This window comes from Paraburkholderia ginsengisoli NBRC 100965 (assembly GCF_000739735.1).
Classification (GTDB): Bacteria; Pseudomonadota; Gammaproteobacteria; order Burkholderiales; family Burkholderiaceae; genus Paraburkholderia; species Paraburkholderia ginsengisoli.
This window is the reverse complement of the sequence record NZ_BBJF01000006.1, coordinates 340,530-397,862: the sequence shown is the minus strand read 5'-3', so window position 1 is coordinate 397,862 and position 57,333 is coordinate 340,530. Positions and strand designations below refer to the sequence as shown.

The window sequence follows — 57,333 nt, the reverse complement described above, 5'->3', positions numbered from 1 at the left end:
GTGCCGCGCGCGCCGCAGGACTACGGCTTCATGTACGGACACGGCTTCGAGGATATCGACGGCCATATCTGGGAGCTGATCTACATGGACCCGCACGCGCAGTCAGCGGGAGCGGGTTGAGGCCGTGACGACTCAGGCCACCCACCGTGCCATCGAGGCAGTCTGGCGGATCGAGTCCGCCAAGGTCATCGCCCACGTCGCGCGGATCGTGCGCGACGTCGGGCTCGCCGAAGAGCTCGCGCAGGACGCGTTGGTCGCGGCGCTCGAACACTGGCCCGACGCGGGCGTGCCCGACAATCCCGGAGCGTGGCTGATGGCGACCGCGAAGAACCGTGCGCTCGACCGCTTGCGCCAGGAAGCGTTGCATGCCCGCAAGCGCGAGGAGCTGGGCCACGATCTCGACGCGCGCGAGGCGCACGTCGTGCCGGATTTCGTCGAGTCACTCGATGCCGCGCGCGCCGACGACATCGGCGACGATCTGCTGCGGCTGGTGTTCACCGCGTGCCATCCGGTGCTGTCGACCGATGCGCGCGTCGCGCTCACGCTGCGCCTGCTCGGCGGCCTCACGACCGAGGAAATCGCGCGCGCGTTCCTCGTGCCCGAGCCGACCATCGCGCAACGGATCGTGCGGGCCAAGCGCACGCTGTCCGCCGCCAAGGTGCCGTTCGAAGTGCCGCAAGCCGACGCGCGCGCGCCGCGCCTCGCGTCGGTGTTGCAGGTGATCTACCTGATTTTCAACGAAGGCTATTCGGCCACGGCCGGCGACGACTGGATGCGCCCGGCGCTATGCGAGGAAGCGTTGCGGCTCGGCCGCGTACTCAGCGGGCTCGTGCCCGATGAAAGCGAGGTGCACGGCCTCGTCGCGTTGATGGAGATTCAGGCGTCGCGCACGCATGCTCGCGCTGACGCGCAGGGCCGGCCGGTGCTGCTGCTCGATCAGGACCGCAGCCGCTGGGACCCGCTGCTGATTCGCCGCGGGCTCGCCGCGCTCGGCCATTCGCACGCATTGGGCGGCGCGAGCGGTCCATATGCATTGCAGGCCGCGCTGGCCGCGTGCCATGCGCGTGCGCGCCGCGCCGAAGAGACCGATTGGGCGCAGATCGTCGCGTTGTACGACGCGCTCGCGCAGGTGGCGCCGTCGCCGGTGGTCGAGTTGAATCGCGCGGTGGCGGTGGGTATGGCGTTCGGACCGGCAGCGGGTCTGGAGATCGTCGACGCGCTCGCCGCCGATGCGGCGCTCGCGAACTATCACTGGCTGCCCAGCGTGCGCGGCGACCTGCTGGTGAAACTCGGACGCGTGGACGAAGCGCGCGCCGAGTTCGAACGCGCCGCCGCGATGACGCGCAATGCGCGCGAGCGCGACCTGCTGCTCGAACGCGCGCGCGGCCTCGCACATTGAAACATCGAACCGATTGAACCGTCGGCGAGCGGGTCAGCGAATCAACTGCCGCACACCCAACGCGACGATCAACCCGCCGCATACGCGATCGGCCCACGCCTTGCAGCCGCGATACGCTGCCGCGATGCGGGCATGCGACAGCGTCAGCGCGACGAAGCTGTACCAGCTTCCCGCGACGACGCACACCATGCCGAGCATCGCGGCAAAGGTGCCGACGCTCACATGTGCGGGCGCGGCCGACGAGAACACGGCGGCGAAGAATGCCATCGATTTCGGATTCGCGATGTTGGTCGCGAAGCCTTGCGCGAACGCTTGCCGGAAGCCGCCCGCGGGCGCGGGCACCGTGGCGGCCGGTTTGCCGGCCGACGCATTGACGATCAGACGTCCGCCGAACCAGATCAGATACGCGGCGCCGGCCACCTTGACCGCGAGCGCGAGCCACGGGAACGCGGCGAACACGATGCCGACGCCGAGGATCGCGCAACTCGCCCAGAACAGATTGACCAGCACGATGCCTGCGACCACCGCGAGCGCTTCGAGGCGCGTGGCCGACGCGGCCTTGTGCGCGACGGCCACGAAATTCGGCCCGGGGATCACCACGCCGGCGATGTACACCGAGAACACGCCGAGAACTGCGGAGCCATCAACCATACGACACTCCCGATTGCGGACCGGCGGCGTCACGCGGTGAATCGATGCGCGCGCCGGCGGATGCCAGTTTGAAATTCACGCCCCGAAAAAAGCGAAGGCCGCGGTCAGCACACCCGCCGCCGCGACGCCGAACGACAGATTGCGCAGCCAGTTCTTGCGGGTCAGCAAGGTGATCGCGCTCAATGCAATCGCGACCTGGATCAGCAGCGTGGCCTGTGCCCAGCGATGATGCCCATGCAGCAGCGCTTCGCTGCGGTTGTCATTGTCCACGACTTCCTTTTCGATCGCTTCGGCCTTCTCGCGGATCGGCGCTTTCTGCTGCGTGTACTTGTCGACGTCGGCGAGGAACTTGGCGTGAGCGTCGCTATTGCCGGCCGACAGCGCCGCGCCCAGTTCGGCGAGATTCTGCTTTTCGCCCTTGGCCTGATAGTAGTTCCACTGGTTCGACGCTTCGGTCTTCTTGATCGCGGCTTCGTTCTTGTAGAACAGCGCCAGGTTTTCGCTGTTGCCGCTCTGATACGCGCACAGCGCGCCGATCGTCGCGAGGATCGCCGTCATCACGGCCATGCGGCTCGCAAACGGGTCCGCGTCGTGGCGGCCGGCGTGTTCGACAGCATGGTCGTGCGGACCATGCACTTCATATTCTGCAGACATCCAATTCTCCGAGGCATTGCTTGATGGTCGCCGGGCCGTGCGCCGGCTCGCGGGCTCAATCTTAGCGTGCCTCGCGCGTGCTGCGGCGATGGAGAAAAGGGCGGGTCGGCAGAGTCGGCAGCAGGCGCGTCAATGAATGCCCGACGCGAGCCACGTCCGCACGAGCGGAATCACGTGTTCTCCGCCGAGCATGCCGAGCAGTCCGACCAGCGCGACGGTGGGCGGCGCGGGCGACTTCACTTCCAAGACGCTGTAGAGCAGCCCGACCACCACCCCGGCGGCGAGCGAGACCAGATACGCTTTCATGTCGGTTGTCCTTCCTCGAGTGGCCGGACGGCGCTCACATGCGGATGACGACGCGGCCACGCGTGCCGCCGGCCACGGCCTGATAGGCCGCGCGCGCCTCTGCGAGCGCAAATTCCTGCGCGATGGCCGGCCCGCTCAGCTTGCCGCTTTCGAAGCCTTCGACCAGCGCCGTCATCAGCGGCGCCGATTCCGCGACGCCCAGCTTCGCGCTATCCACGCCGAGCAATTGGGTCTCGTTGTGATAGAAGTCGATCAGATCGAATTCGACGCGGCGCTTGCCGGTCGCGCTGATTTCCAGCACCCGGCCGCGTCGTTTGACGAGACTCAGCGCGGTCTCGAACGCGACCCCGCCCACCGTGTCGTACACCACGTCCGCGCCCGCGCCGCCGGTCAGCTCGCGCAGTCGTTCGGTGACGTGGTCGTCGAACGCCACGTAGTCGTCGACGAGGCGGCCCGCCGGCATGTTCGCGTCGAGCGGATGGCGGTCCACCGCGATCACGCGCGCGCCGCGCGCTTTAGCGATCTGCGCCACCGCGCCGCCGACGCCGCCGCCCGCGCCGATCACCGCAATGGTTTCGCCCGCCAGCAGTTGCGCGTATTCGACGGTGCCGAGCCAGGCGACCACGAAGTTCACGCCGATCGCGGAGGCTTCCGCGTGGCTGAGCGTGCCGGGTTTGCGCGCCAGTGCCGCGAGCGGAACCTTGATGAACTCCGCGTGCGTGCCATCGCGCGTGAAGCCGATGTCTCCGCCGGTGCCCCACACGTCGGCGTCGAGCCATGACGGCGGACCGTCGACCACCACGCCGCTGAAGTCGCGGCCCGGCGTGCGCGGCAAGACCGTATGCTCGAAATGTCCGGCCACGTTCTTGACGTCGCTCGGATTCACCGAGGCCGCCATGATTCGCACGACGGCGTTGCCGGCATCGGCTTGCGGCGTCGGCAGCTCGACGTAGTCGAGTACATCGGGGGTGCCGAAAGACTTGAACTGGATCGCTTTCATCGTATGTCGCTCCGGTCGGAATGGCGCTGCGTCGTGCAGTGCGATGAGCGTAGTCTAGGTGACGGGGATGCGGGCGTCAGGACAAGGGCTTTCGAATTTCGGACAAGGCTCGCTCGGGGTGCGCGATACGTGCGTCAAGGCTTCTTCTGCCTCTGCCTCTGCCTCTGCCTCTGCTTCAGCGCTGGCGGTTCTGCATCGCCTCTTCCACTGGCCTCTCGCCCCCCGCCTCGCTCAACGTGCCGCCCGGATCGAAGCCACTCGGCGCCGCGCCCAGTTCGCGCCGGAACATATCGCTGAAGCTGCTCGGCTGGAATCCAAGCGAGCGCGCGATGCTGCTCACGGAGCGTCCTTCGGCGAGGCCCGACACGGCCACCGCCAGTTGCACCTGACGCCGCCATTCCGCGAAGCCGACGCCGAGTTCACGTGTGAAGAGCCGCGCGAGCGTGCGCACGCTTGCGCCGACCGACGCCGCGTGCTGCTCGAAGCTGATCGCGTTCGATGGATTGTCGATCACCGCGCGGCATAGCGCTTCGAGCCGCCGGTCCGACGCGTCGGGCAGCGCGATGCGCAGCGACGAGCGCGGCGCGTGCGAAAGCTCCAGCATCGCGAGACGGTACGCGGCGTCGAGATAGCCCTGATCGCGCGCGTGGGTGCGCTCGTATTCGGCAATCGACGTGATGAGCTCGCGCAGCAACCCGTTGACTTCGAACACGTCGCTGCGCCGGCTCAGATGGCCGACATTGCGTTCGTGCAGATAGAGATTGCGCATCTCCACTTCGCTCATCATGTGGATCGAGTGAAGCGTGCCGGCCGGCAGCCAGACCGCGCGCTGGGGCGGCACGACGAGCGCTTCGCGGCCGGCCTCGACCCACATCACGCCCGATACCGCATACAGCACCTGCGCCCACGTATGCGAGTGCGGATCGATGCGCAGCCCACGCGGATAGTGCCGCGCAAGGGAGCGGGCGTCGGCGTCGTCGTGGAGTTCGGGTGGGCGGGCTTTGGGCACGGCGGGTCGGGTCGCGCTTCGCGTATCGGGATCGCGGACCGGCACGGTCCGTGTGCGAAGGATAGCGCGAGGCGCGGGTTGTCGCAGAGCTGCGTGCCGGGGGCGAGGTGAGGGTTGAGATGGACTTATCGCCTCAGGTGCGATGCCCCATCACCAGCAGCAACACCGACAACGTCACCACCGACCCCACCGTCGACAGCAAAATCGTCCGCGACGTGATGTGCGCCTCGCGCCGGTAGAACTCGGCCAGCATGAAGGGCCCGGTGCCGGTCGGCAATGCGGCCAGCACGACCGCCATCTCGACCAGCATCGGCGAGAGGCCGAACACGCGCGCCGCGAGCCACCACGTCAGCGCGGGCTGCATTAGCAGCTTGACGCCGGTCAGCAGCAGCGAGATGCCGCCCGCGCCGGTCTCGGTTGGGCGCTTTTCAGCGAGGAACAGGCCGAGGCTCACCAGCGCGCACGGACTCGCCGCGCCGGCCAGCAGTTTCAGAAACGTCTCCGCGCTAGCCGGCATCGCGACGTGCAGGCTCGCGAACAGCACGCCCGCCAGCGGCGACACGATCAGCGGATTGCGCGCAAGCGAGCCCAGCACTTTCAGGCCGAGCTTGTGCGGCGCTCGCTCGGTCTGCAAGCCGATCTCGATCAGCACGATCGCGAACGCGAACAGCACGCACGCGACCAGGATCGTCGCGATCGTAGTCGGCGTCAGGCTCGCCTGGCCGAACGCGATCATGCCGAGCGGAAAGCCGATGTAGCCGGTGTTCGGATACGACGCGGCAATCGCATCGACACTGGCGTCGGCGAGATGCCGGCCGCTCAGCAAACGCGTCGCGAGGATCAGGAGAAACACGCTGACGCATGCAATCGAAAACGTCGCGACGAAAGCCGGTTGATACAACTGCCGCCAGGTCGCGTGCGCCATCGTGTCGAACAGCAGCGCGGGCAACGCGAGCCAGACCACGAAGCGATTCAGTTCCGACGCCGAGTTCGGACCGAGCACGCCGCGCTTGCGGCACGCGAAGCCCGCGAAAATCAGGCCGAAGACGGGAAGCAGAATCTCGAGGGTGGCTAACATCGGTGCAGGAAGTGTGAGCGGACGACGACCCGCCAGCGTAGTGGCTTGCGTTGATACAATCCAATACTGTTTTATGGCTTCGACAATACCTTTTTTGCATCGTCACTTATCGCCTTCTAACGGGAGTGCATTGTGATCGACATCAAGCCGCTGCGCTACTTCGTGACGCTGGCCGAGATGCGCCATTTCGGCCGCGCGGCGGCGCGCCTGAATTTGTCGCAGCCGCCGTTGAGCCGGCAGCTCGCAGCGCTGGAAGCAAGCCTCGGCGTCACGTTGATCGAGCGCAGCCCGCGCAGTGTCACGTTGACCGCGGCCGGTGAGCGTTTCTACGCCGACGCGAAGGCGATTCTCGCGTCGCTGGAGCAGGCGGTCAGCAACGCGCAAGCGGCCGCGCACGGCGGCGCCGGCAAGCTGTCGATCGGCTTCACGATGTGCTCGGCGTATAGCGTTGTGCCTGGCTATGCGCGGGCTTTCGGCGTCGCGTATCCGGAGGTCGCGCTGAATCTGCGCGAGGTCGTCTCGAACGATCTGGCCGCCCAGGTGCTTACCGGGCAGATCGACGCGGCCATCATGTTCCCGAACGTGCCCGACAAGGCGCTCGCCACGCGCACGATCCTCAGCGAGCCGTTGTGCGTAGCGCTGTCGCGCAGTCATCCGCGTGCCCGCACGCGGCGTCTGAAGATCGGGCAACTGGCGGGCGAGCCGTTCGTGCTCGCGTCCGAAGAAGTCGCGCCGAGTCTGCGTGCGACCATTCTCGAACATTGCCGCTCGGGCGGCTTCGAGCCGGATATCCGCTTCGAAGTGCAATTGCAGCAGACCGTGCTGAGTCTCGTCGATGAAGGCGTGGGCGTCGCGCTGGTGCCGTCGTCGATGCGCAAGGCACAGCTCGCGGGCGTGGTGTTCAGGCCGCTGATCGACGCGCCGTTGATCGAGCAGGTGCTGGCGTGGTCGCCGGCCAATCGCAATCCGTGTCTCGCGCGCTTTCTCGAACTGGCGTGAGCGTGAGGCTCAACGGCGTGAGGCTCAACGACGGGCGAGCGGGTTGGCGCGGGTGTCGGCGTTGTCGTTGTCTTCGGCTTCGCTGGGATAGCGCAGCGCGTCCTGCTTGATGCGGCGGCGCAGCCAGAAGGTCCACAGCGTCAGCGCGGCATAGACGCCGTAACGCAGCAGGTTCGAGGCGAGGACAGCGCGCGGGTCGTCCGGCCGTTGCCAGACGATCGCACTGCGCAGGATGTTTTCGCCGACCATGCCGACACCCCATACGAGGGTCATCAGACGGATGTAGGCGGCGAGCGTCGGGCGTTCGCGCCAGTGCCGCTCGAAGCTCGCGGCGCTGCGATGATCTTCGCGCGACATCGTCGAGCGGGCCAGATAAAAGACCAGCGGCCGCCGCAACGTGAGCGACACGAGGAACGACGTGCCGACGAGGCCCGACACCATCGGGTCTTCGATCGACTGCATGCGCGCATCGCCGCCGATCAGCCGCGCCAGCAGCGAGAGCGCGATGCCGGCCAGTACGAGGGCGCTAAGCGCGTCGAAATGGCGGTAGCGCAGCAGGTCCCAGGTCATCCACGCGATCAGCGGCAGCGCCGACGCACTCAGCGCGCCGAGCTGGCCCCCGTGCGGCAGCGCGAGCCGGTAGGCGAGCCACGGCAGGGCGACGTTGACGAGCAATGCGCTGAGGTAACGCAGGCGGGGTTTCATCGGCTGGACGGTGACGGACGTGGCAGGGAGGCGCGAGTCGCGACTGCCGTGGCCGGCGGGCGTCTCGCGCCGACGTGGTCGCGCAAACGTATCGGGGCAGTGTAGGGCGAAGTCTCTTCGCATGCCATGGGTTCGACGACGAGCTTCGCATGCGGAAAATCTGCGATCATCGAACGCACACCGGTTCGAGCCGCCTCGTCCACCACCCGCTCATCGCAATGTCGATCCTCACCACCCCCCGCCTGACCCTGCGCCCCCACACACGCGACGACTTCCTCGACAGCTATGCGATGTGGTCCGATCCCGAAGTGATCCGCTACATCGGCGGCAAGCCGTTCACGCGCGAGGAAGTATGGGCGCGTCTGCTGCGCTACGCCGGACATTGGGCGATGCTCCGCTTCGGCTACGGGGTGGTGCGGGACACGCAGACCGGCCGCTTTCTCGGCGAAGTCGGCTTTGCCGACTACCATCGCGAGATCGAACCGTCGTTGCTGGGGACGCCTGAAGTCGGCTGGGCTTTGGACCCGTCGGCGCATGGCCACGGCTACGCGACCGAAGCCGTGCGCGCAGCACTGGCCTGGGCCGACGCGCAATGGCCGGATGGCGAGACGGCTTGCATCGTCGCGCCGGACAATGTGCCGTCGCTGCGTGTCGCGCATAAGTGCGGCTATCGCGAGCGGCTTCGCACCACGTACAAAGGCAAACCGACGATCGTGCTGCGGCGCGCGGCGAACGCGCCTTGAAATCGATGCGACGCGTGCGCGCCGCATGTCCCCGTATCGCCGCGCGAGCGCTTACGAGCGGGGCGCGTCAGCCTTTCCTTCCCTCTGCCGCGCAATCAGATCCACCAGCCGTTCGACCTGCCGACCCTGCGCATCGAAGTTGTGCGGGTCGAGCCAACGCACATAGCTCGAACGCAGGGCAGGCCATTCACCGTCGACGATCGAAAACCAGGCGGTGTCGCGATTGCGTTCGCGATACACGATCGCCTGGCGGAAAATGCCTTCGAACGTGAAGCCGTAGCGCAACGCGGCGCTGCGCGACGGCTCGTTCAGCGAATCGCATTTCCATTCGAAGCGCCGGTAGCCGAGCGTGTCGAATACCTGATTCATCAGCAGGAACATCGCTTCAGTCGCGATGCGAGTGCGCTTCAGGCGCGGCGAGTACGTGACGTGGCCGACTTCGATCACGCCGTTCGCGCGGTCGATGCGCATCAGCGCCAGCGTGCCGACCGCCTTACCCGTCGCCAGATCGATCACCGCGTAATGCAGCGGGTCCGTCGACGCGGCGGCGCGTGTCAGATGTTCGCGGTACGCAACGAGACTCTCGAACGGACCGACCATCAGGTAGGTCCAGTCGCGGCCATCGGCGGCCGAACTGTACGCGTCGAACAGGTCTTCGGCGTGCCGCTCGACGTCCACCGGTTCGATCCGGCAATAGCGGCCCACCAGCGGTTCGCGGCCGGGCGCCTGGGCGCCGTTCCAGCCTGGCACGGGCGCGCCGATCGGCTGTTCGAACGCGTTACGTCGGGGTTCCATAGTTGCTCTCCTGTCGTGCGTGGATGTTCGTCGTGATGAAGAACGATACGGCAAACGTGGTATGTTCAAAAGATCCACGACTAGTCCATTCGATAGGTCCAGCCCGCGATGATCGAGATCATAGGTCCGCTTGTTCATCCAGTCGACGCAAGGACCGCTGACCACCACGGAAGCAAACCCGCACCGCTGCAAAAGCAACTGATCGAGCGTTTGCAGCAGGCGATCCTCGCCGGACGGCTGCCCGCCGGATCGCTGTTGCCGTCGTCGCGCTTGCTGGCGGCGGAGATGGGCGTGTCGCGCAATACGGTGGTGATTGCGTACGAGCATCTGGCCGCGGTCGGCTACGTGATCGCCGGCAAGCAGGGCACTCGCGTGAGTCCGCTGTCCACTCCGTCCGCGCGCGGCGAGCCGTCGGCGCAATCGGCGCTGCCCGAGGTCGCCTACGCGGCGCGCGTCGCGCAGTTCGCGGCGACCCGCACTCAGGCCGACAACACCTTCCCGCTCACGCCCGGCACACCCGCGCTGGATCGCTTTCCGCTCGGCGCGTGGCGGCGCGCGCTCGAACGGTCGATGGAGCGCGCGTTGCCGCTCGCGCTCGGCTACGGCACGCCGGCCGGCGAACCGGCGTTGCGCGACGCAATTGCCGCGCATCTGCGGATGGCGCGCGGCGTGCGCTGCGACGGCGCGCAGGTGGTGATCACCGAGGGCGCGCAGGAGGCGCTGAACCTGTGCGTGCGGCTCTTCACCAATCCCGGCGATGTCGCGTGGGTCGAGGACCCCGGCTATCGCGGCGCGAAGGCGGCCTTCCATCTCGGCGATCTGCGCACGCTGCCGATGCCCGTCGACGCCGAAGGCCTCGCCGCGCCGACGCATGCCTGGCGCGCGCATCCACCGAAGCTGATCTACACGTCGCCCGCGCATCAGTACCCGACCGGGGCGGTGTTGTCGGTGGCGCGTCGTCTGGAGCTGATCGCGCAGGCGCGGCGTTGCGGCGCGTGGCTGATCGAGGACGACTACGACGGCGAATTCCGCCACACCGGCGAGCCGATCGCGAGCATGCAAGGTCTCGTCGACGACGCGCCGGTGCTGTACGTCGGCTCGTTCAGCAAGACGATGTTTCCGGCGTTGCGCATCGGCTTCATCGTGTTGCCGCGCGCGATCGCCGCGCACACGGCGGTCGCGTTGCAGGAGATGCTGCGCGGCGGGCATCGGCTGGAGCAACTGGCGCTCGCGCATTTCATCGACAGCGGCGAGTTCGGGCGGCATCTGGGACGCATGCGGCGGCTGTACCGCGAGCGTCAGCAGGCGCTGCGCGACGCGCTCGCCGTGCACTTCGAGCCGGCGCAGATTCTGGGCGGCAATTGCGGCATGCATCTGACGTTGCGGCTGCCGCCGCAAGTGGACGATCGAACTCTGGTGCAACGCGCGCTCGCCGAAGGGCTCAATCCGCGCGCGCTGTCGGGCTTCGCGTTGCATCCGCACGCGCAGGCCAACGGGCTGGTGATCGGCTACGGCAACACGCCCGCCGAGCAGTTGGCCCCGGCGGTCGACACACTCGCCGCGCTCGCCCGCGAGCTGCAACGCAAGCGCAAACGCGGCGCGCAAGCCGCATGACGTGCCGGTCGACGGTCGCCTGGAACGCGACGCCGCATCAGGCGGTTTTTACGTTTGTCCGCGCGGCCCATGTCGCGCTATCGTGTCGTCTATGCGCGGCGATTTCGCTCGGCCCTACGACGCGACGTCGACGGATCGCCCGCAGCTCATGCCTGGTGCGCCGCAGTGCAACATCGCGTGACAGACGGCGCGCGCGTCGCGGGCCGCCGTCTGGCCCGGGCATGAAGAATGCCTTTGTTGTGGTTATCTATGACGATTCATCCGACCGGAGACGACATGAAGGAAATCGAACCGACCCCGTGGTTTGAGCTTGCCGCCCACACGCCTGTCCGTGAAGGCTGGTACGAGGTGCAGTTGGCGAGCGGGGACACGGCGTTTGCAAAATTTGGCGACGGCACCTGGACCGAGAAACCGTTGCTGGTGTTCACGCACTGGCGCGGCTTGTCCGCGGACCCATCGAAAGCTGCCGAGGGCGAGGCCGAATCGATCAGCGCCGAAGCCACCGCGGCGCAAGGCGTACGCGCCGCATGGAACGCGTTCTTCCCGGGACTCGGCGAAGAACAGCACAAGCCGCTGGACGCCGTGCCCAACGGTAAAGCGCCGCATTGACGAAGGCGCGGGGCGGCGGCTTGCGGGCCGCCGTCCCGAAGCGGTTTGCTCGATCGCTACGGTTGATGTTCGGCTGCGGTGGCGGCGAGCGTCACGGCTTCGACAGCCGCGGCGAGGCCGCTTTGCGGGCTGGTCAGCGGCGGCGGCCCGAGTGTGACGAGTTCCGCGGCGTCTGCCATCGACGCCTGCGCCAGCGCGACGACATCCGCTCCGTCTGCGTAAGCCGTGTTCGTTGCGGCGGCGATCATCGTGAGATAGCCCGCCGAATCCCCTGACCTGAAACGATCCCATGCACCGTCGACCAGTTGAACGTCGGCCTGCGCGGCGCTGAGCGTCGCAGCGTGGATGAAGAGTCTCGCGGTGGGTTCGCGCGTGGTCGGCGCGGCGCATGGCACGACGTTCACGCCCGCCATCGCCCCGCTACAATTGCCCATCCACTTCGATGCAGACAAGGACGTATGCAAGTCACCCGAGAACCCGTGGCGCTCTCACGAGCCACGCAGTTGCTGAATCATGGACCGGTCACGATCATCACCAGCGCGCACGAAGGCCGCTCGAACGTGATGGCGGCGTCGTGGGCGATGCCGCTCGATTTCAACCCGCCGAAGGTGGTCGTCGTGGTGGATAGCCGCACGCTCACGCGGCAACTGATCGAAGCGAGCGGCGTGTTTGGGCTGCAATTGCCGAGCCGCGGATTCGCCACGCAAACGCTCGCGGTCGGCACGCATGCGGGCGCCGAGCTGGACAAGTTCTCCGCGTTCGAGCTCGACACGTTCCCCGCGCAAAACATCGACGTGCCGATGCTGGCCGGCTGCCTCACGTGGATGGAGTGCAAGGTGACTCCGGACGACAGCCAGCGGCACGATCTGATCATCGGCGAAGTGGTTGCCGCGTATGCGGACAGCCGCGTGTATTCGAACAACCGCTGGCACTTCGGCGACGACCCCGATCTGCACACCTGCCATTACGTGGCCGGCGGAACGTTCTTCGCGACCGGCGATGCGTTCGAAGTGACGCCGGTGAACGCTTCGGCGGATTGACGAGCGGACAGGCGGGCGGCCCGCGCCTGTCGCGTCTGTTTATCCGCGGTGCAGACACTTGTCCGTCTTCAACGCGCGTATCACGATACGTGCGAGCGATTACGCGGCGATCAGGCAGCAATGCCGCGTACGCGCCCCGCTACGCGTTGCCTTCGGCAAACGCCTTCAGCGCATCGCCGGCCAGACGGTAACGCACCCATTCGCTTTGCGCGCTTGCGCCGATCGATTCATAGAAGCCGATGGCCGGCTCGTTCCAGTCGAGCACGCTCCATTCGAAGCGGCCGCAGCCGGTGTCGCACGCGATCTGCGCGAGGTGGCGCAGCATCTGTTTGCCCGCGCCGCTGCCCCGCGATGCCGGCGACACGTACAGGTCTTCCAGATAAAGCCCCTGTTTGCCGAGCCATGTCGAGTACGACAGGAAGTAGACGCAAAAGCCGACCGGCTCGCCGTTCATTTCGCAGATAAGCGCCTTGGCCGGCGCGCCGGCGGCGAACAGGCTCGCTTCGATGTCTTTGGCGGTGGCGACGACTTCGTGCTCAGCTTTCTCGTACACCGCGAGTTCGGTGATGAAGCGAAGAATGAGAGCTGCGTCGGCGGCAGTGGCGGGGCGGATCTGAATAGTCAAGGCAAGTTGCTCGATGAGTTGAATGGCGAATCGAACGCACATCGTAGCGTTTATCGCTGGGTTGTGGCCAGCGCTTGTCGCGATTGCGATTGACGCGTCGTCGCCAGGTGGTTTATTGTCGATCCATGGACTTCCACCCGATTCCCTTCGCTGCCGTCACCACCACGACGACTACCTTCACAGGCGGGTCGTCTGGAGGTCGTGCGCGCTAGCAGCAGGAAAGCAGTGGCAAACCACCAAGGGCCCCGCCGGGAACGGACGGGGCCCTTGGCGTTTCTGGTCCTCCGTTTGCGGCATTTCATCGACGGTATTCGAGCAAACGGAGCATGGCTGTGAACGACATCGACCATCGTGTACTTGGCAAGAAACTCGACCTCTTCCACCAGCAGGAAGAAGGCGCCGGCATGGTTTTCTGGCATCCGCGCGGCTGGGCGCTCTATCGCGCGCTGGAAGATCATGTGCGCGACCGTATGCGTCGCGCGGGCTTTCGCGAGATTCGCACGCCGCAATTACTGGCGCGTTCGCTGTGGGAAAAGAGCGGTCACTGGGACAAGTTCGGTGCAGCGATGTATTCGCTCGACGATGCGCAGGAAGGTCGCGCACTGTGCCTGAAACCGATGAGTTGTCCTTGCCATGTGCAGGTGTTCAATCAGCGCGTGCGGTCGTATCGCGAGTTGCCGGATCGTTATAGCGAGTTCGGCGCGTGTCATCGCGACGAACCCTCGGGGTCGCTCGAAGGACTGAAGCGCACGCGCGCTTTCGTGCAGGACGACGCGCACGTGTTCTGTTCGCACGCGCAGATCGAAGCCGAAGTGGGCCGCTTCTGTGCGTTGTTGCGTGCGGTCTATGCGGACCTCGGCTTTCCGGATTTCAAGGTCGTGCTCGCGACGCGGCCCGCGTTGCGCGCCGGCAGCGATTCGACGTGGGATCGCGCGGAAGCTGCATTGGCGAGTGCCGCGCGGGCGGCCGGTCTCGCGTTCGACGTGCTCGAAGGCGAGGGCGCTTTTTACGGGCCGAAACTGGAGTTTCACTTGACGGACAGCCGTGCGCGAAGCTGGCAATGCGGCACGGTCCAGCTCGATTTCGTGCTGCCCGAGCGGCTCGACGCGGAGTTCGTCAACGAACGCAATGAACGCGAGCGGCCCGTGATGATCCACCATGCAGTGCTCGGCAGCATGGAGCGCTTCATCGCGATGCTGCTCGAACATTACGAAGGCTGGTTGCCGGTGTGGCTCGCGCCCGAGCAGGTGGTGGTTGCTTCGATCAGCGATGCAAGTCTGGGTTATGCGGCGGAGTTCATGCAGGCGCTCGACGAAGCGGGTATCAGGGCATCGCTCGACAATCGGCCCGAGCGGCTGGAGAAGAAGATCGTCGACGCGCGCGAAAAGCAGGTACCGATTCTCGTCGCGCTGGGCTCGCGCGATGAGCGTGACCGGACGATCAGTGTTCGCTTGCGGGACGGACGGCAGTCGGTGTTCGGATTCGCGGAAGGTGTCGAGTATTTACGGGTCGCGGCGTTGCCGCCGGCTGTGGCATCGAGAGCGTGACATGACGCCGTGTGCTTCGCGGCCATCGCTTCCATCGCTGGATGCGCGAAGCACTTTGACCGCTGACGGCGCGCCGCTATGCGTAGAACGCCGACGGCGTCACGCCGAAGTGCCGCTTGAACATCGCGGCGAAGGCGCTTTGGCTCGTATAGCCATGATCCATTGCGACCGCGATGATCTTCTCGCCGTGCGCGAGCCGCTTGAGCGCGAGCAGCAGGCGCGCCTGCTGGCGCCAGCGGCCGAATGTAATGCCGGTCTCGCGCTGGAACCAGCGGTGAAACGTCTTCTCCGATATGTCCAGCGTGCTCGCCCACGCGTCGATCGTGCGGTTGTCATCGGGGCTGGCGAGCAGGCTGTCGCATACGTCGCGCAAGCGCGCGTCAACGGGCCACGGCAGATACAGCGGCAGCAACGGCACCGCGTTCAATTCCGCCAGCAGCAATTGCATCAGATGATCGTCGCGCGAGCCGGTGCAATAGTCGAGCGGTACGTCGATCGCCGCGAGTATCAGTTCGCGCAGCAACGGATGCACTTCGACGACGCAACTGCGAGTGGGCAGGTGCGCGGTCGCGCCAGGCTCGACGAACACGGTGCGCATCTTCACGTCGCCGCTCATCTGCACCGAATGATCGACGCCCGGTTCGAGCCACACGCCGCGCGTGGGCGGCACGACCCATGAGCCGGTCGCGGACTCGATCTGCATCACGCCCTCGATCGCATAGAGCAATTGCGCGCGCCGATGACGATGCGCCGCAATCACGGTGCCGTGCGGATACCACGCGGCCATCGCCGAGACCGGCATGGGCGTGCTTTCGAACGGCACATGCGTGCCCGGTGCGGTGGGCACGTTGGGTCCTGGGCTTCGATGTGCGGTGGAGGTCGGCGTTCGCGCGTTCATGAGTGGGTGCGTTGGACCGGAGGGTTGACCATTTCGCGACAAGCAAAGACTTTTTGGCGCGAGACAGCCCATGGCTCGGAAGCGCAACATTGCGCTTCGTTTCGAAGGCCTTCGAATTCCATCCGATAGTCCATCCTCAGCCAGAGCGCGATATGAAGCGATCGTATTTCCTGTTTCCGTTTGTGGCAATCCTGTTGTGGGCCGGCAATGTTGTCGTGTCAAAAATGTCGGCCCACACGATCGATCCGTCCGCGATCACGTTTTATCGTCTGGTGCTGGCCGTCGCGCTGATGAGCCTGTTCACGCTGAAGCCGGCGTGGCGCAACCGTGCGGCGATCGTGCCACAACTTCCGAAGCTTGCGCTACTCGGCTTCCTCGCGATGGCGTTGTTCCAGAGCCTCTCTTACGAAGCGGCCAAAACCACCACGGCGACCAGCATGTCGATCATCACCGCGCTGGTCCCGCTGATGACCATGGTCGCGAGCACGCTGCTGCTCGGCGAATCGCCGGGCGCGGGCATGGTGGGCGGCGGGATGCTGTCGCTGGTGGGCGTGGTGTATCTGATCACGCAAGGCGAGCCCACGCTGCTGTTTGCCAACGGCGCGCATCTCGGCGATCTACTGATGCTTTTCGCTGCGCTCGCGTATGCGTTGTACGGCGTGCTGCTCAAGCGCTGGCATGTGGGATTGCCGGCGTGGCAATCCACCTATTTGCAGGCGATTTTCGCGTTGCTGTTCATGCTGCCGATGCTGCTGCGTTTGCCCGCGTCCGAAGCGCTGCCGACCCGCGCGAGCGTGCCGCTGATTCTGTATGCGGGCGTGTTGGCGTCGGTGGTGCTGCCGTTTTTATGGATGCGAGGCGTCGAGCATCTCGGACCGAATCGTTGCGCTCTGTTCATGAACGTGTTGCCGATCGCGACTGCCGGTCTCGCCATTGCGATGCTCGGCGAGAGCTTGCATCTGTATCACGTGTTGGGAGGCGGAACTGCGCTCGTTGGTGTCGTCGTGGCGCAGAGGTTCAAGCGCGCGCCGGTGGAAGCGGGGGCGGTGCGGCAGTAGTGGCCGCACCCTTTCCACCTACGCCACCGCCGCATCTTCAACAATCGGCTTCCGTGCCATGAACCAGTAGAACGGCGCCGCACATCCGACAATGATCCCGCCCGAGATGAAAGCGAGTGCATACGACCCAGTCGTGTCGACGATAAAGCCCGCGACCAGCGGCGAGAACGCGCCGCCGAAGTAGCCGCCGAAGTTCTGGATCGCGCTCACCGATGCCACCATCGACGATGGCGCGATGTCTGCCGCGAGCGCCCATGCCGAACCGATCATCGCGGCCAGGAATGCGAGACCGACCGTGAACAGCGCGAGCGTCATGTTCAGCGACTGCGAAAACGGCAATGCGATCGCACACACGGCGGCGCCCGCCGCGCAGCACGCGATCAACAGCCGCTTCGCGCCGATCGCCGATGCGAGCTGACGATCGACCAGCTTCTTCGCCAGATACCCGACCGCGATTTCACCGAGCGCGCCGCCGACCCACGGAATACCCGCGACCACGCCGAGCTGCGCGAACGAGATGTGATAGCGGTCGAGCAGATACAGCGGCAGGAACACGAGAAAGATGTTCCAGAGCCAGATCGTGCAGAAGTAGCCGAGAATCATCCCCCACACGCTGCGGCGCACGAACAGCCGGCGCCACTTGAGTGTCGAGGTCGCGAGCGAGCGTTCGTGACCACCGCCTCCCGCTTCGATGTATTCGAGTTCGCTCTTCGAAAGACGTTGACTGTCGCGTGGATTGCGATACAGCGCGAGGAAGAGCAGCGCAAACGCGATCCCGAACGCGCCCGTCACATGAAAGAGCGAGCGCCAGCCGAACGCGATCATCAGCGCGACGAGTACGGCGGGAGCGAGCGCCGGTCCCCACTTCGATGACGAATCCCAGATGCCTGTCGCGAAGCCGCGCTCTTTGGCCGGGAACCACGCGGCGGTGATCTTTGCCGCGGTCGGCCAGCACGGCGCCTCGCCCACGGCGAGCAACGCGCGCATCACGAGCAACGCGGAGATCGATCCCACCACGCCGGTCAACCAGGTGGCGACACTCCACCAGATCATGCCAAGCGCGTACGCACGCTTCGCGCCGAATCGATCGATCAGCCATCCCGCCGGCAATTGCATCAACGCATAGGTCCACGCGAACACGCTCCCAAGCAGGCCGATCTGCGTGCGCGTCAAGCCTAGCTCCTGAATCATGCCGGGCGCGGCGATCGACAGGCTGGCACGATCCAGATAGTTGATGATCCCGCCGACGAGCAGCCAGAACAGGACATGCCAGCGATAACCGATGCGAGCGGGCTGCGCAGCGGTGGCCGATAGGGGAAGGGTGGGTTTGTCCAACTCGCGTCTCCGTCCGGGCGGCTTCACAAATTGCGCGCCGCTCAGTTGTGTAAGTGCTGAACGGCAAGTGTACGGACGGAAGCGTTTCGACTCCAATGCCGAAACTGGATAGGCTGATAGCGTTTATGTTATCGACGCGGCTTGCTGTTTGATGCGCGGTCCGGGATCGGTGCCGCGTGCGGGCGTGTTCACGATACGGCCAGCTCGAACACGTGATAGCCCCACGGCGGAAGATCCAGATAAACGCCGCGCGAGATCAGGTCGTTGCCATCGCGCTCGAAACTCGCCGGCCCTGTCATGTCCGTCAGCCGCACCGTGCGACCGCTCAGGTCGGCAAACGGGATCCGGACATAGCACTGACTCTGGTTGCCGGCGTAGTTGACCACGACGAGCCGCCGTTCGCTGTCCCGCTGCCAGCACCACACGATGAAGCAGTCCGAGGTCCAGTTGCCTTCCCATGCGGGCGCGGTTTCGAGCAGGCTCCATGTGCCGTCGCGGAAGATCGGCTGCCGCAGCACCGCCAGCAGATTCTCATAGAACCCTTGCAGGCCTGCGTCGACAGGTTCCTGCGGCGCTCGCACCAGGTGCGGCGAAATCCGCTTTCTGCGGCCCTCGAATTGCCCCTGGTGAAAGAAGCGCAGACCCGGCGAGAGAAACGTGACGATCGCGCCGGCCTCGTGCTGACCCGGTTCGAAGGTCGCCGCAGTGCGCGGCTCGTCGTGGTTTTCGAGGAAGCGGGCCAGCTTGTCCTGGTAGTCGAGCCCGGCATGAAAATGCTCGCGCACCGGTCGTGCGTGCGAATCGCGCAGGCGGTCGTAGAGCTGCTTGTCGTACGCGTAATCGAAGCCCTGTTGCTGCATCGTCCATTCGAGATCCCAATACACTTCCGCCATGAAGCGGAACTGAGGATGCTCGCGTCGCACGGCTTCGATCGCCTTCGGCCAGAAAGGCTCGCTGCGGATACCCCAGGTCCGTTCGAACACGTCGGGCAAAGCCAGCATCGCCATGTCGCAACGCAAACCGTCGCATTGCGCGGCGATTCGTTTCAGCTCGCCGATCATCGCGAGCTGTAGGTCCGGGTTGCCGTAGTCCAGTTGCAGCGTGTCGGGCCATCCGTCGAAGTACGGATCGCGGCCGTGAGCAAGTATCAATGGCCCGTTCACTGTCTGCACCCGGCAGTAGTTGCGGGGTGAGCGAACCAGGTCCGCTTCGCTGCCGTGGACGAAGTAGTCCGGATGCGCGTCGATCCAGTCGTGGTCCGGCGCCATGTGGTTCGGCACGAAGTCGAGCATCAAGCGCAAACCGCGTTGCCGCATTCGCTGCCGGACGCGCGCGAGCGCTTCGCCGCCGCCCAGATCGCGATGCACCGTGTAGCTTTGAATGGCGAACCCGGAGCCGGCGATGTCGTCGCCCGCGAGATCGGCCAGCGTATCGGCGAATTCGTGGCGCCAGCCGTCATGCGCGCGCGAGATCGCCTGGGCTGCGGGCCCGGTCTGCCAGATGCTCAGCAGCCAGACCCAATCGAAGCCCGATTCGGCAAGGCGATCCAGTTCGGAATCCGGAATATCGTCGAGCGTCGCGCGCCTGCCGAGCGCGCTCGACAACTCGGTCAGCCAGACGCGTGTGTTGATCTGGTACAGCGCCGGGTAGCGGACGTCGGACATTTGGCTTTCCTCATTCCTTGCCGGGGTTTTCTCCGCCCACCTGTTCCTGGATGACGCGAGACATCACGCGCCCACGATCGATTTCCAGCACGGTTTTGGCGTCGACGCGCGCGAACAGATCGAGCATCGGGGCGACGAGACCCGTCCAGCCGGTCTGATGACTGGCGCCGAGGCCCGCGCCGTTGTCGCCGTGAAAATACTCGTAGAACAGGATCAGATCGCGCCAGTGCGGGTCGTTCTGGAATTTTTCCGTTCCGCCGTAGACCGGCCGTTTGCCGTCGGCATCGTGCAGGAACGTGCTGGTCAGACGGCGCACGATCTCCTGCGCCACTTCGAACAGCGTCATGTGTTGCCCGGAGCCGGTCGGGCATTCGACCTTGAAGTCATCGCCGAAAAAGCTGTACAGATTGACCAGTGCGCGGACGATCAGCAGATTGACCGGCATCCATACCGGTCCGCGCCAGTTGGAGTTGCCGCCGAACATGCCCGTATTCGATTCGGCCGGCAGGTACTGCACCTTGTACTCCTGTCCGCCAACGTGAATCACATACGGATGGTCGAGGTGATACCGCGAGAGCGAACGGATGCCGTGTGGCCCCAGAAACTCCTTCTCGTCGAGCATGTAGCCGAGCACCCGTTCCAGCTTGCGTTTGTTCAGAATCGACAGAAGCCTGCGGTCCTTGTAGCCGATGAAGCCGGTGTCGGTCGGCGCGACCTGCGCGATCAACTCGGGGTAGCGTTTGCGAAATTGCGCGATCAGCTGAACCAGCTTCGGATAGCGTTCGAGAGAATGTGATTCGAACACCGTCGACGCGCACAGCGGCAGCAGCCCCACCAGCGACCTGATCTTCAGACGCTTCGTTTGACCATCGGGGAGCCGCAGCAGGTCATAGAAGAAGCCGTCCTGCTCGTCCCACATCTCGTCCTCGTGTTCGCCGTGCCGGTCCATTGCATAGGCGATCCACATGAAATGCTGGACGAACTTGAAAGCGACCTCCTCGTAGATCGAGTCGTACTCGGTCAGATTGATCGCCATCTCGAGCATGGTCTGGCAGTAGAACGCCATCCACGCGGTCCCGTCCGCCTGCTCCAGCGATCCGCCGGTCGGAAGCTGTGCGCTGCGATCGAACACGCCGATGTTGTCGAGACCCAGGAAGCCGCCGGCGAACACGTTGCGACCCGATGGATCCTTGCGATTCACCCACCAGTTGAAATTGAGCATCAGCCCCTGGAACGAGCGCTCCAGAAAGCGCGGGTCGGCCCGTCCGAGTTCTTTCTCGTACTTGTACAGCCACAGCGTGGCGGCGGCATGCACGGGAGGATTCACGTCGCTGAAGTTCCATTCGTAAGCGGGAATCTGGCCGCTGGGGTGCACGTACAGCGTGCGCAGCATCAGCAGCAGTTGCTCTTTCGCGAAATCGAAATCGACCTGCGCGAGGGCGATCGTATGGAAGGCCAGGTCCCACGCCGCGTACCACGGATACTCCCACTTGTCCGGCATCGAGATCACGTCGGCGTTCAGCATGTGGAACCACTCGGTATTGCGTACATCGCGTCGCGCCGAGTCGAGTAGCGGATGACTGCGGTGTTCGCGCAGCCACAGTTCGAGATCGAAGTAGTAGTACTGCTTGCCCCACAACATGCCCGCGAGCGCCTGGCGATGTACGCGGCGCTGATCGTCGCTCATCGACTTCGGCGTGATGCGTTCATAGAACTCGTTCGCATCGGCGACGCGGCTCTCGAAGATCGCATCGAAGTCGCTGAAGGCGTCGTCGAGTCGGGACGACGCGAGACGCAAACGGAAGACCACGCTGCCGCCGCCGGGTACGTCGCACGTGTAATGGGCCGCGGCCTTGGTGCCGGTTTGCGCGGGATTCACGGCGTCGCGCTGTTCGGCGATGACGTACGCGTGGAACGCATCCTTCACGTAGGGCGACGCATTGGGTTGATTCCACAGATGCTGCGCATTGCTTTCGTTTTCGGTGAAGAGCGTCTCGGGCGCGCCTTCGCAATGGAGCCAGTATTCGCCCAGCTCGTGATGGGTGGCTCGAATCACGCCTGGCGCCGCCTCGTGCAACGACGGTTTGCGATCGTCCTCACCCCACGACCATGTATTGCGGAACCAGAGTGTCGGCAAGATTCGTAGCCGGGCCGTCTCTGCGCCGCGGTTGTGCACGGTGATCCGCACGAGCACGTCTTCCGGCGTGGCCTTCGCGTATTCGACGAACACGTCGAAATAGCGGTCGTCGTCGAAGATGCCGGTGTCGAGCAGTTCGTACTCCATCTCATCCCGCGACCTTTTCCGATTGGTCTCCACCAGGTCCCGGTACGGGTATTCTCGCTGTGGATATTTATAGAGGTACTTCATGTACGAGTGCGTCGGAGTGCTGTCGACGTAGAAGTAATACTCCTTCACGTCTTCGCCATGATTGCCTTCGCTATTGGTGAGGCCGAAGAGGCGCTCCTTCAATATCGGGTCGCGCCCATTCCACAACGCGAGCGCGAAGCAAAGCCGCTGCTGGTCGTCGCATAGTCCGCCGAGCCCGTCCTCGCCCCACTTGTAAGCGCGTGAGCGCGAGTGGTCGTGGGTGAAGTAGTTCCACGCATCGCCGTTGTCGCTGTAGTCTTCGCGCACCGTGCCCCACTGTCGCTCGCTGAGGTAGGGCCCCCACTTTTTCCACGGTATCTGTGCTTCACGCGAGTCGTTCAGGCGCTTCTGTTCGGTTACGTCGACGAATACGGGGCACATGTGTTTCCTCCGTGACGGCTGACTAAACTTCACGTGACGCGATGCGCGGGCACCCGCGCATCACGCGTCGGATATCGGCGCGGTCGATTCGTTTCTAAGTGTAGGTTGTGGCGTGGGAGATGCGAGCCTGGTGACAGGGTTTTCAAGGCGGGTTACGTGGACGCTGGCGCAAGCGCACTTGCTGCATCGGTCGTTACGCTTCGAGTCCTGCCCGCTCTCGTGCCGAACTTTATGCGGGCTTGATGTTGACCTCCTGCCGGCTCTATTTCGTTCGCGTTGTCTATCGCGTTCTGCTTGTGCTTGCCGTTCTAGATGCGTTGGTCTACGTAGGGCAACGCATCCCGCAGACGCTTGGCACCATGTCGTTGTGCCGCCGCCCCTCGACGGCTCCTCGCGGTCGTCCACAGCTACCTGACTTTACATCCACATTGAGATATGATTTCATACAACTTGCAAATGCATTCCGATGCGAGTTGGCTTTTGGGATTCGCGATTGCGTTTCGTCGTTCATGTTATCTCTGAATGCCCTTGTTTTATAAGGGATTGTGGAAATTTCAGGTGATGGGGCTTGTATTGGTGTCGTCAGATAAACTGTGAACTTGACGCTCTCAGTTGTAGGACGACATACGAAAGAGTTGCGCTGCCCGAACGCGTCATTCGCAGATCGCGCTAGCGACGAAGACCCGCTACTTTCCTGCACGACCCGGTTATCACCTCACCCTTCAGCCACACAACACACGGCAAAAGCAATGGAAGCGAAGTACGTTTGTGGTCCGCCCACAATGTGCGCGACGACCACATCATTCGAACTATGACCATGCCTACAACAACGACCGGACCACGCGATTCCGCGCGATTCTTTTCGCAACCCAAAGTACTGATCACATTGGCGACCCTATGCTGCCTGCTGTGGGGCAGCTCATATCCGGCGATCAAGATTGGCTACGCATTGCTGGGCATTGCGCAAAACGACATTCCTTCGAAGCTGATCTTTGCAGGGTACCGGTTCGTCCTTGCAGGGCTCATCCTGTTGATACTCGCCGCACTGACGAAGAAGCCTCTTTTCAATTTGAACGGCCGTAACGCCGGCCAGTTGATGCTGTTGGGCTTCACGCAAACGGCCATTCAATACGTCTTCTTCTATATCGGCCTCGCCAATACCACGGGCGTCCGTGGTTCGATATTGAATTCGACGACGACTTTCTTCAGCGTGCTGCTGGCCCATTTCATCTACCAGAACGATAAGATCTCGCGCCGCAAAGCGGCCGGATGCCTGTTGGGATTCGCGGGCGTGATGGTCGTCAACTTCGGCGACGGCCTGCTCGATTTTGCATTCAGCCTGCGCGGCGAAGGCTTCATCGTTATCGCCGCGTTTGTTCTGTCGGCCGCGTCGATTTACGGAAAGCGCATTTCGCAGGGCATGGACGTCATGGTGATGACCGGCTATCAATTGGGATTTGGCGGCGTAGTGCTGTTGGCGGCGGGTTATACGACAGGCGGAACGCTGAGCGCATTCACGCCGGGATCGGCGGCCTTGCTCGGATATCTCGCCGTTCTCTCGGCGGTGGCCTTCACGTTGTGGAGCTTGCTCCTGAAATACAACCAGGTCGGCAGGGTGACTGTTTTCAATTTCCTGGTGCCCGTGTTCGGCACCGCGTTGTCCGCGATCTGGTTGAACGAGAACATCATGGAGCTGAAGAATCTCGTGGCGTTGGTTCTCGTCTGCAGCGGAATATGGATGGTCACTCGCTTGCCGCAAGTGCGCGCCCGTTATTCGAATCCGGCAGTCGCTTTGACTGACGTGCCGGAATGCTCGCGCAGCCAAAGTTGATATCACACGGATCGGGCACGGCGACGGCGGCTATCCCGCATCACGTGCCCGTTCACGTATCCCGACGCAAACCGGCCATCACGCGCGTCAACTCTTCAGCGGCAACCAGATCTCCAGGCCGCCCATCCCACTGACCGGATCGAACTTCTCGTCATAGCGCTCGAAGTTCGGCGCATCCGCGGGCGCGTGCCCCGACGCCGGCAGCCACTGATTCCAGATCGTATTCCACGTCCGTCGGATCGTCGAAATATGCTCGCGATGGCTGAACACCGCATACCGTTGCGCAGCGATCCGCACGCGGCTCAAGTCCGCCGGCAGCGCCGAAAAATCGCCGACTTCCACGCCGCACAGATAATCGAAATTGCCCGCGTCGTCGGCGTTGTAGCACACGCCATACGCCACGCCGCCCACTTGTCCCGGCACCTTGCCGAAGTACGCGCCGAAGCGCTGCCATTGCGATGGAATCGCCGTGCTGGTATCGCACGTATAGCGCTCGCTCAGTCCCGCGACGAGAAACGGCTTGCTGTCTTCGAAACGCGGCGGCTCCAGATGCGTGAGTAAGGTTTCGTCCATTTTGATCGGCTCCACGATGGCGATGTTGTCGAGCTGGCCACGCGCGCGCAGCGCTTCGGGCGTGAGTCCGAATTGCTCGCGAAACGCGCGCGTGAATGCTTCGTGAGAGCCGTAGCCGGCGTCGATGGCGACCGCGAGGATATCGGGCGCGCCGTCGGCGAGGCATCGCGCCGCTTCGCTCAGACGACGCGCGCGCACGTAGCGCATCACCGGCAAGCTGGTGGCCGCTTCGAACGCGCGCGCCATGTGAAAGCGCGACACGCATCCACAGCGGGCGATGTCGTCGAGCGTCAACGCGTCCGCGAAGTGGCTTTCGATAAACCAGAGTGCCTTACCAACCGGGTTCATATCGGCTCTCACGTGTGCATGAAGCCAGCATAGCCACCAACGAACCGTCGTGTTTGATCGCGCTTGCTGTTCTGCAACCGGGTCTGCGCTGAGGGCGCGCGGCTCAGTAGTGTTCCGTCGCCGCCGCGTTGCCAGCAGCCCGCGAAGGCGCGCCCGCGTCGCCGGGCCGGCCCGAGCGCAACAGCAGGCCGCCGAGCACACCGGCTGCGGCCGCGAAAATCGCGCCGAACAGAAACGCCACGTGATAGCCGCTGTTGAGCGCCGCCGTCGCGCCGACCGACGCGTGCAGCGCGTCGCTGCGCGCGGCCGCGAGACTCGCGAGCACTGCGAGGCCGAGCGCGCCGCCCATCATGAACGACGTATTGACGATGCCGGACGCGAGGCCCGAATCGGCCGGATCGACGTCGCTCATCGCGGCGAGCAGCATCGGATTAAACGCGATGCCCGCGCCGAAGCCGAGCAGGATCATGCCGGGCAGCACGTCGGGCACGAAGCTGCCGTCGACCGGTGCGCGCGCGAACCATGCGAGACCGCACGCGGCGACCAGCAGACCGACCGCCAGCGGACGACGCAAACCGAAGCGCATCACCACGCGCGCCGACAGCCCGAGCGAAAAGAATCCCATGATCAGGTTGGCGGGCAGGAACGCGAGACCGACCTGCAACGGCCGGTAGCCGAGCACGCGTTGCAGGTACAACGCGGAGATGAAGAACCACGCGAACATCGCGGCGGCCCACAGCACGCCGACCACGTTCGCGGTCGCGACATTGCGCAAGCGGAACAAGCCGAGCGGCATCAACGGATGCCGGACCCGCGCTTCGATCATCAGGAACGTGCCCAGCAATGCGAGCGCGACGAGCAGCAAGCCGAGCGTCTGCGCCGAGGCCCAGCCCGCTTCGTTGCCGTTGACCACCGCGTAGACGGCGAGCATCAGCGACGCGGTGACGGTCACCGCGCCGGCCACATCGAGCCGCTCGCCGTGAGCATGGCCGCGCCCGGACGGCAGCAGCGTGACACACAGCGCGTACACGGCAACACCGATCGGCAGGTTGACGAGAAAGATCCAATGCCAGCTCAGCAGGTTGGTGAGCAAGCCGCCGAGCAGCACGCCGATGCTGCCGCCGCCCGCGCAGACGAAGCCATACACGCCCATCGCTTTTGCGCGCTCGGCGGGTTCGGTGAACAGATTCATGATCAGCGACAGCGAGACCGCCGAGACAATCGCACCGCCCAAACCCTGCACGGCGCGCGCGGCGATCAGCAGGATTTGCGAGTTCGCCATCCCGCAAGCGAGCGACGCGAGCGTGAACAACGTAATGCCGCCGAGGAACAGCTTGCGGTGTCCGTACAGATCGCCGAGCCGGCCGCCGAGCAGCAGACAGCCGCCGAACGTCAGCATGTACGCGTTGACGACCCAGACCAGCGCGGTCTCGGTGAAGCCGAGGTCCGCCGCGATCGACGGCAGCGCGACGTTCACGATCGTGGTGTCGAGCACGATCATCAACACGCCGAGGCACAGGACGATCAGCGCGAGCCAGCGTTGCCTGCCATGAATGGAATGGGTCATACGGATGCTCCTGTGCCGCGATCGAGCAGGCAATGAGCTTTCGAGTCTAGCACCCGCGAGTTTCGCATCACACTACGAAACCCCGGGCCGTGCACAGCCTCAGTCGCCGCCGAGTATGTCGTATTTGCCGCCGCGTTCGAGCGCGCGTTGATAGGCCGGGCGCGCATGAATGCGCTTCAGGAGACCGGCTATCGCGGGAATCTGGCCGTTCATGCCGCCGCGCGCCATCGCGGCTTCGAGCGGGAAGCTCATCTGCACGTCGGCGGCGGTGAAGTCGTTGCCGACGAACCAGCCGGTCGCACTCAGTTCCTTGTCGATATAGCCGAGGTGCAATTTCAGTTGCGGATCGACGAAGCTCGATTGCAACGTCGCCGCGATCTTGCGCGCAATCGGCTTCGCGAAGAACGGCATCGGCGCGCCGGCAATGCGCTGCGCGACCAGCTTCAGCAGCAGCGGCGGCATCGCCGAGCCTTCCGCGTAATGCAGCCAGTACGTGTAGCGCAAGCGTTCCGGTGTGCCGCGCGCGGGAGCGAGGCGCCCCTCGCCGTACTTATCGACCAGATATTCGACGATCGCACCCGATTCGGCGATGGTCAGGCCGTCATCGGTAATCACCGGCGACTTGCCGAGCGGATGCACCGCGCGCAACTCGGGCGGCGCCAGCATCGTTTTCGGATCGCGCTCGTAACGCTTGATCTCGTACGGCACGCCGAGTTCTTCGAGCAGCCACAACACGCGTTGCGAGCGGGAGTTGTTCAGATGATGGACGGTGAGCATGGGTCGATGGAGGTTGGCGAGAAGGGTCGATAAAGCGTCCCATCATAGGGACGATGTGCCGAGGTGTGACTCTATTCGCACCCCGGCCGCACCTCGTGTCCCATGCCCACTCGCACGAATCAGACCCGCGCTTTGTCGCCCATCAGTTGATTCGACGGCAAGGTTTCGTCGAGCAGCTTGCGTGCGCTTTCGATCCCGGCCACCGGCAGTCCCTCGGGATTCAGCAGGTCGACCTGCACCAGCACCGAGGCCTGATCCCAATAGATGTGCTCGTTGTAGAGCTTGTCGCCGCGAAAGCACACCACCGCCAGCATCGGCACTTCGAAGTACTTGCCGGTCGGCGCGACGCCCGGCAGCAGCCAGTCGATTTCGCAGCTGTGCGTGCAACTGAAAATGAACTCGTCGACGATACGGTCCGCGCCGATCGTGCGCGAAATCGGAATCAGCTTCGTGTCGGGCGGATTCGAGTTGACGAAGTGATGCGTGTAGAAACGCTTGAGCCGGTCATGGCCGACGCCGCCGGTCATCGTCGGCACGTGATTGACGTAGGGCTCGGCGACCATGGTCGGCATGACCGCGTCCACGTCGCGCGTGGCGAACTCGTGATAGCAGTGCGCTTCCCACAGCGCGTTCAGATCGTAGACCGGACCGAGCACCTTGCGCAGCAGCGCGAGCGTGCGCGAGTACGCCATCATCGCGGCAGGCTTGTCGTACTGCGGACGCGCGGGCGCGGCGAACGCGTGATCGCAACCGGGGTACACGTATTGCTCGATTTGCGGGCGCGTGCGCAGCGCGGCGCTGATCTGCTCGCGCGTGGCCGGCGGACAGTGCGAGTCGTTTTCGGGGAAGTGAAACACCATCGGGCAGCGCACGGCGGACACTTCGTCCAGATGCGCTTCGAGACCCACGCCGTAATAGCTGACCGCGCAGTCGACGTCGGTGCGCGCCGCGCTCAGGAACGCGAGCTTGCCGCCGAGGCAGTAGCCCACGGTGCCGACCTTGCCGGCCTGCTCGGGCAGCGCGCGCAACGCGGCGACGGTCGCGGCGATGTCGTCGACGGCGAGGTCGACGTTGAACTGGCTGAGATAGCCGAGCGCCTGTTGCATGTCGGCGTCGCCGTAACCGAGTTCGATGCCCGGCTCGATGCGCCAGAACAGATCCGGCACCAGCACCACGTAGCCTTCTTCGGCGTAGCGGTCGGCGGTGGCCTTCATCGTGTCGTTGACGCCGAAGATCTCCTGGAGCAGAACGAGCCCGGGGCCCGAGCCTTGCGCCGGACGCGCGACGTAAGCGTTGAAACGGCCGCCATCCTGGGCGACGACTTCGATGAAAGAGGCGGCCATGCGTTGTGTCTCCGGTCCTGGGCTATGAAGTGGGTCACGTCATCGTGCGCAACTCGAAACGTTTGAGCTTGCCGGTTTCGGTGCGCGGCAACGCATCGACGAACGTGATGACGCGCGGGTATTTATACGGCGCCACGCTATTTTTCACGAAATCCTGCAGTTGCGCGACCAGTTTGTCATCCGGCGCATAACCCTGGTTCAGCACGACGAACGCCTTGACGATCTGTCCACGGGTGTCGTCCGCCACGCCGATCACGCCGCACTCGGACACCGCATCGTGTTGGAGCAGCACGCTTTCCACTTCGGGACCGGAGATGTTGTAGCCGGCCGAGACGATCATGTCGTCGGCGCGCGCCTGATAGAACACGTAGCCGTCCGCGTCGAGATAGACCGAATCGCCCGGCAGATTCCAGCCGTCGCGCACGAACTTCGCCTGCCGGTCGTCGGCGAGATAGCGGCAGCCGGTCGGGCCGCGCACCGCGAGCTTGCCGATCGTGCCGGGCGGCACGGGTTGCATCGCGTCGTCGACGGCTCGCACGACGTAGCCAGGCACCGCGCGGCCGATCGCGTTCGGCCGAATCTCGTCGCCCTGCGCGGAAATGAAAATGTGGATCAGCTCAGTGCCGCCGATGCCGTCGATCATGTCGATGCCGGTCGCGTCGCGCCACAGACGCCGCGTCGAATCGGGCAACGCTTCACCGGCCGACACCGTCTTCTTCAGGCTCGACACGTCATGACGCGCGATGAGCGGCGCCATCTGCCGGTAGAAGGTCGGCGCGGTGAACATGATGGTCGCGTGAAAACGTTCGACGGTTTGCAGCAGGGTCTCGGGCGTCAGCTTCTCGATCAGCACCGTGGACGCACCCACGCGCAGCGGAAAGCACAACAGGCCGCCGAGGCCGAACGTGAATGCGAGCGGCGGCGTGCCGCAAAACACGTCGCTCGACGTCGGCTTGAGCACGTGACGCGGGAACAGATCGCACATTGCCAGCACGTCGCGATGAAAGTGCATGCAGCCTTTCGGCGCGCCGGTCGTGCCGCTCGTGAAGGCGATCAGGCAGACGTCGTCGGCGGCGGTGTCGCACGCTGTGAAGTGGTCGGGCTTGTTGATCGCGAGGGTGTCGAGCGAGTCGGCGGCGTCGTCGTGAAAGAGACGCGTCTGTTTCAGGCTCGGGCAGTAGAACTCGTCTTGAGGATCGGCACAGCGTTTCAGTTCGTCGGTCAGACGCGCGTCGCACAATGCCGCGCCGATCTGCGCCTTGTCGATGATCTGCTTCAGTTCCTTCGCGCGCAGCAACGGCATGGTCGGCACCACGACGAGGCCCGCCTTCAGCGCGGCGAGCGCGGTGACGGCCATCTGCAACGTGTTGGGTCCGCGCAGCAGCACACGGTTGCCGGGCTGCAAACCCATTTCGTCGACCAGCACGTGTGCGCTGCGATTGACCAGCGCCAGCAGTTCGCCGTAGGTGGTGGCGCGCGGCGCGCCGTCCACGTCGGACCAGATCGCCGGACGGTCGCGATGACCCGCTTCGATGGTCCGCTCAAGCAACTCGCTTGCGCAGTTCAGACGCGCCGGGTAGGCCACGTCCGGATTGTCGAGCAGAAACACGGGCCATTGATTCTGCGGCGGAAGATTGTCGCGCGCGAAAGTATCGACGTGTGCTGACGGTTCCATCTGGGTCTCCCGGGCGTTGAGCCGGCTGAATGCGCTTCGGTTGGCGTAAGTGGTGACGTGGGCTTGTTTTTCGTTCGACGCTTACTGCGGAATCACGGCGGTCCCTTCGATCTCGACCTTCGCATCGTCTTCGATCAGCGCGACGACCTGCACCGCGCTCATCGCGATGTCGTAGTCGCCGATCAACTCGCGAAACGCGCGGCCGATGTCTTTCAACGCCGCGAGGTATTCGCGTTTGTCGGTGACGTACCACGTGAGCCGCACCAGGTGCTCGGGCTTGCCGCCCGCTTCGTGAAGCACGGCCACGACATTTTTCAGCGCCTGGATGGCTTGCGCGGCGAAGTCGGTGGTCTGGAAACGCGCCTGTTCGTCCCAGCCGATCTGACCGGCGATGAAAACCTGCGTGCCGCTGGCCGCGACGCCGTTCGCGTAGCCGCGCGGTTTGATCCAGCCGGCGGGAAGGAGAGCTTTTTTCATGAGCGATGCGCCTCGATGGCTTCGGGTTGGGGTGCAAACGTCGCGAGCGCGCTCGCGATGTCGGTGGGAATGTCGATGGATTTGCCGCTTTCGAACGACGTGGTCACGAGCACCTGCTTCGCACGAAAGCGCGTCTCGCCGTTGCAATGGCCGACGACGTCGATGCCGATCGAGCGTCGGCCGATCGCATTCACGCTGAGCGTCAGCGTGATCGTTTCGCCCATCTGGCTCGGCCGCGAAAACTCGCACTCGAGTTTGACGATCGGCAATCCGACGCGGCGCTGCGCGATCATGTGCGCGTAGTCGACGTGCAAGCCCTCGTTGAACCAGTCTTCGACCAGCGCGTTGGTCATCACCAGATACTGCGGAAAAAACACGATGCCCGCCGGATCGCAGTGCGAAAAGCGGATGCGCACGGGCCGTTCGAAGGTCGCGTTCATCAGCGTGGCGCTCCGGCGGCGGCCGCATGCGCCTTCAACAGATCGCGGCCGATGATCAACTGCTGCACCTCGGTCGCGCCTTCGTAAATGCGCAGCGCGCGAATCTCGCGGTACAGCATCTCGACGGCGGTGCCGCTTTGCACGCCCATGCCGCCGAAGAGTTGCACGGCGGCGTCGATCACCTGCTGCGCGCCTTCGCTCGCGTGCCACTTCGCCATTGCCGCTTCACGCGTGACGTTTTCGCCTTGATCGCGCAGCCATGCGGCGCGATAGACCAGCAATGCGCTGCTGTCGATGGTCAACGCCATCTGCGCGAGCTTGGCCTGCGTCAGTTGAAAATCGCCGAGCGTCTGGCCGAACATCTTGCGCGACGCGGCCCGCGCGATACCCTCGGCCATCGCATGACGCGCGAAACCGAGCGACGCGGCCGCCACCGACGTGCGGAAAATATCCAGTGTGCGCATCGCGAGTTTGAAGCCTTCGCCGGGCGCGCCGAGCATCTGGCTGCGCGGCACGCGAGCGCCCGCAAAATGCAGACGCGCAAGCGGATGCGGCGCGATCACGTCGATGCGTTCGGCGATTTCGAGCCCCGGCGTATCGGCATCGACGATGAACGCGCTGATGCCGCGCGCGCCCGGCGCTTCGCCGGTTCGGGCGAACACCACGTAAAAGTCAGCGATGCCGCCATTGGAGATCCACGTCTTGTCGCCGTCGAGCACATACGCGTCGCCGTCTTCGCGGGCCGACAGCGCCATCGCGGCGACGTCCGAGCCAGCTTCCGGTTCCGACAGCGCGAATGCGGCGAGAGCGGTGCCGTTCGCGACGCGCGGCAGATAGCGCGACTTCTGCTCATGCGTGCCGCCGAGCGAGATCGCGCCCGAACCGAGGCCTTGCATCGCCAATGCGAAATCGGCGAGGCCCGAATGTTTGGCGAGCGTTTCGCGCAGGAGACACACGGCGCGCGTGTCGATCGTGTCGCCGTGGCCGCCGTACGCGACGCCGCCCACACCATACTTCAGCCAGCCCGCCGCGCCGAGTTCACGCACGAGACGCCGGCAGGTCGCGTCGGTGTCCGCGTGATCTTCGTGACCGAGATTCGCGCTGCACCATGCTTCGATGCCGGCCGCCAGTTCGCGATGACGCGGCTCGAAGAACGGCCACGCGAGCGCGCTATGCAAATCCATTTCGTTGTGTGCGCTCAACTCAGTCTCCTTCGAACACCGGACGCGATTTCGCGGCGAACGCGCTGTACGCGCGCTCGAAATCGCGCGTGCTCATGCAGATGGCCTGCGCCTGCGCTTCCGATTCGATCGCTTCGTCGATGCTCATGCTCCATTCCTGATGCAGCATCTTCTTCGTGATGCCGTGCGCGAAAGTCGGACCGGCGACGAGATCGGCAGCAAGCTTCTGCGCTTCTTCGACGAGCGCGGCCGGTTCGCACAGGCGGTTGTAGAAGCCCCATGCGTGTCCTTCATCTCCGCTCGCCGAGCGGCCCGTGAACAGCAGTTCGGCGGCACGCCCCTGACCGATGATGCGCGGCAGGATCGCGCATGCGCCCATATCGCAGCCCGCGAGACCGACGCGCGAGAACAGGAACGCGAGCTTGCTGCGCGCGGTGCCGAGGCGCATGTCCGAGGACATCGCGAGAATTGCGCCTGCGCCGGCGCAGACACCGTCGACGGCTGCGATGATCGGTTGCGGGCAGTGGCGCATCGCTTTGACGAGGTCGCCGGTCATGCGCGTGAAGAGCAGCAGTTCCGGCATCGGCAGATCGATCAGCGGCGCGATGATGTCGTGCACGTCGCCGCCGGAGCAGAAGTTCTCGCCCGCGCCGTGAATCACGACCGCCTTGACGTCGGTCGCATAGGTCAGTTGGCGGAACAGGTCGCGCAGCTCCGCATACGATTCGAAGGTCAGCGGGTTTTTGCGCTCGGGGCGATTCAGCGTGATCGTTGCGACCTTGTCGGTCACCGACCAGCCGAAGTGACGTGCGTCGTAGCCGGCGAGGGTCAGGCGGTTGCCGGCCAGCAGGGCGTCGGCATTGGATCGTGTCATGGTGGTGGTTTCCTGCGGTTCGGTGCCCGTCAGTCTTTCAGACTGTCGAGCAGATGTTGCTTGAGCTTGCCCAGGCGCTGATGCGTGCGCGACTTCTCCTCGAGACTCAGGCCGCCGAACAATTCAACGACCCATTGCTCGTGCGCGGCCGCCATCTTGTCGAACGCCTTCCGTCCGACGGGCGTCAGGCACACGCTGATCGAACGGCGATCATTCGGGTCGGTATCGCGCGACACCAGGCCTTCTTTTTCCAACTGATCCGTAATGCCGGTGATGTTGCCGCCCGTCACCATCAAACGGCGCGACAGCTCGGTCATCTTCAGCCCTTCCGGATGACGCTCCAGCTGCGCCATCAGATCGAAACGCGGCAGCGTCGTGTCGAATTCGTTACGCAGACGCTTGCGCAATTCGGCCTGCACGAGGTTGGTCGTGGTCAGCATGCGCAGCCACAGACGCAAACCCATATGGCTGTCCGCGCCAGTGCTCATTTCGAGGTCCACGACGTTCTCCGCGGGTTTGGCGACGCCTTTGCGCTGCGCTTTCGTTTCGCCCGCCGCAGCGGGCTTCTTGATGTTCGATGACTTGGTCACATCACTTCTCCGCCAGAGATGGAAATGGATTGCCCCGTGATCGCATCCGAGCCGGGTTGGCACAGCCACAGCACGCTGTTGGCAACCTGCTCGGGACTCACGAAGCGATGTTGTGGATTCGAGCGCAGCAAAGTTTCGCGCGCCTGTTGTTCGGTACGCGCGGTTTTGCTGGTGATCTGTTCGAGCGACGCGTGCAGCAGTTCGGTCTCCGTGTAGCCGGGGCACACCGCATTGACGGTGATGCCCTTCGTCGCGACTTCGAGCGCGAGCGAACGCGTGAGACCGATCACGCCGTGTTTCGCCGCGCAGTAGGCGGCGACGTACGCATAGCCGATTTGCCCCGCCGTGCTGGCCACATTGACGATGCGCCCATGCCCGCGTTCGAGCATGCCAGGCAACACCGCGCGCGTGCCGAGAAAGACGCCGGTGAGATTCACGTCGAGCATGCGCTGCCACAGCGCCATGTCGGTGTGCGTGAACGGCGCAGCTTGCGCCTGTCCCGCGTTGTTGACGAGGATATCGACGGCACCCGCTTGATCGAACGCCTTCGCGACCGACTCTTCCTGCGTCACATCCACGCCGAGATACGTGACGTCGCCGAGCGCGCTGAATTTTTCCCGCTGTGCGTCGAGCCGCTGCACGTTGCGGCCCATCAGGGTGACGCGGGCGCCGGCGCGCAACAGCGCCTGGGCAATCGCCGCGCCGATGCCGCTGCCGCCGCCGGTCACGACGGCGTGTTGTCCCGCGAGCGAGGAGAGGGGCGTATTCGCGTGGCTCACGTGGTTCCTTCTGCGCGTTGCGCGCGTTCTTGCGGCGACAGACCCGCGTTCGCGATGGTCTGCGCGCGCTCGCGTTCCAGATTGCGTTCCAGTTGCGACTTCGCGGCGGTGTAAGGCTTCGGCCACGCGACATCGAAGTAGCCGATCTTCGCCGCTTCGTTCAGCGTCCACGACGGATTCGCGAGATGCGGACGCGCGATCGCGCACAGATCAGCGCGGCCCGCGGCGATGATGCTGTTCACGTGGTCCGCCTCGGAAATCGCGCCGACCGCGATCGTCGCGATGCCGGCCTCGTTGCGCACGCGATCCGCAAACGGCGTCTGGAACATGCGGCCGTACACCGGTTTTTCTTCCTTGCTGACCTGACCCGACGACACGTCGATCATGTCGGCGCCGGCCGCTTTGAACGCGCGAGCGATCTGCACGGCATCGTCCGGCGTCGTGCCGCCTTCGACCCAATCGTTCGCGGAGATACGCACGGAAATCGGCTTGTCTTGCGGCCACACGGCGCGAATGGCTTTGAACACCTGCAACGGATAACGCAAACGGTTTTCGAGCGAGCCGCCATATTCGTCGGTGCGCTGGTTGGTCAGCGGCGACAGGAAGCTCGACAGGAAATAGCCATGCGCGCAATGCAGTTCGAGCCAGTCGAAGCCCGCGTCCGCCGACATGCGCGTCGCGTCGACGAATTGCGCTTCGATTGCGCGCAGCTCTGCATGCGTGGCTTCGCGCGAGTGCTGGCTGACGCCACGCAGATATTGCTGCGGCGACGCGGACACGAGCGGCCAGTTGCCCTCGGCGAGCGGCTGATCGATGCCTTCCCACGCGACGCGCGTCGACCCCTTGGCGCCCGAATGGCCGAGCTGAATGCCGATCTTCGCATCCGACTGGCGATGCACGAGATCGACAATGCGCTTCCACGCGGTGAGATGCTCGGGCGCGTACATGCCAGGGCACGCGGGCGTGATGCGGGCCTCAGGCGACACGCAGGTCATTTCCGTCATCACGAGCCCGGCGCCGCCCATCGCGCGAGCGCCGAGGTGCATCAGGTGATAGTCGCCAGCGATGCCGTCGACGGCCGAGTACTGCGCCATTGGCGACACCACCACGCGGTTTTTCAACGTGACGCCGCGCAGCGTGAACGGCGTGAACATCGGCGGCACGGAATGCTGGCTCGGCGCGCGTTCGACTCCCGAGCGTTGCGCGAGCCAGTCTTCGAAGCCCGACAGATAGCCCGCGTCGCGCTCGCGCAGATTTTCGTGCGAAATGCGTTGCGAGCGCGTGAGCAGCGAATACGCGAACTGTTCCGGCTCGAACGACGTATAGCGGTCGACGTTTTCAAACCACTCCGTCGAATTGCGCGCCGCGTTCTGGATGCGCAGAACGCCGATGCTGCGTACCTCGGTGTAGTGCTTTAGCGCGGCGGACAGATCGCCGGGATGGGCGCCGATGCTGTTGGCGAGTTCGATCGCGTCTTCGAGTGCGAGCTTGGTGCCGGAGCCGATCGAGAAATGCGCCGTATGCGCGGCGTCACCCATCAGCACGATAGGCGTTTGCGAGCCGTCGGCATTGCGGCGCCAATGCACCCATTCGCCATTGACGACGCGCGGAAAGCGAATCCACTGCGACGAGCCGCGCAAATGTGCGGCGTTCGACATCAGCGCGTGACCGTCGAGGTACTTCGCAAACAGCTTTTCGCAGAAGGCGATGCTGTCTTCCTTGCTCATCTCGTCGAGACCGGCGGCGCGCCACACGCGCTCGGGCGTTTCGACGATGAAGGTAGAGGTCTGGTCGTCGAAACGGTAGGCATGCGCCTGGAACCAGCCGAATTCGGTTTCTTCGAACGCGAACGTGAACGCGTCGAAGAGTTTTTTGGTGCCGAGCCAAACGAAGCGGCAGTCGCGTGTGTCGATGTCCGGCTGGTAAGTGCTTGCGTATTTTTGCCGGATCGCGCTGTTCAGGCCGTCGCAGGCGATGATGAGGTCGGCTTCGTAGACACTGTCGTCCGTCACCTGGGTTTCGAACACCAGCTTGACGCCAAGTTCTTCGCAGCGCGCCTGCAGGATGTTCAGCAGCCGCTTACGGCCGATGCCGCAGAAGCCGTGACCCGACGAGCGGATTTGCCGGCCGCGGAAATTGATCTCGATATCGTCCCAGTGGTTGAACGCGTCGAGGATCGCGTCGGCGCTGGGGGCGTCGGCGGCGCGCAGGTTGCCGAGCGTCTGGTCGGAGAACACGACGCCCCAGCCGAACGTGTCATAGGGACGGTTGCGCTCGACGACCGTGACTTCGTAATCCGGGTTGCGGCTTTTCATCAACAAGCCGAAGTACAACCCGGCCGGACCGCCGCCGATACAGACAATGCGCATGCTTGCTCCCCAAATGTGGACTCTGCTTGAGGTTAATTTAGGTCGTGATAGTTTAGATGTCAAGTAAATTTTCGGGGGCGTGCGGTATGGCGCTCGTGCCGATGGGGGCTTAGGGAATAAGGTCGGTGCAATAGACCGCAAATCCGTTTCCGAAACCCGAAGTCGTATATCGATCAATCGGGTGGGCTCGCGTTGCTCGTTCTCTTTGCGGTTTCGCCGTCACCCACCACGCTGCCAGCGACTGCCCAATTGCATCACCCAATCCACCCCCTTTCCCGCCAAAAATATCGCGACCATAGTGGCCAACATACTTGCCCAGCCAAGAAAGGCCCCGGAAATCGCGATCACCAACGTATTCAGCAAAAGCGAAAGTTGGCCGATGCTAAACCTCGGGTATCTGCGAGACAGCACCACGCAGAGGATGTCCATTCCGCCGGTCGATCCACGACACAGCAGGATGACGGCAATAGCGGCGCCGTTCAGCAAGCCGCCGAGCAGAGCGCCGAGGACGAGTCCATGAAAGCCCGGTACTCCGCTGAATAGCTTGAGAAAAAGCGACATGGCCACCGTCCCTGCCAGACTGAGCAGCAGAAAACGCAATCCGACTACACGGAATCCGAGCAGAAATAGCGGGATGTTGACGGCGAAGTAGACGACATCGAACGGCAGAGCGAATTGACGGGAGGCCAACGCGAGTAGTCCCCCGAGGCCGGGAGGCAAGATCTCGTTCGGCTGAAGCAAGACATAGTAGTTCAGGGCGATAACGGCGGAACCGAGCGTGACCAGCACGATCTCCAGCCCCGTACGCCACCATCGCGCGTGCTCCAGGATCGGTGTGGTCATAGGCTGCCTGCGCCAGAATGCGAACGCCCAATGTACTTTTCGATCCCGTACCGCAACGCCTCGACGAACTGGTGACTCAGCGTCATTCGAAGGAGCAGGCGGATTCCTGCGCGGAGAGCGCATGCGCGTCGTGTCACCGTCATCAATCCTGGCCGTCGACCAATACGAAATACCGTTGCTCGGCACTGAGGATAAATTCGAGCATCGTAGTCCGGACACGTTTCGCATCACGCTCAAGGAAGCCGTTCAGCAAGTCATGCATTCCATCAAGTGCGATTTTCTGGGTGGACGAGTCAGTCAATGTCAGCGATCTGACCTGTTGCGCGTGGTCGGTAAAACGTCTGATCGTCTCCTGCAGCCGTCTGTTCTGTACGGCGCCGAGCCAGACATCGCGAAACTCCACATTGGCAGCAATCATGGCGACGCCGTCCTGCTTTTCATACGCCCGGCGAGCGTTCTGGTAGGCACGCTTTAACGCAGCATCATGCTTATCCGTCAGCGCGGCCGTCGCGCCCGCTGCCGCGCTCGGTTCAAGTAGCCGGCGCACTTCGAAAATCTCATGGATGTCGCCGTTCGTCAGCATGGGCATGACGAAGCCGCGCGTGGTCCCGACCAGGTAACCCTCGTTGACCAGCCGTAGAAGCGCCTGACGGACAGGCATGCGCGTGCAGTCGAATTCGTTCGCTATTTCATAGTCGAGAATGCGTTCGTTCGCGCCGATGTCTCCGCGCTGTAGCCGACCGCGGACCTCCTGGTAAATCGTCTCAGTCAACGTAGTCTGTTTGAGCTCGGTTCGGCTGAGCGTCCTGGCAACTTTCGAGACCTGCATTGGCATGGTGGCCGGTTCCCCAATCTGAATTCAGAACTCCTTGATTCGCCCATCTTCGCCGTCTTGTAGGCCCATTGTCAAGCTACGCGTCCACGAGGCCAAACAGCCCCGGAAGCCTAAGTGAAAACCCGCTCAGGTAAAACCATCAGCCGTTGATGGGTATGGGTTACACCGCTGCTTGACGCGAATCTGGCATCCACAATTAGTTGACATCTAAATTTCTCCACCTTATGGTTTCGCCAACTTCAAAACTGAATTCAGTTTGCGAAATGGGCCGGGGAACTGCTCGGTGGACCAACCAGGTAACCAAGGACTCAACCGATGTTTTTTCGCTCGCTGAAGCCGGCTCTGGTCAGTGGTCGACACCTCGATCTGATATGGCTCGCGCTCGGAAATACATCGATGGTGGAGTTCGCCGCGCATGCGAATCCGGAGGCACTCGTGCTCGATCTTCAGCACGGGCTGTGGGAGCGCGGCTCGCTGGAGGCGGCGATTGGCGCCGTCGGTGCGCAGGTGCCGGTGATTGCCCGCTGCGCCGGAAATTTGCACGGCGCCATTGCACAGGCGCTCGACGCAGGCGCCGCGTCGGTGCTGGTGCCGCTCATTGAAACCGCGGCGGACGCACGCAGGGCCGTGTCGGCCGGGCGCTACCCGCCTGTGGGCGTGCGTTCGGCTGGCGGCGTGCGCCCATTGCTGGCCGGGGTCGATGCGATGCTCGCCGCCGATCGCGAAGTGGCCATCGGCTTGATGATCGAAACGGCCGAGGGCGTCGAGAACGTCGAAGCCATCGCCGCGGTGCCGGGCGTCGACTATCTGTTCATCGGCACCGGCGATCTTTGTCTGTCACGCGGGACCAGCGACAGCGAGGTGATTGGCCGCGATTGCGAGCGGGTCCTGCGTGCCGCGACCGCACGCGGTTTGCCGTGCGGCATCTTCACCGCCGACGCCTGCGCCGCGCGTCGCGCGTTGGAGAGCGGATACCGGATGGCCGTGTGCGCCAATGACATTGAATTGGTGAAGCAAGGATTCCTGACGGCACGAGACGAGGTGCGTCGCTCATGCTCGACGGCTGCCTCTCACGCCGGTCAGAACACTCGGGGGAAGCAATGAGTATCACGAGACAAGCGATCGCGACGATGCCGGATTCGCCCATCATCGACGTGTGGCGTCTGGGCGTTGGCCGCAATGATGTCATCGGTCTGTGGGCGGGAGAAAGTGATTTGCCGACACCGCAGGCGTTCTGCGACGCGGCCAGTCGCGCGCTGGCCGCCGGCCACACGTTCTATTCGGCAAATCGCGGTATCGCTCAGTTGCGGGACGCGATCCGCGCCTACTACGACAGGCTGTGCGGAATCCGCGTGGCGGACGAGCGGATCGCCGTCACGTGCGGCGGCATGAATGCGGTGATGCTCGTCGCGCAAGCCATCATCGAACCGGGCGACAACGTCGTATGCGTGACGCCGTCATGGCCGAACATTCTGCGCGCCGCCACGATTGCCGGCGCCGAGGTTCGTAGCGTGCCGCTCAGCTGTGACGATGACGGATGGCGTCTCGACCTGCAGCGGCTGTTCGACACTTGCGATGCACGCACGAAGGCAATTTACTACGCGTCGCCGGGCAACCCCACCGGCTGGATGATGGAAGTCGACCAGCAGACGCAGCTGCTCGACTTCGCGCGTGCACGCGGCATCTCGATCCTCGCCGACGAGGTCTATCAGCGCATCGTCTATGACCGGCCCTACGCGCCTTCGCTGCTGGAAATCGCCACGCCCGACGATCCGGTCTTCGTGATCAACAGCTTTTCGAAAGCGTGGCTGATGACTGGCTGGCGTATGGGCTGGCTCGTGTATCCGCGCTCGATGCTCGACACCTTCGAGAAGCTGATCCAGTTCAACACCAGCGGCGGTCAGGCGTTTCTGCAGGCTGGGGCGGCGGCGGCCCTCAACGATGGCGAGCCGGTCGTCGAATCGTTCGTGTCGCGCTGCCGTGGGGGCCAGCGAATCGTGCTCGAACGTCTGCGCACGATGGAGCGGCTGCACGTGATGCCGGCGAGCGCGTCGTTCTATCTGATGTTCAGCATCGATGGCGTCACGGACACGCTCGAATTCTGCAAGCGCGCCGTGCGCGAGGCCGGCTTGGGGCTCGCTCCGGGTATTGCGTTCGGCGAGGAATCGGCGCACCAGATCCGCCTGTGCTATGCGCGCAGCGACGCGAGCCTGATCGAAGCCATGGATCGACTCGAAACACTATTGCGCCGGCGGCCCTAGACCAGCCTGTGCAGCCAGGATTTTGCAACACCCGTGATCGGCCGACGACGCCGCTCTGGTTATCCATCCAACAAGAGAGACTCGTAAATGATGCAACGCAAACTCCAAGCCGCGATAGCAATCCTGGGGATCGGGTTAACGGGGACCGCCTTCGCACAAGGCGACGTGACGCTGTACGGCATTGTCGACCAGAGCGTGCGCTTCACGAATAATTCGAACGCGGCGAACGACAACCAGGTGCAGTTGACCAACGGCGCCATCACCAACAGCCGCTGGGGCCTGAAGGGCGAGGAAGACCTCGGCGGCGGGCTCAAGGCGCTGTTCCGCCTCGAAAGCGGTTTCGATCCGCAGACCGGCAATCTCAACCAGGGCGGGCGCATCTTCGGCCGCTATGCCTACGTCGGCGTGTCCGGCAGACTCGGCACGTTCACGCTCGGCCGCCAGGGAGCGGAGGCATTCAATTTCTTCGGCGACTTCGATCCGTTGACCGTCGGCAACTATACGGCGAACTCGTGGCCGTTCTTCATGACGGTGGGTCGCATCGACAATGCCGCGACCTATGCCGGGCAATTCGGCGGCCTGCATGTTGGCGCGACCTACGCGTTCGGTCAGCAGCCCGGCAGCCTGAGCAGGAACTCGTCCTGGAGCGTGCGCGCGTCTTACGACCTCGGCCCGGCCAGCTTCGGCGGTACGTATCAGGAATCGCGTGACCTCAGCAACAACATCCAGCGCATGTGGGGCGCGGCCGCGAAATACTCCATCAGTCTCGCTACGCTGTTCGTCGGCTACATGGGCGGCCAGGATGCCACGGGCTTCGTCGACGGGGCGCTCAACGATCCGAGCCGCACCATCACCACCGGCTCGTTCGCCGACAACAAGCGCCGCGACATGACGCTCTACACCGGCGTCACCTATCAGGCGACACCGGCGTTGACCCTCACGGGCGCCGCGTACTACGACGACATCCACAACATCAACGGCCTTGCCGGCAACACCGGCCAGCGCTACACCGGCGTGCTGCTGGCCGAGTACGCGTTGTCCAAGCGCACGCAGGTCTATGCGACCGTCGACTACAACCACGTCAGCGGCGGCGCGTTCACCGAGCTGCCCGGCAAGGATAACCAGACGGGCGTCGCCGCCGGCATTCGCCACCTGTTCTAAGGCGCGCGCGCCGACACATCGAAAGGAACGACTCATGACCTATTCCGCCGAACCCGATCGCCAGGGCTGGCTGCTGTACCACTCGGTCGGCATGTTTCCCGGCCAGGAAGACGCCATGCGCACCGCGCTCGACACCTTCGCGTCGAGCTGGTGCCGCCCCGATCTGCAGCGCTGGGACTACGGTCTCGCCGCTCGACGGCAGGTGCTCGATCAATGGGCCACGCTGGTCAACGCGCCGTCTCATGCCGTCTTCGCATCGGAGAACGTCACTGAAGCGTTCGCGCGCTTCGTCGGCGCGCTCGGCCGTCGGCGTCTGGCTGGCCGACGCGTGCTGATCGCCGGGGATTGCTTCCCGAGCCTGCACTACATGCTGCGCGGACTCGAACCCGTGCTTGGCTTTACGCTCGACACGGTGCCGGTCGCATCCGGCGAAGCATTCGTGACCGACGATGCATTCATCGCCCGCTGGCAGGACGACGTGGCGCTGGCCGTCGTGACCTGGGTCACGTCGACCGCTTCGAAGCGCGCGGATATCAAGCGGCTCGCCACGCACGCCCGGGCACAGGGCAGCCTGATCGCAGTCGACATCACACAAGGCGCGGGCATCCTCGACTTCGACGTCATGCAGCCGGCTGTCGATTTCGTCGCGAGCACCACGCTCAAGTGGTTGTGCGGCGCGCCGGGCACCGGGCTCGCGTACCTCAATCCCGAGTTGCTCGACAGCGACCTGGCGCCGCTCGTGCAGGGCTGGTTCAGCCAACCGGATCCATTCAACTGGGATCTCTCGCGTTTCTCATTGGCCGCCGATGCGCGGCGCTTCGACAACGGCACGCCATCGTTTTTGCCGTTCGTCGCATCGAGCCCGGGCCTCGCGTGGCGGCTCTCCAGCGCGGCGGCCGGCATGCGCGAGCACAACCTTGCGCTGTCGCACCGGTTGATTGCGCTGGCCGATGCCAAGGGATACCGCTTGCGCTCACCGCGCGACGATTCGCAGCGCGGCGGCAGCGTGATGGCGGATTTGCCCGCGCACATCGATCCGCACGAGCTGGAGGTTTCACTGGCGAAGCACGGCATTCTGGTGGATACGCGCGGCTGCACCGTGCGTATGTCGCCCGGCATGCTGACTTCCCACGCGGCGCTCGACTCGCTGTCGACGCTGCTCCCCGCAGGCTGACCCACTGACGCAGCACAACCCTCACACGGACACGGGAACGCGACATGGAAGAGACGAGTATTACCGCACGCGAAAAGGGCTTGCACAAAGCCCTGACGCAACGCCAGATCACGATGATCGGCATCGGAGGTGCCATTGGCACGGGCCTCTTCATGGGCAGCGGCATTGCGATCGGTTACGCAGGCCCGGCGGTGCTGATCAGCTACGCGATCGCCGCGCTGATCGCCGTGATCATGGTGTTCAGCCTCGCTGAGATGGCCGTCGCGCATCCGACCGCGGGGTCGTTCGGCACGTACGCGGAGATGTACCTGAGCCGCGGCGTCGGCTTCGTCGTGCGCTACACGTACTGGATCATCGAGGTGGTCGCGGTCGGCGGCGAAGCCATCGCTGTCGGCGTCTACATGGGGTTCTGGTGGCCCGGCGTGCCCGTATGGCTGTGGTCCATCGCGCTCGTCTACGTCAACTGCCGCTCGGTGACCAACTTCGGCTCGTTCGAGTACTGGTTTGCGTTGATCAAGGTGGTGGCGATTCTCGGCTTCATCGTGGTCGGCGTCGCGAAGGTGTTCGGTCTCGGAACGGCGACGCCCGCCATCGGTCTGCACAATCTGACCGGCTTGCCGGGCGGCTTCATGCCGCATGGTTTCGGCGGCGTGTGGATGGGCGTGCTGATGGCGATTTTCTCGTTCTACGGCGTGGAAATCGTGGCCGTGACGTCGGGCGAGGCGAAAGATCCGTCACGCGCTATTCCGCATGCGCTGCGTTCGATGGTGGGGCGCCTCACGCTGTTCTACATTCTCGCGCTCGGCCTGATGGTCGCCTACCTCCCGTGGACCGAAGCCGGTGCGAAGGTGGTGCAGCAAAGTCCGTTCGTGAAGCTCTTCGCGCACGCCGGTATCGCGCACGCGGCGGCGCTGATGAACTTCGTCGTGATCACCGCGGCGCTGTCGAGCATGAACACCAACATCTACCTGTCCTCACGCACGCTGTTCTCACTCGCGCGCGGCGGCTATGCACCGCGCTGGATCGGCGTGCTGACCGCGAACGGCACGCCGCTCGTCGCCACGCTGATTTCCGGCGCCGGCGTGCTCGCGGCAGCGGCGGTGTCGTTCTTCAGCCCGCTCGCATACAACTATCTGTTCGGTATTGCGTTGTTCGGCGGCATCTTCGTATGGATCGTGATTCTCGCGACTCATCTGCGATTCCGTCGTGCATGGCGAGGCCGCACGCTGCCGGTACGCATGCCGCTGTTCCCGATTGCGCAGATTACCGGCATTGCATTGCTGAGTGCGATTCTGGTGACGATGGGGCTGGACACCGAATTCTGGAACATCTCCTGGATCGTCGGCGTGCCGTGGCTGGTCGCCATTTCGGCGGTGTACTTTTTCTATCGCAAGCGGCTCGCGCAGTCGGTGGTCGCCAACAACGCAAACGCCGCTAACGCCTGAACCGGATCACCCACGAGGAACACCATGGCCGAGCGGTCATTTGTCGAAGAAGTGAAGAAGCTGCGCCTTGGCGCCGGCGAGGTTTTCAGCGGTGAGGGAATTCTCGCGGTGACCAAGGCGCTGCTGGAGTCGGGCGTGGCGTATGTGGCCGGCTATCAGGGCGCGCCGATCTCGCACCTGATGGACGTGCTCGCCGATGCCCAGGACATTCTGAGCGACCACGGCATCCGCTTCGAAAACAGCGCGAGCGAAGCCACCGCGGCGGCATCGCTCGCCGCCTCGGTGAACTATCCGCTGCGCGGCGCGGTGACGTTCAAAGCCACGGTCGGCACCAACGTCGCTTCCGACGCGCTGGCGAATCTCGCCTCGGGCGGGGTGACGGGCGGCGCGCTGATCATCGTCGGCGAAGACTATGGCGAAGGCTCCTCGATCATGCAGGAGCGCAGCCACGCGTTCGCGATGAAATCGCAGATCTGGCTGCTCGATCCGCGGCCGAACCTGCCGTGCATCGTCCAGGCGGTGAAGGACGGCTTCGATCTCTCCGAGGCCAGCAACACGCCGGTGATGCTGCAATTGCGCATTCGCGCGTGTCACGTGCACGGGCAGTTCGTCGCGTCGGATAACCGACGCTCGGCGTTTTCGATCAAGGATGCCCTCGAAAATCCGAATCGCGACGTGAGCCGCATCGTGCTGCCGCCCGCGAGCTTCCTGCACGAGCAGGAGAAGATCAACGAGCGCTGGCCCGCGGCGGTGAAGTTCATCGAGGAGCGCCAGCTCAACGAATTTTTCTCGGCGGACGCCGCCGATATCGGCATCGCCGTGCAGGGCGGCAGCTACAACACGGTGCTGCGCGCGCTCGAACGCCTCGGACTCGCCGATGTTTACGGCGAGTCGAAGGTGCCGCTGTACGTGATGAACGTCGCGTATCCGCTCGTCGATTCCGAGTGGCAACGATTTTGCGAGGGCAAGCGCGCGGTACTCGTCATCGAGGAAGGCCAGCCGAACTTCGTCGAGCAGAACGCCAGCGCGATCCTGCGCCATGCCGATTACTCGGCCGTGCTGCACGGCAAGGACATGCTGTCGCTCGCCGGCGAATACAACACGGCGACCGTGATGAAGGGGCTGCGCGCGTTTTTCGAGCGCTATGGCATGCTCGCGCCGGAGCCGCTCCAGCCGGTCGCGCGCAAGGTGATTCCGCTCGTGGCGGCGCCCGCCGCCGCTTCGGCGGTGAGCGCTCCAGCGCCTGCGGCCGAGCCGGTCGCGCCGCTGGATGAAAACGTGCATGCGCGACCGCCCGGCTTTTGCACGGGCTGTCCCGAGCGGCCGATCTTCACCGCAATGAAGCTGGTTGAGCGCGAACTGGGCACGCACCATGTGAGCGCGGATATCGGCTGCCATCTGTTTTCGATTCTGCCGCCATTCAATCTCGGCAGTACGACGATGGGCTACGGTCTCGGCAGCGCGAGCGCGTCGGCGCTCAACGCACCCGCGGACAAGCGGGCGATCTCGGTCATGGGCGATGGCGGGTTCTGGCACAACGGCCTGACCAGCGGGATCGCCAACGCGGTTTTCAACAAGAGCGACAACCTCACCGTCATCGTCGACAACAGCTATACGTCGGCTACCGGAGGGCAGGACATCCTGTCGTCCGCCGCGCTCAATCCGACCCGTAGCACCGGGCACGAGATCGAGCGGGCCGTGCGTGGCGTCGGCGTGGATTGGGTGCGCACCGTTCGCCGCACTTACGACCTGAAGTCGATGATGGCCACGCTCAAGGAAGCGCTCACCACTCAGGCTAAAGGCCCGAAGGTGCTGATCGCGCAAAGCGAGTGCATGTTGAACAAACAACGTCGCGAGAAGCCGAAGGTGCGCAAGGCGATCGCGGCCGGCGAGCGTGTGGTGCGCGAACGCTTCGGTGTCGATTCGGATACCTGTACCGGCGATCACTCGTGCATCCGTCTGTCCGGTTGCCCGTCGCTGTCGGTCAAGCAGAACCCAGACCCGTTGCGCACGGATCCGGTTGCAACCGTGCTCGATAGCTGCGTGGGCTGCGGGCTGTGCGGAGAAGTGTCCCATGCCGCCGTGCTGTGCCCTTCGTTTTACCGTGCGCAGATCGTTAGCAACCCGAACCGTGTCGACCGTCTGCGGCAGCGCGTGCGCGATGGGCTGATCGGCTGGTTGCAGCGGCGTGACGCGGCGCGCCGCGCACGCTACGCGTTCTGATCAACACGAGTGCCACTATGAAAGCCCAACCGATCAAAATCGCCATTCTCGCCATGGGTGGAGAGGGCGGAGGCGTGCTCGCCGACTGGATCGTCGATCTCGGCGAACACAACGGCTACTACGCGCAGACCACCTCCGTGCCGGGGGTCGCGCAACGCACCGGCGCGACCATCTATTACGTCGAACTGTTTCCGCGCGAACTCGCGGACCGTGCCGGCCGCGCGCCGGTACTCGCGCTGATGCCGCTGCCGGGCGACGTCGACGTGGTGCTCGCATCCGAACTGATGGAAGCCGGGCGCGCAGTGCAGCGCGGTCTCGTGACGCCGGATCGCACCACGCTCGTGGCTTCCACCCACCGTGTCTATTCGATTGCCGAGAAGACGGCGATGGGCGACGGCCGAGTGGATAGCGACGCGCTGGTCGCAAACGCCCGCAAGGCGGCGAAGCGTTTCGTGCGTTTCGATATGGCTCAGGCGGCCGAAGCCTCCGGCAGCGTGATCAGCGCTGTGCTGTTCGGTGCGCTGGCCGGCACCGGCGTGCTGGCGTTCAGCCGCGAGCAGTTCGAGGCGACGATCGAACGCGGTGGCGTCGGCGTCAAGCCGAGCCTGCAGGCGTTCGGCGCGGCCTACCTGAAGGCGAACGATGTCGAACAGCCTGTGGGCGACACGGAAACATCCGCGACTGCCGGCATCGAAGCGAAGCCACGCGACGCGAAGGTGGCGGCACTCGTCGAACGCGTTCGCGGTCAGTTCCCCGCTGCGGTTCAACAGGTGGTGATCGAGGGCGTGCGCCGGCTGATCGACTACCAGGATCCCGACTATGCAGCACTCTATCTCGGTCGCCTTGCCGAACTGCAGCACGCGCTCGGTCAGCAGGACACCACGCTCGTGCGCGAGACTGCGCGCCACCTGGCGCTGTGGATGTCGTACGAAGACACGATCCGCGTGGCCGACCTCAAGATTCGTGGTTCACGCTTCGAGCGGGTACGCAGCGAAGTGCGCGCGCAAGCGGACCAACTGCTGGCGATCAACGAGTTCATGCATCCGCGTCTCGAAGAAATTTGCGAGACGCTGCCCGCGTCGCTCGGCAACTGGCTGATGCGTCCGCACTGGGTGCATCGCCTCGTGCGCCGTTTCACGCGGGAGGGCCGTGTCGTTACCACCAGCTCGCTGCGCGGCTACCTGATGCTTTACGCGGTGTCGCGCATGCGCGGCTGGCGCCGCGCCACGCTGCGCTACCAGGTTGAGGATGCGCGCATCGAACACTGGTTGAGTCAGGTGCTTGATGCGGCGCAACGCAATACGGCGCTTGCTGTCGAGGTCGCCCAATGCCAGCGGCTCGTCAAAGGCTACAGCGACACGCACGCGCGAGGCCTGGCCAACTACGAAAAGGTGATGGCGGCGGTGGCCCGCGCCGGCGCGCTGCTGGCGCCTGCCACGCTGCGTGAACTGCGCGAGGCGGCGTTAGCCGACGAGCACGGCAAAAAGCTGCAGGAAGCGCTCGGGCGGCACGCATTGGCCTGAGTGCCCCGGGTGCGGCGATCGAACACGACGTGTTCCGCACGATGGTATCCGCGTGACGGTCACAGCGCCGCCGATTCGGTTCGGCCTGAAGAACAAAGAATAAGTAGTGCGATATTTTTACTGGAAGGTTCGCGCAACAGCACAGCGATGAGTGTCCGGGCGCTTCGCGCAGACCAACGTCGATGGTTCACCTATCACAAATACGACTGACATGCTCCATATGACAACAGTTCTCGATCAACTCATTCGCGAAGTCTCGGTCGGAGGGATTCGCGTGGTCGATTTGACGCAGACACTTTCCCCGGATTTCCCCGCCTTGCAATTGCCGCCCGAGTTCGGGCAGGTGTGGGCATTCAAGATGGAGCAGATCAGCCAATATGACGAACGGGGTCCAGGGTGGTACTGGAACAATTTTTCGTGCGGCGAGCATACCGGGACACACTTCGACGCTCCGGTTCATTGGGTGACCGGCAAGGATCGCCCGCGCAACACTGTCGACACGATCGACGTACAGAACTTCATTGCGCCGGCGGTCGTGATCGACGCCAGTAGAGAGGTGGCAGCCAATCCTGACTGGGTGCTCACGAAGGCATTCCTCGAACGTTGGGAATCGCAGCATGGCAGGATACCGGCGTCGGCATGGGTGTTATTTCGCACGGATTGGTCCAGGCGTACGGACCCGGCGGAATTCGTCAACTTGCGGGAAGACGGCGCTCATACGCCGGGGCCGGCGCAAGACACCGTGGAGTGGCTGATTCACGAACGGGACGTCCAGGGCTTCGGCGTTGAAACGATCAACACCGACGCCGGCCAGTCCTATGCGTGGCCCGTTCCGTATCCGTGCCATACGCTGATGCACGGAGCGAACCGTTACGGGTTGCAGTGCCTGAAGAATCTGGATGAACTGCCGCCAACCGGAGCCGTGATTTTTGCAGCGCCGCTAAAAATTCAATCGGGCTCCGGTAGTCCGCTTCGGGTCCTCGCACTTGTTCCCGGTCGATGAGCTATTCGGAGCACATGACTCTCCGCCACGGTGCCGTTGTCGGATAACGGCGGCCGTGCGGCTATCAATGCGGCACCGCACTACGAAGCAGAAGAAGCTCAAACGAGCGCTTGCAGCAGCTTTCTGAACGCGTTGCTGCGGGTCGCGCTAGTGCTGGCCCGGCGCCTGCGCGGACTGTTCGGCGACGATTCGACCCGCTTGTTGAGCGTTAGCCGGGTAGCGCTCGAAATTGATGGGCGGTTTGAATCCCGCAGCACGCCAGGCGGCAAGGTCTGCTTTGACGTCAGCGCGTGTCAGTGGCGCTGAAGGATCCGACGACATCGGTGGGGAAGTTTGTGCGATCGCGGGGGCGATGCTCGCCACGCCGAATAGGATGGCCAGCAGGGCCGCAGTAACGTTCTTCATGACTCATCCTCCTGAGAGGTTGTGCACTTCCTTTTTAATCCTAGACCATTTTTACGAAGTGCCGTGGTGCCGTGGTGCCGAGGGGGCAAGTTTGCTCGACCAGACCTAAGCGCCCGCTCCACCGCTTGCCACCCCCGACGCACCTCCATTTCCCGCGCACTCAGCAAAAGTCCATTGATCTAACTTTTGTGTCGGGGCTCTTTGCTATTTTTCTTCCTGACCGCTTCAGAAGCGGGTGCGCATTCCGAGCGTGCCGACCAGTTGATTCGCCGTCGACGATGCGCCTCCCGAGCCCTTCATGAACGCGACATAGTTCTTCCCGACCGCGTGTTGATACATCGCTTCGGCGTAGACGTCGGTCCGCTTCGAGAACGCATACACCGTCTGCAAGTCCAGTTGATGCCACTTCGGATCGGTGCCGTAGGTCGTGGTGTTGTCCACGTGACCCTTCGTGTAGGTGTAGGCGAGAGCGCAGCTGATGGCTGGCGTCAGCGTGTACTTGCTATTCACTTCGAAGTTGTGAAACGAAACGTTTCCGCCGGTCGATCCGAACGAGCCGGAGCCGTCGAGCTGGCTATGCGTATAGACAAAGCCGAGCACAGCCGGGCCGAATGTGTAGTTCAGGCCGCCGCCAAAGGTGCGCTGACGTTCGGAGCCGAGCGAGAACCCGCCCTGCCCGTTTAACGAGGATTCCTTGACATCGATCGCGCCGGGGCTGTCGACCGTGCTTCCTTTCGAGCCGTCGATCTGCAGATACGCGGCTCCCGCGCTGAACGGTCCATGCGTATAGCTCGCGCCGCCGCTCCATGCGCGGTTCGCGGCAAACCCGGTGCTGTTGGAAAACGCGTACATCGCATTGAACACCAGCCCGCCGTAATTGTTGCTCGCGTACTTGGCGGCGTTGTTGATCCGCACGGAGTGGTTGAGATTATCGTTGTCGAAGGGGTGTGAAAAACCCACGGCGCCCGACTTTCCCGACACGCCCGAGAGCGGCGTGACGAAGTCGGTCATCGAATCGTACTGGCGTCCGAGCGTGACGGTGCCGAAGCGGTTGCCGCTCAGCCCGACATAGGCCTGGCGGCCAAACAGCCGGCCGTCCTGGCCGGATTGACCGGTCTCCACATTGAAGCCGCTTTCGAGAACGAAGAGGGCTTTCATTCCTCCGCCGACGTCCTCGGCGCCGCGCAGACCGAAGCGGCTTCCATTGATCGTGCCGCTGGTGGCCTGCCATAACGGCCCGTGGGAACTGCCCTTGGTGGCATTGCTGGTGTACATGATCCCTGCGTCGATCAAGCCGTACAGCGTGACCGAACTCTGCGCATGGGCCGCCGACGTGACGAACGTCGCGATGCACGAGCCCGTCACGATGAAGGTCTTCTTCACGTCAACTCCGATTGGATGGTTATATTGGGGGAGAGTCGACGGAGTGTAGAAATGCCGGAGGTCGAAATTAACGCTCCGTGATGGAGAAGTCTCTTGCTGCATTCAGAACAATGCCTGGTCTGATCTACATTCGAGAACAATCCTCTCCACCGGCGGTCCTTATTCCCGAGCGCGGACGTTCATAAACTGTCGTCACTGACATACGAACAGGGCTGTTCGTAGCAGGACAAAGCAGAGTCTGGAGCTCGTTATCATGAAGTCGCTTATTCAAACCGTCGTACTCGTCGCTGCGCTCGCAGCACCGCTTGCCGTATTCGCACAGTCGAACCAGTCGCTCACCCGGGCACAAGTTCGCGCCGAGCTGGTCGAACTGGAAAAGGCCGGCTATAGTCCCGCTCGAAACGCCGATGCGACTTACCCAGCCGATATTCAGGCGGCCTCGGCCAAGGTAGCGGCGCAGCGCGCGGCGAGCGGTTTCGGCGGTGCGGCCAGTGGATCGTCGGATGCGGGACACCCGGCGGTGTCGAAAGCCGATTGGGATGCAATGTATAGTCATCCTTAATAACGGCAGTACGAATACGGTTTAGCTTGAAGGCGCTTCTGGATTGATGAGCATGGTTTGGCAGACATGCCTGGCAATCCGGAAGCCTCGCCAGCGGCAAGGATTCGATGTTGCACCCGCGCAATAGCCACTTTCTTCGACAGCACGCACTCATCATCGCGGGCAAGGTGCGAGCCTTCACGGAGACCCGCACCATCAACGACCCCACGCCGTTGATCCATTAGTCGGGCCGCCTACAAAGTGACGCGCGAAAAATCGCTCGATACGACGCGCCCGCTTACAGAATCGCAACTTCCCCTTCAAAAGGCCCGCCTCTTTTCCGCCCCGATCCCTTCATTCGAACCGGGCGACGTCATTACCCTAAATTTCGAAGCCTTCCTGCCGATAAGAGATAGTGTGTTTTTGCGCAGGACCAGGGGACGTCCGGAAACAGGCCCGTAACTCATTCTTCGGGACGAACGGAGCGAGTGCACGCCCGCGCATGACACCGCCAAGGACTTTTACAAGGCAAGAATCCGGCAGTGGAGAAAGAGAATATGCGTATCAGGCGTGGGAAATCGGCATTCGGGGCATTCGGGGTAATCGCGACGCTTTCTCTGGCCGCGAGCCTGACCGCATGCGGCGGTGGCGGAGGCGGTAGCAGCAGCGACAGTGGCAATAACAACAGCGGCAATAACAACAGCACGACCAGCAGCAGCCCGAATACGGCTGGCAACAACCCACCGGTCGTCAGTGCGCCGCCGGTCACCGTGACGCCCGTCGCGGACGGCAAGTTGCACGCCGCCTGCTCGGACTGCGGTGCGACGGACGACTCGACCTACGCCGGCACCGGCGTGGGCTTGTGGCAGGCGCTCAACGCCAGCGCGCAGGCCGGTACGGTCAACGTATCGATAAAAGGCACGGCGGGCCGCAACGTCACGCTTGTTTTCACCAACGAGGGCGGCACTCAGGCGATGTCCTCGCTGCCCATCAACGCAAGCGTGCTCACGCCGTCGGCCGACGTCGTATCGGCGAAAGCGCAGACGCTGACCACGTCGCAGAGCGGAGAGGACCCGATCGTCAAGGCGATCCACGAGTTCAACGCGACCGGATGGAAGGCGCTCGTGCAACAGAATGCGGCTGCGTCGGCGGGGCGCGTGTCTGGCGACGTCGTCGGTCCGGTGCAACGCACTGTGGTGACTTACAACATCGGCGACACGCGAGATTTCTGGCTGGCCGACTACACGCAGCGCCATATGGCGCTTCAGGCAACGGGCGCGACGGCCGACGGCACCAAGGTCAACATCTGGGTCGAAACCGCCGAATACGGCACAGGCAAGATCACGCCGGCCATCGTCAGCAGCCTTTTGCAGAATTACGCAGGCACGGGCGGCGTGTACGACATGCTTACGAGCGTCGGCGGTCCTTTCTGGGGCACGGTGAGCACGGCGGGCGTGATCGGCGCGTCGCAACCGATCGACCTCGTCATCGCGAACTTCAATCACGATGCGCAGCCGTACGGCACCGTGGGCTACTTCTGGTCGCTGAACAACTTCGCCAACCAGGGGAGCGGCCAGACGTATTACAGCAATGCGGACCTGTCGCTGTATCTGGATTCGGAAACGCTGTATCTGGCGGGCACCGCCGGCATGAAAGCGATGCAAACCGTGATGGCGCACGAAAGTACTCACATGCAGAACTTCTATCGCCGCGACATGCTGATGGGGCCGCAGTACGCGTACGACACGTGGCTCGAAGAGATGACGGCGATGATGATGGAGGACTGGGTCAGTTTCAATATCGACTCGACGTACAACGCGATTCGCGACAATCGCTTCGTCAGCTATCTGACGTACAACAATCACGGCAGCTATACGTGCGGGTTGACGACATGGGACGTCGACGACTCGACGTGTGACAGCTACGCGACCAATGGTTCGTTTGGCGGCTTCCTGAACCGGCAGTTGGGCCTCGCGTTTTACAAGGCTCTGTTGAACGACAAAAGCGCGACGACCTCGATGGCGCTTCTGAATGACGCGATCCAGCAGGTTCGTCCCGACTCCAGCGTCGCTCAGGAATTGCGCCACTTTACCGCGGCTGCGAGCGCCCAGGTGCCGCTGGCGGCGAACATGGCGCAGTACAGCTTCCCGTCGCGCGCCGAAGGCGGCTTCACGCTGCCGTCGATCGATCCGTCGAAGAAGGTCCGTTTGCTGCCGTCGGCCGCGCCGGGTGTGCTCTTGAGCTATGCGAGTTTCCCGGCCGTGCGTTCGCACGTCGCGAGTACTTATGAGGAGACGGTGACGTTGCCGCCGGGCGTGACGTTGTCGGTGGTCGTGCAGTAGTCCACCCGCACGGCTGCATTGCGTTGGACGATGTGAAAAAGCCGTTCTCTTTCCAGAACGGCTTTTTTCACGCATGCTTGGCTGTGTAGCCTGGAGTCGCCGACTCCGCACTCGTACAGCTTTACTCTGCCGCCATGCTTCGAAAACTGCTTCTATGCGCTTTTATTCTGTGTGCCGGTGCGGCGTGTGCGGGAGTCGCGCATCCCGGAGATCCGGTCGATTTGCACGGTACGTTGACGCTTCGAGGTAACGAGCCGTTCACGTATCCGGTCGTTTCCGACGGCAAGTCAGCGTGGCAACTGAAGGGCGTCGATCACGCGACGGCGCTTCGGTTGCAGGGCCGGGTCGTGCACGTGACGGGGCGAGTCGCGGAGGGCGGGGCGCCCTCCGGATTGCCTGTCGTTCAGGTCGAAGCTGTTGAAGTGGACGAGGGCGCAGCGCGTTGAAGTACTCAACGCGAACCCTTGCGCCCTTGAATCACACCGCGCCGCGAAAATCCTCGGCGTCGACGTCATAGCCCGACGGTTCCCAGCGAATCGCCAGCAACGCCAGCAACCCGCACAACGGTGCGAACGCGATGATCCAGAAAACGCGCGTGTTCAACGCAGCCGCCAGTACCGGGAAAAGAAACAGCGACGCGGCCGAACTCGCGCGCATCAAGGTCTGATTGAAGCCCACGCCGACTCCGCGCAACGAAGTCGGGTAGCTCAACGACGCGAAGGTCATGCTGTGCGACCCGGGCCCGATGCCCTGGCCGAGCAGGAACAACGCGAGCAGGGCGACGGCCGACACCACCTCGGGCGTCGACGACGGCCGCCCCACGATGGCGAGACCCAACAGCGCGATCAACTGGAGCGTGTAGCCGAACACGGTCAGCTTCCACGCGCCGACCGCGGGCACGATGCGCACCGCGATCACACCGCCGACGAACGCGAAGCCGAGGTTCAGCGCGAGCGACGCGAGGATCGTCGTCAGCATCGACTGAGCGAGGAAGCTCGAAATGATGACCGGCAAGCCGAACGCGACGGCGTTATACGCGAACGCCGAAGCGATGCCGATGACGGTCGCCAGAACCGTCCGACGCAAATACACGCCGCGCAGCAGCGCTGCGTAGTTGCGCCACGAACCCGCGCGCACGGGTGCGCGATTTGCCGACGCTTTGACTTCCGGCGCGACGTCCGCATCGATGCCATACGATCGCTTCAGAATGCGCGCCGCGCTTTCGAGGTCGCCCTGATTGGCGGCCCAAACCGGCGATTCGCTGATGTAACGGCTGCGAACCGCAATGATGATGAGCGCCGGCACCGCGCCGAAACCCAGAATCAGACGCCATAGCAGGCCCGAGTGACTGGCCGGCAGCGTCGAATAGAAACCCAGCACGAGCAGGTACGAGATGCTGATTGCCGCGTACCACACCGGACACCACGTGGCGATGCGCGCGGCTTTGTTGCCGCGTCCCGACAGGCGCGAGAACTCCGCCAGAAAAGCCATCGCGACCGGCAGATCGATACCCACGCCCAGTCCCATCACGAAGCGCGCACCGCCGAGCACCCAGGCGTTGGGCGCGAACGCGCACGCCAGCGCCGCGACCACGAAGAAGAACATGTCGGCCATGAAGACGCGATAGCGGCCGATCTTGTCCGTCAGAAAGCCGCCGAAGAACGCGCCGAAAATAGCCCCGAACGTGATCGCCGAAGCGACGAGCCCGGTACCTGTTGGCGTCAGCGAAAATTCGCGGGCGACGTCCTTGAGGCCGAATGCAAGGGCGCCGAGATCGTAGGCATCGAGAAAAACGCCACCGAGCGCAATGGCGACGACGATGCGGGCATCGCTGCCGGCCGCCGCGCCGCGATTGACGAGGTCGGAGACATCGGAGGCCGAACGGATGACAGGCTTTGCGGGCCCGGTGGTGGAAACAGCGGACGGAGTGGGCGCAAAGGTAGAGGACATGCGGAGACGACCGGCAAAAAGGCGCCATCGTAACGGCGAATGCCGCATCCGCACAAATCCATATTGGTTATTTGCTAATGCAGACAGTGGAGTGGCGCGCGGTCTACACTGCTTTTTTCCGGATTAAGCTGAGATTTTGAGTCTGCGTAATTGAGTTTACGTAATAATTGCTGCGCACGTCCCGTTTGAATTCCGCCAACCGTCAAATGTACAGGGCATGGCCTTCAGCGAACCTAGGTCTCCATTTTTCAAGTGGGTCGTGTCTTCCGCTCAGGAACTGAGTGCGGAAAATCGGCAAATCCTGCTTGCCCATTTATTCACGCGAACCTCCGCGATCATCTTCGCGGCGATTTGCGAAATCAGCGTCTGCGCCACCGCTTTCTATCTTTATCCGATTGCGCTTTATGCGGCATGGGGTATTGCCGTCGTCATTCTGCTGATCGTCCGCCTCGGGCTGATCTGGCTATGCCGCAAGCGCAGCGCGCAGGATCGGCCCACGCCGACCTCCGCCTTTCTGCTCGCGAGTCTGCTCTGGAGCGTGCTATTCGGCTTCGGCACGTTGCTGTGCAATATCAGCGGAGACCCGACGCTATTCCTGCTCGGCAACGTTTGCGCGGTCGGCGTGATCGGCGGATTGGCCGGCCGCAATGCCGGCACGCCGCGTCTTGCGATGTTGCAGATCACTTTCATTCTCGGTCTGTTGGCTGTCGGCGCGGCGATGTCGCCCGGCAATGGCAAGCTCGTGCTGCTGTTTCAGGCGCCTTTCTGTGCGGCCGGGTTCTTCAACGTTGCGTTGCGTAGCAATCGCGACACCGTCGCGTTGTTGCTGGCGCGCGAAAGCGCGCACCGCCTCGCGCATCAGGACAGTCTCACCGGCCTGCCGAATCGCGCGCGTATCAGTGAATTGCTGCTGGAACGCACGGAGGTGGGCGCGCTGCGTCA

General features: G+C 63.8%; 53 protein-coding genes (2 of these 53 running past the window's edge). 22 read left to right on the top strand and 31 right to left on the bottom strand.

Annotated elements, in window-relative coordinates:
• A protein-coding gene (locus BGI01S_RS14770; RefSeq protein ID WP_042326845.1) for a VOC family protein crosses the window boundary here: on the top strand, positions 1–120 show its end. Its footprint begins 294 nt before the window's first position; the window shows 120 of its 414 coding nt (coding positions 295–414); the start codon falls outside the window, past its left edge; its stop codon occupies positions 118–120.
• Positions 121–124: 4 nt separating this feature from the next.
• The gene (locus BGI01S_RS14765) at positions 125–1,399 is read left to right on the top strand and encodes an RNA polymerase sigma factor (RefSeq protein WP_042326497.1); all 1,275 of its coding nucleotides are present in this window, start codon (positions 125–127) and stop codon (positions 1,397–1,399) included.
• A gap of 33 nt (positions 1,400–1,432) precedes the next feature.
• Here BGI01S_RS14765 and BGI01S_RS14760 read toward each other — a convergent pair whose 3' ends face one another.
• The 6 genes from BGI01S_RS14760 to BGI01S_RS14735 form a co-directional block, all read right to left on the bottom strand.
• Entirely contained in the window at positions 1,433–2,050 is a 618-nt protein-coding gene (locus BGI01S_RS14760) for a LysE family translocator (RefSeq protein WP_042326496.1), read from the bottom strand.
• A gap of 75 nt (positions 2,051–2,125) precedes the next feature.
• Positions 2,126–2,704 (bottom strand): DUF4337 domain-containing protein, encoded by a 579-nt coding sequence (locus tag BGI01S_RS14755; protein WP_042326495.1) that lies wholly within the window; start codon positions 2,702–2,704, stop codon positions 2,126–2,128.
• Between the two features lie 129 nt (positions 2,705–2,833).
• Positions 2,834–3,010, bottom strand: a complete 177-nt coding sequence (locus BGI01S_RS14750; protein ID WP_042326494.1) for a DUF1427 family protein — start codon at positions 3,008–3,010, stop codon at positions 2,834–2,836.
• Positions 3,011–3,044: 34 nt separating this feature from the next.
• Positions 3,045–4,010, bottom strand: coding sequence for a quinone oxidoreductase family protein (locus BGI01S_RS14745; RefSeq protein WP_042326493.1), 966 nt, complete (start codon positions 4,008–4,010; stop codon positions 3,045–3,047).
• 175 nt (positions 4,011–4,185) lie between these two features.
• Entirely contained in the window at positions 4,186–5,019 is an 834-nt protein-coding gene (locus tag BGI01S_RS14740; RefSeq protein ID WP_042326492.1) for an AraC family transcriptional regulator, read from the bottom strand.
• 133 nt (positions 5,020–5,152) lie between these two features.
• Positions 5,153–6,097, bottom strand: coding sequence for an AEC family transporter (locus tag BGI01S_RS14735; protein ID WP_042326491.1), 945 nt, complete (start codon positions 6,095–6,097; stop codon positions 5,153–5,155).
• Positions 6,098–6,229: 132 nt separating this feature from the next.
• Here BGI01S_RS14735 and BGI01S_RS14730 point away from each other — a divergent pair, with 132 nt between their 5' ends.
• Positions 6,230–7,096, top strand: coding sequence for a LysR family transcriptional regulator (locus BGI01S_RS14730; protein WP_042326490.1), 867 nt, complete (start codon positions 6,230–6,232; stop codon positions 7,094–7,096).
• Between the two features lie 24 nt (positions 7,097–7,120).
• Here BGI01S_RS14730 and BGI01S_RS14725 read toward each other — a convergent pair whose 3' ends face one another.
• Positions 7,121–7,801 (bottom strand): VC0807 family protein, encoded by a 681-nt coding sequence (locus BGI01S_RS14725; RefSeq protein ID WP_042326489.1) that lies wholly within the window; start codon positions 7,799–7,801, stop codon positions 7,121–7,123.
• Positions 7,802–8,019: 218 nt separating this feature from the next.
• Here BGI01S_RS14725 and BGI01S_RS14720 point away from each other — a divergent pair, with 218 nt between their 5' ends.
• Positions 8,020–8,544, top strand: coding sequence for a GNAT family N-acetyltransferase (locus tag BGI01S_RS14720; protein WP_042326844.1), 525 nt, complete (start codon positions 8,020–8,022; stop codon positions 8,542–8,544).
• 51 nt (positions 8,545–8,595) lie between these two features.
• Here BGI01S_RS14720 and BGI01S_RS14715 read toward each other — a convergent pair whose 3' ends face one another.
• A complete protein-coding gene (locus BGI01S_RS14715; protein ID WP_042326488.1) occupies positions 8,596–9,339 on the bottom strand; it encodes a GNAT family N-acetyltransferase in 744 nt (247 codons plus the stop codon).
• 108 nt (positions 9,340–9,447) lie between these two features.
• On the opposite strand from BGI01S_RS14715, the gene pdxR reads away from it, so the two are divergent.
• Both pdxR and BGI01S_RS14700 read left to right on the top strand, forming a co-directional pair.
• Entirely contained in the window at positions 9,448–10,953 is a 1,506-nt protein-coding gene (gene pdxR / locus BGI01S_RS14710; RefSeq protein WP_042326487.1) for a MocR-like pyridoxine biosynthesis transcription factor PdxR, read from the top strand.
• 276 nt (positions 10,954–11,229) lie between these two features.
• Complete coding sequence (locus tag BGI01S_RS14700; RefSeq protein ID WP_042326842.1) at positions 11,230–11,562, top strand: hypothetical protein; 333 nt, start codon at positions 11,230–11,232, stop codon at positions 11,560–11,562.
• A gap of 56 nt (positions 11,563–11,618) precedes the next feature.
• Here the strand turns inward: BGI01S_RS14700 and BGI01S_RS30565 are convergent, their stop codons facing one another.
• Positions 11,619–12,014, bottom strand: coding sequence for a hypothetical protein (locus BGI01S_RS30565; protein ID WP_167335651.1), 396 nt, complete (start codon positions 12,012–12,014; stop codon positions 11,619–11,621).
• A 6-nt stretch (positions 12,015–12,020) separates the two neighbouring features.
• Here BGI01S_RS30565 and BGI01S_RS14690 point away from each other — a divergent pair, with 6 nt between their 5' ends.
• Positions 12,021–12,602 carry a flavin reductase family protein gene (locus BGI01S_RS14690; RefSeq protein WP_042326484.1) on the top strand — a complete coding sequence of 194 codons (582 nt, stop codon included), beginning with the start codon at positions 12,021–12,023 and terminating at the stop codon, positions 12,600–12,602.
• A 139-nt stretch (positions 12,603–12,741) separates the two neighbouring features.
• Here BGI01S_RS14690 and BGI01S_RS14685 read toward each other — a convergent pair whose 3' ends face one another.
• The gene (locus tag BGI01S_RS14685; RefSeq protein WP_042326483.1) at positions 12,742–13,227 is read right to left on the bottom strand and encodes a GNAT family N-acetyltransferase; all 486 of its coding nucleotides are present in this window, start codon (positions 13,225–13,227) and stop codon (positions 12,742–12,744) included.
• A gap of 326 nt (positions 13,228–13,553) precedes the next feature.
• On the opposite strand from BGI01S_RS14685, the gene thrS reads away from it, so the two are divergent.
• Entirely contained in the window at positions 13,554–14,774 is a 1,221-nt protein-coding gene (gene thrS / locus BGI01S_RS14680) for a threonine--tRNA ligase (protein WP_052400475.1), read from the top strand.
• 76 nt (positions 14,775–14,850) lie between these two features.
• Here the strand turns inward: thrS and BGI01S_RS14675 are convergent, their stop codons facing one another.
• Complete coding sequence (locus BGI01S_RS14675) at positions 14,851–15,576, bottom strand: AraC family transcriptional regulator (RefSeq protein ID WP_042326835.1); 726 nt, start codon at positions 15,574–15,576, stop codon at positions 14,851–14,853.
• A 248-nt stretch (positions 15,577–15,824) separates the two neighbouring features.
• Between BGI01S_RS14675 and BGI01S_RS14670 the strand changes: the two genes are divergently transcribed.
• A complete protein-coding gene (locus BGI01S_RS14670) occupies positions 15,825–16,730 on the top strand; it encodes a DMT family transporter (protein ID WP_042326834.1) in 906 nt (301 codons plus the stop codon).
• A gap of 18 nt (positions 16,731–16,748) precedes the next feature.
• On the opposite strand, the gene BGI01S_RS14665 is transcribed toward BGI01S_RS14670, so the two are convergent.
• The 3 genes from BGI01S_RS14665 to BGI01S_RS14655 all read right to left on the bottom strand — a co-directional run bounded on the left by BGI01S_RS14665 (position 16,749) and on the right by BGI01S_RS14655 (position 22,478).
• Positions 16,749–18,065 carry an MFS transporter gene (locus tag BGI01S_RS14665; RefSeq protein ID WP_042326482.1) on the bottom strand — a complete coding sequence of 439 codons (1,317 nt, stop codon included), beginning with the start codon at positions 18,063–18,065 and terminating at the stop codon, positions 16,749–16,751.
• A gap of 188 nt (positions 18,066–18,253) precedes the next feature.
• Positions 18,254–19,729: an alpha-amylase family glycosyl hydrolase gene (locus BGI01S_RS14660; RefSeq protein ID WP_042326481.1), complete on the bottom strand. Its 1,476-nt coding sequence runs from the start codon at positions 19,727–19,729 to the stop codon at positions 18,254–18,256.
• A 10-nt stretch (positions 19,730–19,739) separates the two neighbouring features.
• A complete protein-coding gene (locus tag BGI01S_RS14655) occupies positions 19,740–22,478 on the bottom strand; it encodes an MGH1-like glycoside hydrolase domain-containing protein (protein ID WP_042326479.1) in 2,739 nt (912 codons plus the stop codon).
• A gap of 811 nt (positions 22,479–23,289) precedes the next feature.
• On the opposite strand from BGI01S_RS14655, the gene BGI01S_RS14650 reads away from it, so the two are divergent.
• The gene (locus BGI01S_RS14650; protein ID WP_042326478.1) at positions 23,290–24,309 is read left to right on the top strand and encodes a DMT family transporter; all 1,020 of its coding nucleotides are present in this window, start codon (positions 23,290–23,292) and stop codon (positions 24,307–24,309) included.
• A gap of 87 nt (positions 24,310–24,396) precedes the next feature.
• Here the strand turns inward: BGI01S_RS14650 and BGI01S_RS14645 are convergent, their stop codons facing one another.
• The 14 genes from BGI01S_RS14645 to BGI01S_RS14580 form a co-directional block, all read right to left on the bottom strand.
• Complete coding sequence (locus tag BGI01S_RS14645; RefSeq protein WP_042326477.1) at positions 24,397–25,230, bottom strand: AraC family transcriptional regulator; 834 nt, start codon at positions 25,228–25,230, stop codon at positions 24,397–24,399.
• Positions 25,231–25,333: 103 nt separating this feature from the next.
• Positions 25,334–26,797, bottom strand: a complete 1,464-nt coding sequence (locus BGI01S_RS14640; RefSeq protein ID WP_042326476.1) for a DHA2 family efflux MFS transporter permease subunit — start codon at positions 26,795–26,797, stop codon at positions 25,334–25,336.
• A 99-nt stretch (positions 26,798–26,896) separates the two neighbouring features.
• The gene (locus BGI01S_RS14635; protein WP_042326475.1) at positions 26,897–27,574 is read right to left on the bottom strand and encodes a glutathione S-transferase family protein; all 678 of its coding nucleotides are present in this window, start codon (positions 27,572–27,574) and stop codon (positions 26,897–26,899) included.
• A gap of 119 nt (positions 27,575–27,693) precedes the next feature.
• Positions 27,694–28,917, bottom strand: a complete 1,224-nt coding sequence (locus BGI01S_RS14630) for a dienelactone hydrolase family protein (protein ID WP_042326474.1) — start codon at positions 28,915–28,917, stop codon at positions 27,694–27,696.
• Between the two features lie 34 nt (positions 28,918–28,951).
• Positions 28,952–30,592 (bottom strand): AMP-binding protein, encoded by a 1,641-nt coding sequence (locus BGI01S_RS14625; RefSeq protein ID WP_042326473.1) that lies wholly within the window; start codon positions 30,590–30,592, stop codon positions 28,952–28,954.
• Positions 30,593–30,673: 81 nt separating this feature from the next.
• Positions 30,674–31,069, bottom strand: a complete 396-nt coding sequence (locus BGI01S_RS14620) for a RidA family protein (protein WP_042326472.1) — start codon at positions 31,067–31,069, stop codon at positions 30,674–30,676.
• On the bottom strand, positions 31,066–31,509 hold the full coding sequence (locus BGI01S_RS14615) for an acyl-CoA thioesterase (RefSeq protein WP_042326471.1): 444 nt from the start codon (positions 31,507–31,509) through the stop codon (positions 31,066–31,068). The genes BGI01S_RS14620 and BGI01S_RS14615 overlap by 4 nt, the downstream gene beginning before the upstream one ends.
• Positions 31,509–32,693 (bottom strand): acyl-CoA dehydrogenase family protein, encoded by a 1,185-nt coding sequence (locus BGI01S_RS14610; protein ID WP_408638642.1) that lies wholly within the window; start codon positions 32,691–32,693, stop codon positions 31,509–31,511. Before BGI01S_RS14610 ends, BGI01S_RS14615 begins: the two co-directional genes overlap by 1 nt.
• 19 nt (positions 32,694–32,712) lie before the next feature.
• Positions 32,713–33,564, bottom strand: a complete 852-nt coding sequence (locus BGI01S_RS14605) for an enoyl-CoA hydratase family protein (RefSeq protein ID WP_042326469.1) — start codon at positions 33,562–33,564, stop codon at positions 32,713–32,715.
• A gap of 29 nt (positions 33,565–33,593) precedes the next feature.
• The gene (locus tag BGI01S_RS14600; RefSeq protein ID WP_042326468.1) at positions 33,594–34,154 is read right to left on the bottom strand and encodes a MarR family winged helix-turn-helix transcriptional regulator; all 561 of its coding nucleotides are present in this window, start codon (positions 34,152–34,154) and stop codon (positions 33,594–33,596) included.
• Positions 34,151–34,933, bottom strand: a complete 783-nt coding sequence (locus BGI01S_RS14595) for an SDR family NAD(P)-dependent oxidoreductase (RefSeq protein ID WP_042326467.1) — start codon at positions 34,931–34,933, stop codon at positions 34,151–34,153. The genes BGI01S_RS14600 and BGI01S_RS14595 overlap by 4 nt, the downstream gene beginning before the upstream one ends.
• Complete coding sequence (locus BGI01S_RS14590; RefSeq protein WP_042326466.1) at positions 34,930–37,302, bottom strand: bifunctional salicylyl-CoA 5-hydroxylase/oxidoreductase; 2,373 nt, start codon at positions 37,300–37,302, stop codon at positions 34,930–34,932. Before BGI01S_RS14590 ends, BGI01S_RS14595 begins: the two co-directional genes overlap by 4 nt.
• 219 nt (positions 37,303–37,521) lie before the next feature.
• Entirely contained in the window at positions 37,522–38,145 is a 624-nt protein-coding gene (locus tag BGI01S_RS14585) for a YitT family protein (RefSeq protein ID WP_042326465.1), read from the bottom strand.
• Positions 38,146–38,287: 142 nt separating this feature from the next.
• Positions 38,288–38,980: a GntR family transcriptional regulator gene (locus BGI01S_RS14580; RefSeq protein ID WP_052400474.1), complete on the bottom strand. Its 693-nt coding sequence runs from the start codon at positions 38,978–38,980 to the stop codon at positions 38,288–38,290.
• Positions 38,981–39,295: 315 nt separating this feature from the next.
• On the opposite strand from BGI01S_RS14580, the gene BGI01S_RS14575 reads away from it, so the two are divergent.
• The 8 genes from BGI01S_RS14575 to BGI01S_RS14540 all read left to right on the top strand — a co-directional run bounded on the left by BGI01S_RS14575 (position 39,296) and on the right by BGI01S_RS14540 (position 49,770).
• On the top strand, positions 39,296–40,084 hold the full coding sequence (locus tag BGI01S_RS14575; protein WP_052400473.1) for an HpcH/HpaI aldolase family protein: 789 nt from the start codon (positions 39,296–39,298) through the stop codon (positions 40,082–40,084).
• The gene (locus BGI01S_RS14570) at positions 40,081–41,241 is read left to right on the top strand and encodes a pyridoxal phosphate-dependent aminotransferase (protein WP_042326464.1); all 1,161 of its coding nucleotides are present in this window, start codon (positions 40,081–40,083) and stop codon (positions 41,239–41,241) included. Before BGI01S_RS14575 ends, BGI01S_RS14570 begins: the two co-directional genes overlap by 4 nt.
• A 90-nt stretch (positions 41,242–41,331) precedes the next feature.
• A complete protein-coding gene (locus BGI01S_RS14565; RefSeq protein WP_042326831.1) occupies positions 41,332–42,402 on the top strand; it encodes a porin in 1,071 nt (356 codons plus the stop codon).
• Between the two features lie 34 nt (positions 42,403–42,436).
• On the top strand, positions 42,437–43,576 hold the full coding sequence (locus BGI01S_RS14560) for an aminotransferase class V-fold PLP-dependent enzyme (protein ID WP_042326463.1): 1,140 nt from the start codon (positions 42,437–42,439) through the stop codon (positions 43,574–43,576).
• A 44-nt stretch (positions 43,577–43,620) separates the two neighbouring features.
• The gene (locus BGI01S_RS14555) at positions 43,621–45,021 is read left to right on the top strand and encodes an amino acid permease (protein ID WP_042326461.1); all 1,401 of its coding nucleotides are present in this window, start codon (positions 43,621–43,623) and stop codon (positions 45,019–45,021) included.
• Positions 45,022–45,045: 24 nt separating this feature from the next.
• The gene (locus tag BGI01S_RS14550) at positions 45,046–47,244 is read left to right on the top strand and encodes a thiamine pyrophosphate-dependent enzyme (protein ID WP_042326460.1); all 2,199 of its coding nucleotides are present in this window, start codon (positions 45,046–45,048) and stop codon (positions 47,242–47,244) included.
• Positions 47,245–47,261: 17 nt separating this feature from the next.
• Positions 47,262–48,767 (top strand): indolepyruvate oxidoreductase subunit beta family protein, encoded by a 1,506-nt coding sequence (locus tag BGI01S_RS14545; protein ID WP_042326459.1) that lies wholly within the window; start codon positions 47,262–47,264, stop codon positions 48,765–48,767.
• A gap of 220 nt (positions 48,768–48,987) precedes the next feature.
• Positions 48,988–49,770: a cyclase family protein gene (locus BGI01S_RS14540; RefSeq protein WP_042326829.1), complete on the top strand. Its 783-nt coding sequence runs from the start codon at positions 48,988–48,990 to the stop codon at positions 49,768–49,770.
• Positions 49,771–49,917: 147 nt separating this feature from the next.
• Here BGI01S_RS14540 and BGI01S_RS14535 read toward each other — a convergent pair whose 3' ends face one another.
• A complete protein-coding gene (locus tag BGI01S_RS14535; RefSeq protein WP_042326458.1) occupies positions 49,918–50,175 on the bottom strand; it encodes a DUF4148 domain-containing protein in 258 nt (85 codons plus the stop codon).
• A gap of 225 nt (positions 50,176–50,400) precedes the next feature.
• Positions 50,401–51,558, bottom strand: coding sequence for a porin (locus BGI01S_RS14530; RefSeq protein WP_232624426.1), 1,158 nt, complete (start codon positions 51,556–51,558; stop codon positions 50,401–50,403).
• A 253-nt stretch (positions 51,559–51,811) separates the two neighbouring features.
• Between BGI01S_RS14530 and BGI01S_RS14525 the strand changes: the two genes are divergently transcribed.
• The 3 genes from BGI01S_RS14525 (at position 51,812) to BGI01S_RS30195 (ending at position 54,887) form a co-directional block, all read left to right on the top strand.
• The gene (locus BGI01S_RS14525) at positions 51,812–52,120 is read left to right on the top strand and encodes a DUF4148 domain-containing protein (RefSeq protein WP_042326457.1); all 309 of its coding nucleotides are present in this window, start codon (positions 51,812–51,814) and stop codon (positions 52,118–52,120) included.
• A gap of 536 nt (positions 52,121–52,656) precedes the next feature.
• Positions 52,657–54,441 carry a M30 family zinc metallopeptidase gene (locus BGI01S_RS14520; protein ID WP_042326456.1) on the top strand — a complete coding sequence of 595 codons (1,785 nt, stop codon included), beginning with the start codon at positions 52,657–52,659 and terminating at the stop codon, positions 54,439–54,441.
• 233 nt (positions 54,442–54,674) lie between these two features.
• Positions 54,675–54,887 (top strand): hypothetical protein, encoded by a 213-nt coding sequence (locus BGI01S_RS30195; RefSeq protein WP_157004176.1) that lies wholly within the window; start codon positions 54,675–54,677, stop codon positions 54,885–54,887.
• 31 nt (positions 54,888–54,918) lie between these two features.
• Here the strand turns inward: BGI01S_RS30195 and BGI01S_RS14515 are convergent, their stop codons facing one another.
• On the bottom strand, positions 54,919–56,391 hold the full coding sequence (locus BGI01S_RS14515) for an MFS transporter (protein ID WP_042326455.1): 1,473 nt from the start codon (positions 56,389–56,391) through the stop codon (positions 54,919–54,921).
• 217 nt (positions 56,392–56,608) lie between these two features.
• Between BGI01S_RS14515 and BGI01S_RS14510 the strand changes: the two genes are divergently transcribed.
• On the top strand, positions 56,609–57,333 hold the 5' end (the start) of the coding sequence (locus BGI01S_RS14510; RefSeq protein ID WP_042326454.1) for a putative bifunctional diguanylate cyclase/phosphodiesterase. Its footprint extends 1,204 nt past the window's final position; the window shows 725 of its 1,929 coding nt (coding positions 1–725); its start codon is at positions 56,609–56,611; its stop codon lies beyond the right edge, outside the window.

Bases quoted from the DNA above. Each gene is read 5' to 3' on its own strand.
- BGI01S_RS14760 (WP_042326496.1), bottom strand. From the start codon at position 2,050: ATGGTTGATGGCTCCGCAGTTCTCGGCGTGTTCTCGGTGTACATCGCC.
- BGI01S_RS14755 (WP_042326495.1), bottom strand. From the start codon at position 2,704: ATGTCTGCAGAATATGAAGTGCATGGTCCGCACGACCATGCTGTCGAA.
- BGI01S_RS14750 (WP_042326494.1), bottom strand. From the start codon at position 3,010: ATGAAAGCGTATCTGGTCTCGCTCGCCGCCGGGGTGGTGGTCGGGCTG.
- BGI01S_RS14745 (WP_042326493.1), bottom strand. From the start codon at position 4,010: ATGAAAGCGATCCAGTTCAAGTCTTTCGGCACCCCCGATGTACTCGAC.
- BGI01S_RS14735 (WP_042326491.1), bottom strand. From the start codon at position 6,097: ATGTTAGCCACCCTCGAGATTCTGCTTCCCGTCTTCGGCCTGATTTTC.
- BGI01S_RS14725 (WP_042326489.1), bottom strand. From the start codon at position 7,801: ATGAAACCCCGCCTGCGTTACCTCAGCGCATTGCTCGTCAACGTCGCC.
- BGI01S_RS14720 (WP_042326844.1), top strand. From the start codon at position 8,020: ATGTCGATCCTCACCACCCCCCGCCTGACCCTGCGCCCCCACACACGC.
- BGI01S_RS14715 (WP_042326488.1), bottom strand. From the start codon at position 9,339: ATGGAACCCCGACGTAACGCGTTCGAACAGCCGATCGGCGCGCCCGTG.
- pdxR (WP_042326487.1), top strand. From the start codon at position 9,448: ATGATCGAGATCATAGGTCCGCTTGTTCATCCAGTCGACGCAAGGACC.
- BGI01S_RS14700 (WP_042326842.1), top strand. From the start codon at position 11,230: ATGAAGGAAATCGAACCGACCCCGTGGTTTGAGCTTGCCGCCCACACG.
- BGI01S_RS14690 (WP_042326484.1), top strand. From the start codon at position 12,021: ATGCAAGTCACCCGAGAACCCGTGGCGCTCTCACGAGCCACGCAGTTG.
- thrS (WP_052400475.1), top strand. From the start codon at position 13,554: ATGGCTGTGAACGACATCGACCATCGTGTACTTGGCAAGAAACTCGAC.
- BGI01S_RS14675 (WP_042326835.1), bottom strand. From the start codon at position 15,576: ATGCCGGTCTCGGCGATGGCCGCGTGGTATCCGCACGGCACCGTGATT.
- BGI01S_RS14670 (WP_042326834.1), top strand. From the start codon at position 15,825: ATGAAGCGATCGTATTTCCTGTTTCCGTTTGTGGCAATCCTGTTGTGG.
- BGI01S_RS14660 (WP_042326481.1), bottom strand. From the start codon at position 19,729: ATGTCCGACGTCCGCTACCCGGCGCTGTACCAGATCAACACACGCGTC.
- BGI01S_RS14655 (WP_042326479.1), bottom strand. From the start codon at position 22,478: ATGTGCCCCGTATTCGTCGACGTAACCGAACAGAAGCGCCTGAACGAC.
- BGI01S_RS14650 (WP_042326478.1), top strand. From the start codon at position 23,290: ATGACCATGCCTACAACAACGACCGGACCACGCGATTCCGCGCGATTC.
- BGI01S_RS14645 (WP_042326477.1), bottom strand. From the start codon at position 25,230: ATGAACCCGGTTGGTAAGGCACTCTGGTTTATCGAAAGCCACTTCGCG.
- BGI01S_RS14640 (WP_042326476.1), bottom strand. From the start codon at position 26,797: ATGACCCATTCCATTCATGGCAGGCAACGCTGGCTCGCGCTGATCGTC.
- BGI01S_RS14635 (WP_042326475.1), bottom strand. From the start codon at position 27,574: ATGCTCACCGTCCATCATCTGAACAACTCCCGCTCGCAACGCGTGTTG.
- BGI01S_RS14630 (WP_042326474.1), bottom strand. From the start codon at position 28,917: ATGGCCGCCTCTTTCATCGAAGTCGTCGCCCAGGATGGCGGCCGTTTC.
- BGI01S_RS14625 (WP_042326473.1), bottom strand. From the start codon at position 30,592: ATGGAACCGTCAGCACACGTCGATACTTTCGCGCGCGACAATCTTCCG.
- BGI01S_RS14620 (WP_042326472.1), bottom strand. From the start codon at position 31,069: ATGAAAAAAGCTCTCCTTCCCGCCGGCTGGATCAAACCGCGCGGCTAC.
- BGI01S_RS14615 (WP_042326471.1), bottom strand. From the start codon at position 31,509: ATGAACGCGACCTTCGAACGGCCCGTGCGCATCCGCTTTTCGCACTGC.
- BGI01S_RS14610 (WP_408638642.1), bottom strand. From the start codon at position 32,693: ATGGATTTGCATAGCGCGCTCGCGTGGCCGTTCTTCGAGCCGCGTCAT.
- BGI01S_RS14605 (WP_042326469.1), bottom strand. From the start codon at position 33,564: ATGACACGATCCAATGCCGACGCCCTGCTGGCCGGCAACCGCCTGACC.
- BGI01S_RS14590 (WP_042326466.1), bottom strand. From the start codon at position 37,302: ATGCGCATTGTCTGTATCGGCGGCGGTCCGGCCGGGTTGTACTTCGGC.
- BGI01S_RS14585 (WP_042326465.1), bottom strand. From the start codon at position 38,145: ATGACCACACCGATCCTGGAGCACGCGCGATGGTGGCGTACGGGGCTG.
- BGI01S_RS14580 (WP_052400474.1), bottom strand. From the start codon at position 38,980: ATGCCAATGCAGGTCTCGAAAGTTGCCAGGACGCTCAGCCGAACCGAG.
- BGI01S_RS14575 (WP_052400473.1), top strand. From the start codon at position 39,296: ATGTTTTTTCGCTCGCTGAAGCCGGCTCTGGTCAGTGGTCGACACCTC.
- BGI01S_RS14570 (WP_042326464.1), top strand. From the start codon at position 40,081: ATGAGTATCACGAGACAAGCGATCGCGACGATGCCGGATTCGCCCATC.
- BGI01S_RS14565 (WP_042326831.1), top strand. From the start codon at position 41,332: ATGCAACGCAAACTCCAAGCCGCGATAGCAATCCTGGGGATCGGGTTA.
- BGI01S_RS14560 (WP_042326463.1), top strand. From the start codon at position 42,437: ATGACCTATTCCGCCGAACCCGATCGCCAGGGCTGGCTGCTGTACCAC.
- BGI01S_RS14555 (WP_042326461.1), top strand. From the start codon at position 43,621: ATGGAAGAGACGAGTATTACCGCACGCGAAAAGGGCTTGCACAAAGCC.
- BGI01S_RS14550 (WP_042326460.1), top strand. From the start codon at position 45,046: ATGGCCGAGCGGTCATTTGTCGAAGAAGTGAAGAAGCTGCGCCTTGGC.
- BGI01S_RS14545 (WP_042326459.1), top strand. From the start codon at position 47,262: ATGAAAGCCCAACCGATCAAAATCGCCATTCTCGCCATGGGTGGAGAG.
- BGI01S_RS14540 (WP_042326829.1), top strand. From the start codon at position 48,988: ATGACAACAGTTCTCGATCAACTCATTCGCGAAGTCTCGGTCGGAGGG.
- BGI01S_RS14535 (WP_042326458.1), bottom strand. From the start codon at position 50,175: ATGAAGAACGTTACTGCGGCCCTGCTGGCCATCCTATTCGGCGTGGCG.
- BGI01S_RS14525 (WP_042326457.1), top strand. From the start codon at position 51,812: ATGAAGTCGCTTATTCAAACCGTCGTACTCGTCGCTGCGCTCGCAGCA.
- BGI01S_RS14520 (WP_042326456.1), top strand. From the start codon at position 52,657: ATGCGTATCAGGCGTGGGAAATCGGCATTCGGGGCATTCGGGGTAATC.
- BGI01S_RS14515 (WP_042326455.1), bottom strand. From the start codon at position 56,391: ATGTCCTCTACCTTTGCGCCCACTCCGTCCGCTGTTTCCACCACCGGG.